Annotated in this window: 44 protein-coding genes, 3 tRNA genes and 1 other RNA gene (2 of these 48 running past the window's edge); 28 read left to right on the forward strand and 20 right to left on the reverse strand. The window is 47.4% G+C overall.

Features of this window, described 5'->3' with window-relative positions; all coding sequences use genetic code 11:
- On the forward strand, positions 1-7456 hold the 3' portion of the coding sequence (locus ACFOE0_RS06780; RefSeq protein WP_380711640.1) for an Lcl domain-containing protein. Its footprint begins 3209 nt before the window's first position; only the last 7456 of its 10665 coding nucleotides appear in the window; the start codon falls outside the window, past its left edge; its stop codon occupies positions 7454-7456.
- A gap of 2271 nt (positions 7457-9727) precedes the next feature.
- On the opposite strand, the gene ACFOE0_RS06785 is transcribed toward ACFOE0_RS06780, so the two are convergent.
- Together ACFOE0_RS06785 and ACFOE0_RS06790 are read right to left on the reverse strand one after the other, a co-directional pair.
- Positions 9728-10120, reverse strand: a complete 393-nt coding sequence (locus ACFOE0_RS06785) for a hypothetical protein (protein WP_248934897.1) — start codon at positions 10118-10120, stop codon at positions 9728-9730.
- Positions 10121-10181: 61 nt separating this feature from the next.
- Positions 10182-10418: a hypothetical protein gene (locus ACFOE0_RS06790; protein ID WP_248934896.1), complete on the reverse strand. Its 237-nt coding sequence runs from the start codon at positions 10416-10418 to the stop codon at positions 10182-10184.
- Positions 10419-10747: 329 nt separating this feature from the next.
- Here ACFOE0_RS06790 and ACFOE0_RS06795 point away from each other — a divergent pair, with 329 nt between their 5' ends.
- A complete protein-coding gene (locus tag ACFOE0_RS06795) occupies positions 10748-11173 on the forward strand; it encodes a hypothetical protein (protein WP_248934895.1) in 426 nt (141 codons plus the stop codon).
- Positions 11170-11430 carry a hypothetical protein gene (locus ACFOE0_RS06800; RefSeq protein WP_248934894.1) on the forward strand — a complete coding sequence of 87 codons (261 nt, stop codon included), beginning with the start codon at positions 11170-11172 and terminating at the stop codon, positions 11428-11430. The genes ACFOE0_RS06795 and ACFOE0_RS06800 overlap by 4 nt, the downstream gene beginning before the upstream one ends.
- A gap of 258 nt (positions 11431-11688) precedes the next feature.
- On the opposite strand, the gene ACFOE0_RS06805 is transcribed toward ACFOE0_RS06800, so the two are convergent.
- Entirely contained in the window at positions 11689-11826 is a 138-nt protein-coding gene (locus ACFOE0_RS06805; RefSeq protein ID WP_248934893.1) for a hypothetical protein, read from the reverse strand.
- Between the two features lie 110 nt (positions 11827-11936).
- Between ACFOE0_RS06805 and miaE (ACFOE0_RS06810) the strand changes: the two genes are divergently transcribed.
- Both miaE (ACFOE0_RS06810) and miaE (ACFOE0_RS06815) read left to right on the forward strand, forming a co-directional pair.
- Complete coding sequence (gene miaE, locus ACFOE0_RS06810) at positions 11937-12692, forward strand: tRNA isopentenyl-2-thiomethyl-A-37 hydroxylase MiaE (protein WP_248934892.1); 756 nt, start codon at positions 11937-11939, stop codon at positions 12690-12692.
- Positions 12693-12933: 241 nt separating this feature from the next.
- Positions 12934-13617, forward strand: coding sequence for a tRNA isopentenyl-2-thiomethyl-A-37 hydroxylase MiaE (gene miaE / locus ACFOE0_RS06815; protein WP_248934891.1), 684 nt, complete (start codon positions 12934-12936; stop codon positions 13615-13617).
- A gap of 51 nt (positions 13618-13668) precedes the next feature.
- On the opposite strand, the gene ACFOE0_RS06820 is transcribed toward miaE (ACFOE0_RS06815), so the two are convergent.
- Together ACFOE0_RS06820 and ACFOE0_RS06825 are read right to left on the reverse strand one after the other, a co-directional pair.
- The gene (locus ACFOE0_RS06820; RefSeq protein ID WP_248934890.1) at positions 13669-14382 is read right to left on the reverse strand and encodes a UDP-2,3-diacylglucosamine diphosphatase; all 714 of its coding nucleotides are present in this window, start codon (positions 14380-14382) and stop codon (positions 13669-13671) included.
- 9 nt (positions 14383-14391) lie between these two features.
- Entirely contained in the window at positions 14392-14886 is a 495-nt protein-coding gene (locus ACFOE0_RS06825; RefSeq protein ID WP_115135613.1) for a peptidylprolyl isomerase, read from the reverse strand.
- 681 nt (positions 14887-15567) lie between these two features.
- Here ACFOE0_RS06825 and ACFOE0_RS06830 point away from each other — a divergent pair.
- Both ACFOE0_RS06830 and cysS read left to right on the forward strand, forming a co-directional pair.
- The gene (locus ACFOE0_RS06830) at positions 15568-18543 is read left to right on the forward strand and encodes a hypothetical protein (protein ID WP_248934889.1); all 2976 of its coding nucleotides are present in this window, start codon (positions 15568-15570) and stop codon (positions 18541-18543) included.
- A gap of 600 nt (positions 18544-19143) precedes the next feature.
- Positions 19144-20523 carry a cysteine--tRNA ligase gene (cysS, locus tag ACFOE0_RS06835; RefSeq protein WP_248934888.1) on the forward strand — a complete coding sequence of 460 codons (1380 nt, stop codon included), beginning with the start codon at positions 19144-19146 and terminating at the stop codon, positions 20521-20523.
- A gap of 133 nt (positions 20524-20656) precedes the next feature.
- On the opposite strand, the gene folD is transcribed toward cysS, so the two are convergent.
- Positions 20657-21517, reverse strand: coding sequence for a bifunctional methylenetetrahydrofolate dehydrogenase/methenyltetrahydrofolate cyclohydrolase FolD (gene folD, locus ACFOE0_RS06840; protein ID WP_248934887.1), 861 nt, complete (start codon positions 21515-21517; stop codon positions 20657-20659).
- Between the two features lie 296 nt (positions 21518-21813).
- Between folD and ACFOE0_RS06845 the strand changes: the two genes are divergently transcribed.
- The 9 genes from ACFOE0_RS06845 (at position 21814) to ACFOE0_RS06885 (ending at position 30854) form a co-directional block, all read left to right on the forward strand.
- Positions 21814-21890, forward strand: a tRNA-Pro gene (locus ACFOE0_RS06845).
- A 68-nt stretch (positions 21891-21958) separates the two neighbouring features.
- Positions 21959-22035: transfer RNA gene (locus tag ACFOE0_RS06850), tRNA-Arg, on the forward strand.
- Between the two features lie 9 nt (positions 22036-22044).
- Positions 22045-22120: transfer RNA gene (locus ACFOE0_RS06855), tRNA-His, on the forward strand.
- 256 nt (positions 22121-22376) lie between these two features.
- Positions 22377-23681, forward strand: a complete 1305-nt coding sequence (gene tig / locus ACFOE0_RS06860; RefSeq protein WP_248934886.1) for a trigger factor — start codon at positions 22377-22379, stop codon at positions 23679-23681.
- A 91-nt stretch (positions 23682-23772) separates the two neighbouring features.
- A complete protein-coding gene (gene clpP, locus ACFOE0_RS06865; protein ID WP_115135609.1) occupies positions 23773-24384 on the forward strand; it encodes an ATP-dependent Clp endopeptidase proteolytic subunit ClpP in 612 nt (203 codons plus the stop codon).
- An 86-nt stretch (positions 24385-24470) separates the two neighbouring features.
- A complete protein-coding gene (gene clpX, locus ACFOE0_RS06870; protein WP_115135608.1) occupies positions 24471-25748 on the forward strand; it encodes an ATP-dependent protease ATP-binding subunit ClpX in 1278 nt (425 codons plus the stop codon).
- Between the two features lie 129 nt (positions 25749-25877).
- Positions 25878-28235, forward strand: a complete 2358-nt coding sequence (gene lon / locus ACFOE0_RS06875; protein ID WP_248934885.1) for an endopeptidase La — start codon at positions 25878-25880, stop codon at positions 28233-28235.
- A 240-nt stretch (positions 28236-28475) separates the two neighbouring features.
- Entirely contained in the window at positions 28476-28763 is a 288-nt protein-coding gene (locus ACFOE0_RS06880; RefSeq protein WP_346347855.1) for an HU family DNA-binding protein, read from the forward strand.
- 207 nt (positions 28764-28970) lie between these two features.
- Positions 28971-30854 carry a SurA N-terminal domain-containing protein gene (locus tag ACFOE0_RS06885; RefSeq protein ID WP_248934884.1) on the forward strand — a complete coding sequence of 628 codons (1884 nt, stop codon included), beginning with the start codon at positions 28971-28973 and terminating at the stop codon, positions 30852-30854.
- A 119-nt stretch (positions 30855-30973) separates the two neighbouring features.
- Here ACFOE0_RS06885 and ACFOE0_RS06890 read toward each other — a convergent pair whose 3' ends face one another.
- From ACFOE0_RS06890 to pspF, 8 genes are all read right to left on the reverse strand, one after another.
- Positions 30974-31183, reverse strand: a complete 210-nt coding sequence (locus ACFOE0_RS06890) for a TOBE domain-containing protein (RefSeq protein WP_115135604.1) — start codon at positions 31181-31183, stop codon at positions 30974-30976.
- Positions 31184-31323: 140 nt separating this feature from the next.
- The gene (gene fabV / locus ACFOE0_RS06895) at positions 31324-32526 is read right to left on the reverse strand and encodes an enoyl-ACP reductase FabV (RefSeq protein WP_248934883.1); all 1203 of its coding nucleotides are present in this window, start codon (positions 32524-32526) and stop codon (positions 31324-31326) included.
- A 127-nt stretch (positions 32527-32653) separates the two neighbouring features.
- Complete coding sequence (locus ACFOE0_RS06900) at positions 32654-33445, reverse strand: peptide ABC transporter ATP-binding protein (protein ID WP_115135602.1); 792 nt, start codon at positions 33443-33445, stop codon at positions 32654-32656.
- Positions 33426-34436 carry an oligopeptide/dipeptide ABC transporter ATP-binding protein gene (locus ACFOE0_RS06905; RefSeq protein ID WP_248934882.1) on the reverse strand — a complete coding sequence of 337 codons (1011 nt, stop codon included), beginning with the start codon at positions 34434-34436 and terminating at the stop codon, positions 33426-33428. The genes ACFOE0_RS06900 and ACFOE0_RS06905 overlap by 20 nt, the downstream gene beginning before the upstream one ends.
- A gap of 1 nt (position 34437) precedes the next feature.
- Positions 34438-35328, reverse strand: a complete 891-nt coding sequence (locus ACFOE0_RS06910) for an ABC transporter permease subunit (RefSeq protein WP_115135600.1) — start codon at positions 35326-35328, stop codon at positions 34438-34440.
- Positions 35315-36346 (reverse strand): ABC transporter permease, encoded by a 1032-nt coding sequence (locus tag ACFOE0_RS06915; protein ID WP_248934881.1) that lies wholly within the window; start codon positions 36344-36346, stop codon positions 35315-35317. Before ACFOE0_RS06915 ends, ACFOE0_RS06910 begins: the two co-directional genes overlap by 14 nt.
- Positions 36346-37974 carry an ABC transporter substrate-binding protein gene (locus ACFOE0_RS06920; protein ID WP_248934880.1) on the reverse strand — a complete coding sequence of 543 codons (1629 nt, stop codon included), beginning with the start codon at positions 37972-37974 and terminating at the stop codon, positions 36346-36348. The genes ACFOE0_RS06915 and ACFOE0_RS06920 overlap by 1 nt, the downstream gene beginning before the upstream one ends.
- Before the next feature lie 106 nt (positions 37975-38080).
- Positions 38081-39151: a phage shock protein operon transcriptional activator gene (pspF, locus tag ACFOE0_RS06925; RefSeq protein ID WP_248934879.1), complete on the reverse strand. Its 1071-nt coding sequence runs from the start codon at positions 39149-39151 to the stop codon at positions 38081-38083.
- 175 nt (positions 39152-39326) lie between these two features.
- On the opposite strand from pspF, the gene pspA reads away from it, so the two are divergent.
- From pspA to ACFOE0_RS06955, 6 genes are all read left to right on the forward strand, one after another.
- Entirely contained in the window at positions 39327-40016 is a 690-nt protein-coding gene (gene pspA, locus ACFOE0_RS06930; RefSeq protein ID WP_248934878.1) for a phage shock protein PspA, read from the forward strand.
- A 23-nt stretch (positions 40017-40039) separates the two neighbouring features.
- Positions 40040-40279 carry an envelope stress response membrane protein PspB gene (gene pspB / locus ACFOE0_RS06935; RefSeq protein ID WP_115135595.1) on the forward strand — a complete coding sequence of 80 codons (240 nt, stop codon included), beginning with the start codon at positions 40040-40042 and terminating at the stop codon, positions 40277-40279.
- Entirely contained in the window at positions 40266-40661 is a 396-nt protein-coding gene (gene pspC, locus ACFOE0_RS06940) for an envelope stress response membrane protein PspC (RefSeq protein WP_248934877.1), read from the forward strand. Before pspB ends, pspC begins: the two co-directional genes overlap by 14 nt.
- 87 nt (positions 40662-40748) lie before the next feature.
- Positions 40749-42170 carry a YcjX family GTP-binding protein gene (locus ACFOE0_RS06945; RefSeq protein ID WP_248934876.1) on the forward strand — a complete coding sequence of 474 codons (1422 nt, stop codon included), beginning with the start codon at positions 40749-40751 and terminating at the stop codon, positions 42168-42170.
- Positions 42167-43258, forward strand: a complete 1092-nt coding sequence (locus tag ACFOE0_RS06950; protein ID WP_248934875.1) for a TIGR01620 family protein — start codon at positions 42167-42169, stop codon at positions 43256-43258. Before ACFOE0_RS06945 ends, ACFOE0_RS06950 begins: the two co-directional genes overlap by 4 nt.
- 122 nt (positions 43259-43380) lie before the next feature.
- Entirely contained in the window at positions 43381-44565 is a 1185-nt protein-coding gene (locus ACFOE0_RS06955) for a trans-sulfuration enzyme family protein (protein WP_248934874.1), read from the forward strand.
- A gap of 72 nt (positions 44566-44637) precedes the next feature.
- Here ACFOE0_RS06955 and ACFOE0_RS06960 read toward each other — a convergent pair whose 3' ends face one another.
- A complete protein-coding gene (locus tag ACFOE0_RS06960) occupies positions 44638-46029 on the reverse strand; it encodes a DASS family sodium-coupled anion symporter (protein WP_380711703.1) in 1392 nt (463 codons plus the stop codon).
- 386 nt (positions 46030-46415) lie between these two features.
- On the opposite strand from ACFOE0_RS06960, the gene ACFOE0_RS06965 reads away from it, so the two are divergent.
- Together ACFOE0_RS06965 and ffs are read left to right on the forward strand one after the other, a co-directional pair.
- Entirely contained in the window at positions 46416-46724 is a 309-nt protein-coding gene (locus tag ACFOE0_RS06965) for a ComEA family DNA-binding protein (protein ID WP_248934873.1), read from the forward strand.
- A 165-nt stretch (positions 46725-46889) separates the two neighbouring features.
- An RNA gene (ffs, locus tag ACFOE0_RS06970) (signal recognition particle sRNA small type) lies at positions 46890-46986 on the forward strand.
- A 117-nt stretch (positions 46987-47103) separates the two neighbouring features.
- On the opposite strand, the gene ACFOE0_RS06975 is transcribed toward ffs, so the two are convergent.
- The 5 genes from ACFOE0_RS06975 to dinG are packed head-to-tail and all read right to left on the reverse strand — an operon-like array spanning position 47104 to position 52265.
- The gene (locus ACFOE0_RS06975) at positions 47104-48009 is read right to left on the reverse strand and encodes a histone deacetylase family protein (protein ID WP_248934872.1); all 906 of its coding nucleotides are present in this window, start codon (positions 48007-48009) and stop codon (positions 47104-47106) included.
- Complete coding sequence (locus ACFOE0_RS06980) at positions 48009-48722, reverse strand: DUF2057 domain-containing protein (RefSeq protein ID WP_248934871.1); 714 nt, start codon at positions 48720-48722, stop codon at positions 48009-48011. Before ACFOE0_RS06980 ends, ACFOE0_RS06975 begins: the two co-directional genes overlap by 1 nt.
- Positions 48723-48732: 10 nt before the next feature.
- Positions 48733-49395: a primosomal replication protein gene (locus ACFOE0_RS06985; protein WP_115135586.1), complete on the reverse strand. Its 663-nt coding sequence runs from the start codon at positions 49393-49395 to the stop codon at positions 48733-48735.
- Positions 49392-50165: a sulfite exporter TauE/SafE family protein gene (locus ACFOE0_RS06990; protein ID WP_248934870.1), complete on the reverse strand. Its 774-nt coding sequence runs from the start codon at positions 50163-50165 to the stop codon at positions 49392-49394. The genes ACFOE0_RS06985 and ACFOE0_RS06990 overlap by 4 nt, the downstream gene beginning before the upstream one ends.
- A 24-nt stretch (positions 50166-50189) precedes the next feature.
- A complete protein-coding gene (gene dinG, locus ACFOE0_RS06995; protein WP_248934869.1) occupies positions 50190-52265 on the reverse strand; it encodes an ATP-dependent DNA helicase DinG in 2076 nt (691 codons plus the stop codon).
- 182 nt (positions 52266-52447) lie between these two features.
- Between dinG and ACFOE0_RS07000 the strand changes: the two genes are divergently transcribed.
- From ACFOE0_RS07000 to ACFOE0_RS07015, 4 genes are all read left to right on the forward strand, one after another.
- Entirely contained in the window at positions 52448-53077 is a 630-nt protein-coding gene (locus ACFOE0_RS07000) for a MarC family protein (RefSeq protein WP_248934868.1), read from the forward strand.
- A 103-nt stretch (positions 53078-53180) separates the two neighbouring features.
- Positions 53181-55559, forward strand: a complete 2379-nt coding sequence (locus ACFOE0_RS07005) for a DNA polymerase II (protein ID WP_248934867.1) — start codon at positions 53181-53183, stop codon at positions 55557-55559.
- Between the two features lie 216 nt (positions 55560-55775).
- Positions 55776-56915, forward strand: coding sequence for a porin (locus tag ACFOE0_RS07010; RefSeq protein ID WP_248934866.1), 1140 nt, complete (start codon positions 55776-55778; stop codon positions 56913-56915).
- A gap of 455 nt (positions 56916-57370) precedes the next feature.
- On the forward strand, positions 57371-57671 hold the beginning of the coding sequence (locus ACFOE0_RS07015) for a TonB-dependent receptor plug domain-containing protein (RefSeq protein ID WP_248934865.1). The gene runs 2549 nt beyond the window's last position; 301 of the gene's 2850 nt are visible here — the first part of the coding sequence; its start codon is at positions 57371-57373; its stop codon lies beyond the right edge, outside the window.

Here is a 57671-nt window from a genome sequence, read left to right on the forward strand (position 1 = left end):
TTCAACTTACCGTGATATTGGATCTTATACATTTGAACTGAAAGTTACAGATATAAACGACTCTAGTTCAATGGATACGGTGAATGTAGAAATTCAACCTTTTGATAATATTTTTCCCATAGCTAATGCTGGACCAGACCAAACTGTTTCATTTGGAACTGTGGTGACATTAGACGCTACAGAGAGTAGCGACAATTTGGGGGTGAGTCACTATAATTGGTATTTAGAGGGGGCATGGATTGGTAGTGGGGCGGTATTGGAATATGTAGGGTTAGCTGAAGGAACTCATAGCTTTCTCTTAAATGTTGTTGACTCAAGCGGTAACTCTTCATCTGATGGCCTAGAAGTAACGGTTATACCTGAAGATACTCAGTCTCCAGTAGCAAATGCCGGTGTTGATCAATCTGTTCCTTATGGTGTGCCAGTAACGCTTGATGGTTCTTCAAGTACCGATAATCAATCTATATCGTCCTATCGCTGGGAACTTGGTTCAATAACCGTGAGCACAGAGAGTGTGTATTCGCCATCTGACTTATTGGAAGGTGTTTATACCTATACACTTTGGGTTGAGGATTATAGTGGTAATACTTCATCGGATGCTGTCACAATTACCGTTTTACCTCCAGATATAATTCCTCCGGTTGCTGTTGCTGGTAAAGACCAATTTGTTCGTGTCGGAACTAGTGTGTTTTTTGATGGATCAATGAGTTCTGACAACTATCAAATCGGAAGTTTCGAATGGACGCTAGAAGGATTGACAGTCAGTAACTCTAGCAGTTTCTCTAAATCAGACTTTACAGAAGGAACTTATACACTTGAGTTAAAGACCACAGATATGAGTGGGAATTTTGCTGTCGATACCATCTTCGTTACTGTGTATTCACAGATAGAGTTGGGGCAGTGTGATGGCATAATCACAACTGATGATTCAGCCTATATAGATATTTATCCATTGGATGATATACCTTGGTATGGTGCGAACTATACTGACGTTATGGAGATTGAAAACGCGTTTAATCATGCTCGCTCACTAGATAAAAGCATACATAAACTTTTAAAAATGCCTTCCCAAACTGTTTGGGATTCATGGACATCACAGCAAAAGGGCTTGTTCCTGATAAATAGTGAACGTGAAGCGCGTGGTATTAAGCCCTTCGAAGGTGTCAGTGTAGAAATAGTCAGCGTAGCCTCTGAATATGCAGATTATTTACGAAGAAACAATGAGGTGATCTCTCACTATCGAAGTAGTGATAATGCAGATTGGGAAGATCGTCTTAAAGAAAATTCCAATATTCTTATTAATCATGATGGGACATTTAGAGAAAATCTATTCTCAGTTATAACATCCGGCGCCACACCTTCTGAATCTGAGGCTCTTGTTACAGCAATTTATATGTGGATTTATACCGACAAGTATCCATTGCTAGGTGAATCTTGGGGGCATAGAGACTTCATTTTAATCACTGGGTTGAATGAAAACAGCGGTGATAGTTTAGAAAAAGAGGGGCTCATAGGTTTCGGTATTGCCACAGGGAGTTATGAGCCAGGCACTACTCCTCCAACTAAGGAGGGAGTTGTCGTTGTTCTTAACCACTTTGATCCCTCAAATGGTTGGGATTATAGCAACACAGATTCAGTTGATTTAAGCGATGCTCATCAATGTTATGAGAATGCTATTTTAGAAGTCGATGCGATGAACGCTCCTTATGAAGGGCTGAAATCTTTATCACTAACACCAGGGAATATTACTCTTAATCCAGGTGATACCACCACTTTAAAACTTACTGGTATATATGATGATGGCTCATTGGTTGATCTAACCTCTTACGCCAATTTTGTTCCTGGTGTAAATTCAGTAATAAGTGTTCAAGGTGGGTTAGTCACAGGTCTAAAAACAGGCCGTGACTCTCTTTACGCTAACTTTAATGGGCTGAAATCTAACAGCATTGTAGTTTGGGTGGAAGATGAAACTGACGTTAGTAACTTATCCGGTACATTTGCTGAGGACTATCTACAATACTTGCCGTCGAACGGCAGTGTGGACAGCTATGATCCAAGTGCGTTTAGTCTATTTGTTGGGTTAGTTGTTGATAGAGATGGCAATCCATTACCAGATGTAAACATCTCTTTTCATGAACAACCTGAGTTTGGAAGCGTTTTGACCGATGTGAATGGACGGTTCATTCTGGCAGGCGAAGCGGGGGAGCGCACGTTAGTTTATGCAAAAGATAGCCACCTTACTGTCCACCGTTCAATAATTAGCGCGAGTAATACGTGGGCTTCTCTGGAAGATGTGACTCTATTATCAGTCGATATACTGAAGACCAATATCGACCTTTCATCTAGTGTGCCTCAGGTCCATCAATCAAGTGTGATTTCCGATGAGTTTGGCCAACGCTCAACAACTCTGGTTTTCAATGGTGTTAATTCGGCGACAGTGACAGCTAAGGATGGCTCGACCAGGCAGCTAACAGATTTCTTTGTCAGAGCCACAGAGTATGAGATCCCTAACTCTATGCCTGCTCCTTTGCCTCAAGAAACTGCGTTTACCTATTGCTCTGAACTTGAGATACCAGGTGTTGGAGATGACGAATCAGTCACTTTCGACAGTCCTGTCGATATTTATGTCGACAATTTTTTAAATTTTGCCGTGGGCGAAATAGTTCCTATGGGGTATTACGATCGTGTAGAGGGAGTGTGGAAAGCTGAGAATAATGGGGTTGTAGTTAAACTACTTGACGCAAATCAGGATGGAAGTATCGATGGTATTGATTTTACCGGAGATGACGTTGCAGATGATTTTGATGGAGACGGACAAACTGAAGACGAAGTTGTAGGTCTAGAGTCGTATGTAGCCGGAAAAACTTATTGGCGCGGCAGCATTACTCACTTCTCGCCACACGACCTCAATTGGTCAGCAAATGCTGATGGAACAGCACCTCAAAACATAGACGCTAATAGTAATAATGAAAGTATTGATGAAAACCAATGCGTAGCTGTAAGTTCTTATATAAAACCTAAGTCACTAGTTTTGCATGAAGATATTGAACTTACAGGAACCGGATTAACACTTCATTATTCAAGTCAGCGAACTCATGGTTATCATCACAAAATTAGTGCTAACGTGAGCGGTGTAGACTTACCTGATGGCGTAGTCGAAATGATTGCAATATTGGAAATTGGTGGTAATCGCTTCGAACAAAGATTTGCTCCTGCTCTACTTCAAAATGTTGAATTTATTTGGGATGGGATGGATCCTTCCGGAGAGCTCATACATGGATTTGTTCGAGGAAGAATAAGTATTGGATATAAATATCAGTCTGAATATTATAGTGCAGGAAATACTGCAACATCAGGTAATCCGCTTTCTAGCTTCCCAATCGCATGGGCTCAATGGGGCTCAACAACGACGTCTGTTGTTGGTCGCGAAGATATTATCCGATGGAGCAATGGTATTGTAACATTATTAAATGCGCCTGAAAGCCAGATAGCCAATGGTTGGGCGCTATCTAATCACCATATTAACAGCCCCTTTAATATAGTTTATAAAGGAAATGGTGATGTGGTTGAAGTGAATAATGGAACGAACATACTAAGGACGGGTATCAACCAAAGTCATTATGTCGGAGATGACGGCTACTATCAGAAGGGTGGGTTGGACATAGATTACAGTATTGATGAGAACGGTATTCTCATTGACAATGTAACTAAACTAGAATGGCAATATATTACCGGTGTACATGCTAAGTTTAGGACTAAATCTGAGGCAATTAATTATTGTAATAATTTAAATCTTGGTGCCGAAACTAAGCAATGGCGATTGCCAACGCCTAAAGAAGTTGGATATACAATTGACAAATCCGGTTCCCAGCAGAGTTACCCTCTGTTTTCCATAGAAGCTAAATCATTTTGGAACACAAAGACTGTAAATACTGAAAACATATTAAAGCCAGTAAATTGTGTGTCTGGTGATACATTAGATGCTAGTTATGCTCAAGGGCTTAAACGCAATGATGCCGATGAAGTCGTAATTGACGAGCAAAATGGCTTAATGTGGCAAGACGAAGGTACCAACAGCAGCGTTACATACAGTTGGGCTGAGAGCATTGATTACTGTGAAAGTTTGACTCATGCCGGTTATAGCGATTGGCGTCTACCTAATATCAATGAGTTGAATTACGCTTTACCTAATGCAGTATTTGTGAATCAAACATCTATACCAGATAATGAAATCTGGACTCATGACGTTAGTTTTCGAAAACCTTATTGGACTTCAACACCTGATATCACAAACATGGAAGAGCAGGCGTGGGCGATAGAGAGTGCCAGCTTTTCTTATCAGGGATATAGTAAAACGGTGGAGCGTTATTATGCGAGGTGTGTGCGCGACGACTTGACGCGTAATCGTAGTCCCTATGTGTTCGATCACAAAGGACGTCATGTTAAGACAATCGACACAACTACAGGTATCACGCTGACCACTTTCCATTATGATAGTGACAACAGGCTCATTGAAGTGAAGGATCGGTTTGATAACACCATTACGATCGTTCGAGATACAAATGGGGTCGCGACGGAAATTGTCTCTCCAGACGGTTATGTCACAAAATTAACTATAGATCAGTTTAATGACCTAACAGCGGTTGAATATGATGACGGTGCTCGTTATTCCTTTGTTTATTTAAATAGTTTGATGACAGAGGAGCTGGATCTTAATGGGAGTCTATTTACCCGTAGTTTTGATAGTACAGGGAGGATTGATCAGAGCCGTGATCCAGAGGGTGGAATATGGGATTTCTTCAGCAGTAAAGACCCCAATACTAAGGATTTGACCTACGGTTATTCAACGGCTGAAAGTAATAATTGGCAATCGATTATCTCCTTATTACCCAATGGTGATAAACAGAGAGTCACTACGGAGACTGATAGCACTACACACGTGTTGACTATTCAAGGAGATGAGCTGAAAGAAACAATCGGTCGAGGCTCTATTGACACTGTTGTCGAAAAAGTGATCGATCCTAAATCCGCGCTAGAAGTTCCTCACCTAGTCACAACCACCATGCCCAGCGGGCTTAAAAGTGTTACGAAAATCGATAAAACATATGCAGGAAATGGCACTGATACTACCAAAAGCACTGTGGCAATCACTCATAACGGTAATGCCGCAACAATAGTCAACGATACTATTACAGGTATGATGCAAATCACCTCTGCTGCCGGCCGTACTTCAAGTTATCTATATGACCCGTCGACAATGCTTGCCGTTAAAAAGCAGGTGAGCGGCTTGCACGAAGTACATTATCAATATGATAGTCGAGGTCGAATAAGCAATATCACTACAGGAGATAGGGTCAGTAGCTTCTTTTACGACGATCAGGTCAGTAAAGGAGCATTAACTTCAATCACTGACGCCTTGGGGAATGTAACTGCCTTTGAGTATGATGTGCTGGGGCGTTTAAATAGAACCATTTATCCAGATGGCCGTGTGTTAGAGCAGGAATATGACAGCAGTGGCAACCTAACATCGCTAACTCCACCTGGTCGTCCAGCACACTTATTTAACTATAATAGTGTTGATAGAGAAACTGACTATACCCCACCAATTGTAACCGGAGTGACTACGCCACAAACACGTTATGATTACGACCGTGATCGTAAATTGGCAATGATTACCCGCCCAGACAATCAACAATTGTTCTTTAACTACACAAGCGGAAGCTCAGAGCTGGCGAGCATAGATATTCCACGTGGACGTTATAATTATAACTATACTACGGGGGGGTATTTGAGTGATGTGACTGCTCCAGATAGTGGAAGAATCGATTTCGATTATGACGGAGGCTTGTTGCTCTCGCAAACTTGGTCTGGTGTTGTCAATGGCTCGTTTAGTCAAAGATACAGCGACGGCTTTGTTGTCAATCAACAATGCGTTAATGCCGTTAACTGTGTTGACCTCCTGTTTGACGTTGATGACCTGTTGATTCAAGTGGGGGATTTAAGCTACACCCGAGAGGCACAGAAAATGGGGTTGGTGAACACCAGCTTATTGTTTAGTGTCAATACGGCGATGAGTTACAACAACTTTGGGGAACTTGATAGTGAATCGGTTAAGTACAACACATCCGAATTGTTCGTTGCTGGCTACACACGCGATAAATTAGGCCGCATTACCCAGAAAGACTTGAATATTGATGGCTTGAGCTTTGATGAAGCTTATGATTACGACCAAAGTGGCAGGCTGACAACAGTCACCAAGGCTGATGTGACTATAACTTATAGCTTTGATGATAATGGTAATCGCTTAAGCAAACAGGTGAGTGATGGTACAGGTACTTCATTGCTTTCTGGCTCATATGACGATCAAGACAGATTGTTAATGTACGGTGATTGTCACTATCAATACACAGCCAACGGTGAGCTCAAACAGAAGCGATGTGGATCAGGTGTGGATGAGGAAATAACACTTTATCAGTATGATGTGCTGGGCAACCTCCTCAAGGTAACCCTGCCTGATGCTACAGAAATTGATTATGTTATAGATGGTAGTGACAGGCGTATTGGTAAGAAAATTAATGGAATTTTACAGCAAGGCTTCTTGTACGGCGACCAACTCAACCCGGTTGCAGAGTTAGATGCCGCCAACAATGTCGTGGCACATTTTGTTTATGGCGCGAGAGTGAATGTACCTGAATATATGATCAAAGGGGGTGTGGCTTATAAGATTATTAGTGACCATCTTGGGTCACCTCGATTAGTTGTTAACGCACAAACAGGTGCTATTGCGCAACGAATGAACTACGATGAGTTTGGTATTGTAACGTTAGACACTAATCCTGGCTTTCAACCATTTGGTTTTGCAGGTGGCTTGTATGAGGCGGCGACTGGACTCACGAGGTTTGGTGCTCGGGATTACGATGCCTATACAGGGCGTTGGACGAATAAAGATCCGATCCGATTTGCGGGTGGGGACAGTAATCTATATGGGTATGTGTTGGGAGATCCTGTGCAGTTTATTGATCCTACAGGTTTAATTAATTTGGATAATCCTGCGTACGGCCAGCCAAGTTGGGTGCAAAATGCTATTAATAAAAGAAACGCATTGGTAGCCGATGACGCTATAAAACATTTTAAGCAAACAAATGAATCCATTTGGGGAATAACAGTTCCTCCCCCGGTAGCTATTGGGACGGGTGTTGCTGTTGCTAAAATTATGGGTGTTGAAGGGTTTCTTACTGCTAGTTTTAATAGCTTTGTTTATAACGCAGCTGGAGTAAAAAGGATGCCACCAACTAACTGGGCCGGAACTTTTAGAGCAATGGGTATTAACACTTTTGGTGTTGGCGGGGCGTTTGAGTTTGGTATTTTGATAGGTTCCTATATTTATGCTGAATACACTATTCCTTATGATAATGTGTTGGTAGATGAATATGGAGGTCAATGTGTTAATAGGTAAACTTTTGCTTTGGCTATATTTAATGGTTTGGATCGCCCTGTGTATCGCTTTATATGTGTATTGGGGCGATATACCTATATATTTATCTGTAATACTGTCTCTTTTTTTAATGTTCTTTTCCCCTGACATAAATGGTATCAAGTTGCTTTTGGGTTTGAAAAGTACTAAGGATTCATAGGTGAAAATAAAGAGAAAGTATAGATGATGGGTTATGGATAAAGTTATTTTAAAACATTGTCACCCGCTGACTCTTCATTAGAACAAGTTGGTAGAGGTTCTGTTTTTGAAGCTATTGTTGGAGCACACTTGGATTCAGAGGTTATGTTGCAGGTGCTGCTGGTCCTTGGCTTAAGGAACTGATTATATATTATCTTAAAGCGCAAAATAGACGTAATAGCTGCATTATAAATAATGAGGGAAGAACGATGGGTTTTGGGTTAGGCTTGTTTTTATTGTTATTCCAGTGTCTATCATTCTTTTAATGTTTACCCAAGATGTATGTAGCTTTATCAGTGGCATATTAGGGGTGGATTTTTTACCAGACAATTCGATTTTATTGTATTTGATAATTGTATATGGAGTAACAGCTAAAGATATAAAAAACTCACGCTGGAGAAAGTAGTGTTATTATGCGTGTTGCCATTTACGCAGTCAGGGGGTAAGCCTTCTTTTAAAGCACAGTGAAAGTAGAGATTAAATGCCGAACAGTAGTATTGGGTTTGACTAGATTTGAAACCATTTTTTGAAAGATTAATAGTTATCCGCTTTGATGTTTGTGATTATGATGCTTGTGCTTGCTTTCGAGAAATAGGCTCGATCCGATTTGCAGGTGGGGACAGTAATCTATATGGGTATGTGTTGGGAGATCTGGTGCAGTTTATTGATCCTAAAGGACTTTATCTCTGGGGAGTAAATGGGGGCTAGGCTTTACAGTTTTGAACCGCCACTTCTCAATATCTTTGTCTTTAGCTTTTGACCACGAAGGAACAGCGCAAGTGACTTTATCCCCTGAATATGGAATTAGTTCAGCAAAATTTGCTAACGGAGGATTTGTAAGAGGAATGTGGGGGGGGAGACCGTCACTGTTGAAAGGTTAAAGGGGCCTGGGGGCTCTTTTAGAGCAAATGTAGGACCAGTAAGTTATTCTGCTACAGCACCAGGCTGTGGTGATGGGGTTGAATTTATATATAAAGGATTGGACTTTGATACTGCAATACACGAGTTTGGAGTGGCTAGAGGCTCTAATAAAGCAGAGGCCGTCTTTAGTATCCCTGTCGGTACTTACGGTGCAAGCACCAATATATTAGGGGGTTTTGGTGGATATCTAGGACGCTCTATTTACAATTGGACCCATTAACATATGTTTTTTAATGTCTTTATTATTGTTTTTTATTGCGTGGGTCATAGTCGATTATAAGCTTTCACGTAAAGGATTAATAGGTAACCTGAACCAGCTGTATGAGACTGAAATCGAGCTCATTGGTAGTGATAAGTTTAGGGGAGGTTTACACTAGGTTATTTAAGTGCGCCTCGACCAATAACAAAAATGGAGTATGTTAACTGGTTATATATCAGACCGGTTCAGAGTGGCCTTTACATAAAGAGTTCTGAATTTTGGCCGACTATATTTAGAATTCAACTACTGATCCCATGGAGTGACATCGTATATGGTGGCATCAAAGGTGGGATACTAAAGAAAAAACATCAATTCAATATCATAAGCTGTGATTGCTTTTTTCTAATAGATGATGCCATTTTTATCGAGTCTAAATGTTTTATGACAGGTGTATGAATTAATGAGACACCATAAATATTTCTAAATTTTTTGATTTTTTTCCAGTGAGTGATGTAATGGACGTCCCCTCAACAAATGTCGTCTTCATGCGCTAAAATTAGTATGACAAAGCGAATTCGCTAGAAAAGAGTCCATCACATCATTGTGCAACGACAGGGCAACGCGGCAATAAATGTGCAGCAGAACTAATAATTGTTGCTTTTCTTACAAACAAAACCGCCATTATCTCCCTCGGATTGGCATTTAGAGTAGGGGTTACCTGCAATTGGTTTAAGATACCAACAGAATAGCGTGAGGATAAAGCTAACCACAGAGTTTGAGTGGTTTAAAGACCCTACCGAAAGCCAGCAACATGACATGCTGGCACTCCCTGCTGGCAATGATTTGGTATAGGTAATCCTTGATAGCTCAGTTTTATCTTGATTGAATAAGCGAGCCTTGCGGCCCGCCAGTAGTTGATACTCAAGCTCATAACGTCAGCATTCAAGCTGGAGTATCGCTTCAGCCAGGTGGTTTTCAGCTGCTTCAATGTAGATGGATGGTGGCAGACCAAACACCTGCTCAAAGTCTTCGCTGAAAAACTCACAAAAGGCAGAAATTTCATCCAGGTAGAGATACAACACAGCTTTCATCTCATCACCTGATAGGTATTGGCTTTCAAGCTCAGGCGTATCAGCCAGCATGGCTTTGCTGATACTAATCCCTAACTGTTGGCCTTGGCAGTCGCGGTGAAGATAGATGTAACGCCCAAACCCCAGTAACAATTCACCTTCAGTATTCACCGAGGTTTCTGCCAGTAGCATTACTGTGTGATGGTCCTGCCAGGGGCTTTTGGATGGACGTTTGTATACCCGTATCAATGGATTCATGATGGCTTCCTTAGTTAATTAGTGAGGTCCTCACAGCTAACTAAGCTCTGGGTAGGAGTATTTATGCCTGCTCCAGAAACCCTTGTACAAATTCCACTGCCATTTCCGGGATACAGTCCTCCTTGGACATGGCGCGCTTGAGAAGCATCATTAAGATCTGCTGTTCAATATCATCATCTGGCTCATCAACACCGGGCATGACCATCTCTTTCGAAACGATAGTGTGCATGACCGACAGTGCCTGCTCCAATTTGGCCAGACGTGCGTGATAGGGTTTGGTGGTTGCTTCTGCTTGCATAGTTCTCTCCTGATTGGTTGTCTTCAGGAGTAACTAGGTTTTGAGTTAGCAAAAAATTGCGTATAACAAATGAGCCACGTTCCTATCGATAATAGGGAGTTCGTGTCGTCGATTTTGAGGTTTATCACAAATTGAAGGGCTTTTGTTTGCTGGACCTTAGCTAAAAGTTACAACATCCTGATGTTGTTGATGTGAGCTCATTTGAATAGAAAATGATTCAAAGTCTCTGACATAACGAATTAGTCAGTTCAGATAGTTCTGAGAAATAAGCTTTAGTTACCTACCAAATAAAGTATGAAAACATGTATCCCAATGGAATCTGTTACACCTTGATAAACTATGAAAAAGCGAGAGCACGAAAACAAAAAGCTGAGGAAATTATTAAGCAAGCAAAATTGAACTGTAAAAATCACGGGGTGGCGTTTACATATGTTAATGAAGAAACAGATGATTTGTTGCTACACAGTGTTGGATATCAGAATGACGAACCATTCCTGAACGTGTTAATCCGTGTACATTCTGAAGAAGAAGGCCTAGAAGTAAAAGCTAGGTGGCTCAAGATTCATAACTTTCAAGCTAATGAACTAACGGTTAGATATAGGGATGAAATGGATTGGGAAGACATAAGAGGAAACTATGTTGAAGAAGTGTTTGAGCTATTTCCGCAGTGGGAAGTCGTATCTACGAGAGAGGGCCAGCGGCCCAGTTGGGAACCTGAACTCAATTTCGAAGATATGGTGGGGTATGACCTATGACAAACAGCCTAAAGTCAATGAAGAAGCTTTACAAAACGAGTGCGTTAATGATGGCGGGGCTTGAACAGTGGGCTGAAGACTGTTTGGTTAAAGAGGAAAATAAAAGGAAGGAGTCTGAGCTTGAATTAAAAGAATGGTGTGCTGATAGAGAGCGTATACTGGCACAGAGAGTTGTTGAGCACGAAAGACGACCAAGACCAAGCAACGAAGCACTTGAAGCGTTAAAAAGAAGAATTGAGGAAAAGGACAGTAAATAGCTTTCTTATACTGTTGATATCATCCAGTTGTCACAAAGTGATGGACGTCCCTCCCCAAACAACGCCACACTGCACCAGCAGTAGTCATGCAAAGCTAGTTTACTAGGAAGGGCTTCAGTTTTAATTAACTTCCGGGTAGTTACTAGTTTTCAAGTTGAGGTGTATCCGCTAGCAAGGCTCTTATGATAATGAATTCTGTTTTTCTGCGTAGGCTTTCGCTCTGAAGATACATGTATCATAAAGTTCCGAAATCTAAACCTAGTATGTGTCTACTGAGGAGTCATCAACACCGGGCATAACCATCTCTTTCGAGACGATAGTGTGCATGACCGACAGCGCCTGCTCCAATTTGGCCAGACGTGCGTGATAGGGTTTGGTGGTTGCTTCTGCTTGCATAATTTTCCCCTAACTGGTTGTCTTCAGGAGTAACTAGGCACGGGGAAGGGGAATGGAGGGGATTACCGTGGTAGAATTTTGGGCATGAACAAATGCCTTTTAGAGATTTGATGGTGGACGAATTACTTAAGCCTATTAGTAGTTTTTTGATGTGCGAAACCCCGGATAAATGGGTAGCCGAAGCATCGAGAAAAGAAAATCTTCCAGTGGTTTTACTGGATCACCTGATGTGTGAATTGAAGGCTGCTCAGAGTGCGCTTTACTTGATTCGCAAATACGCAGTCGATAAAGAGAGTGGTGACGCCTTACTAGCCTGGATGAAGCCCTATGAGGACTTTACGTATAGAAAGTTGGGTGAATGGCATGAACTGAGCAAATTCAATTCAGTGAGTAAATCCATGCTTCCAAAATCTGGAACGCCTTATGGGCAGGATCTGATAGATAAAATGGTCATGCTGATCAAAGAGGAGTTGCATCACTTTTATCAGGTTCTTGAGATCATGGATGAGTTTGGTATTTCATTTGATAACATTCGTTCGAGCCGTTATGCAAAGGGCTTGCTCTCTCATGTCACCACTCATGAACCGGATACCTTAATCGATAAGCTCATTTGTGGTGCTTACATTGAAGCCAGATCCTGTGAGCGGTTTGCAAAACTGGCTCCTCATGTAGATAAGCGATTAGGGGATTTTTATGTGTCGCTGCTACGTTCAGAAGCTCGCCACTACCAGGACTACTTGTCCTTGGCCACAGATATTGCCGGTAAAGATATCTCTGTGCGAGTAGCCTTTTTTGGTGAGATAGAAGCTAACCTTATTTCTTCACCTGACCCAGATTTTAAATTTCATAGCGGCTTGCCGGTTTAGCAATTTCTATATCCTTTTTCATATTGGCCCTTCTTTTTCAGAAGGGCTTTTTGATCTCTGGTCACTGTGACCTTCAAGTTTCTATTCTAGTACTCATCAAGCTCCTCGCTAACGATACTTTGCTCAACAGAGCTAAGGCACAGCTATTTGTGCCAGCTGCCATTATCCCTACTTTTAGGTGATGTATTTGTTCTGGCCTTACCTTAGGTTGGAGCCTTATGAGGGAGCTTTTAATTAATTTTTGCACATTGTTTACTTTAGCGAGCTTAAGGCTGCGCAGACGGCTTTGTTTCTGGTCCGTAAATACGCAGTTGACAAAGCCAGTGCTGAGCAGGTGCTGGCCTGGGCTCGTCCTTATGAAGAGTTTGTCTACCACAACGACAGGGATATGGCGGCCTTTCTAAACCGGGATCTCGCCAAAGCTGATTTGAAACTCGATTTACAGCCCAAAGCTGGCGTTTTGTGGGGCGAAGAGTTGATAACTAAGATGGTGAGGCTGGTTAAAGAGGAGTTTCACCACTTTGAGCAGGTGCTGGAGATAATGCACGAGCGTGGCATCGCCTATCAGAATATTCGGGCGGGACGTTACGCCAGAGGGTTGATGAAACATGTCATTACCCATGAACCTCAAACTCTGGTGGACCGACTCATCGTCGGAGCTTTTATTGAAGCCCGTTCCTGTGAACGTTTCGCCGCATTAGCGCCATACATGGATGCCGAGTTGGAGAAATTTTATGTCTCTTTGCTGCGTTCAGAGGCGAGACATTATCAGGATTATCTGAAACTTGCCGAGATGGTGGCGGGCACTGATATTTCGTCCAGGGTTGCTTTTTGGCGTGAGAAAGAAGCGGAGTTGATCTGCGGCGATGACCCCGAGTTCCGGTTTCACAGCGGCGTGCCTTTGGTTGAAGAAAAGGTGGCTTGAGTTATCAAGCCACTGCGCTCAGCGGCTGTTTATCCTGAAGATAACCACCCATTACCTAAGACTTAAGGTGCTGAGTTCAGCTCCCTCAGGGGTCAGGGTCAATACGCTGCCTTGAGTGTACCAATCCCCGACAACCAAACGGCTTCTGTGATTTTCAAGAGAGTGCAGTTTTGGCCTGTGGGTGTGGCCATGGATCATCTGTACCGCTCCGGTGCTATCCAGCAACTCAACGACGGCGGAGGGTTCTACATCCATAATCTCATAGCTTTTGCTCTTATTATCCCGCTTACTCTTACCTCGCAGGTCGGCTGCAATTTGCAGGCGTTTGCTTTTGGGGAGTTTAGAGTAGATCCAGCGAAATAAAGGTACTGAGCGGAAGCGGCGGAATCTCTGATACGCCTTATCCAGTGTGCACAGGCTGTCACCATGCAGTATCACAGTTTGCTTGCCGTACAGTTCTGTCAGGAACACCTCCGGCAGCAGTTGCATACCGGCAAGCTTTGCAAATTGCTTACCCAACATAAAGTCACGGTTACCATGAATAAAGTAGACAGGCAGCTTTTCTGATACTGACTTGATATGCCTGGCTACATCCAGAGCGAAAGGTTCGGCAATATCGTCGCCAACCCAAACTTCGAACAGGTCACCAACAATATACAGCGACTCGGTATCTGCGGGCAGATGGTCGAGAAAGTTGATAAATGCCTGGGTGATATCAGGGCGATCTGCACTCAGGTGCAAATCGCCAATTATAAGGGTGCGCATCCGGGAAAATTATTCCTCGATGGTCACGCTTTGGATTACCACATTCTCTACCGGTACATCCTGATGCATGCCGTGGTTACGGGTATCGACACCTTTAATGGCATTAACCACATCCATACCTTCAACCACTTCTGCAAACACACAGTAGCCCCAACCCTGCATGGTTTCATTGCGGAAATCCAGGAAGGTGTTGTCGTTAACGTTGATAAAGAACTGGCAGGTCGCTGAGTGAGGATCTGAGGTACGGGCCATAGCCAGGGTTCCAACCTTGTTGGACAGACCGTTATTGGCTTCATTTTTGATGGCGCCACGGGTTGGCTTTTGTACCATCTTCTTGGTGAAACCGCCGCCCTGAATCATGAACCCGTCGATCACACGATGGAAAATGGTGCCATCAAAGAAGCCGTCTGCAGCATACTTAATGAAGTTTTCAACGGTTGCCGGTGCTTCTTCGGTAAACATCTTGATTTTGATATCACCGTGGTTGGTGTGCAAAGTAATCATATTTAAATACTCGGTTACTGCTGGTTATTGGTGGCGGATTCTATCTTATCGCCTGCAAAGCTCAAAGTATGATGCGCGGTGATGCGGCCTTTTTATTGACTCTGCCTTGATACTCTGTCGCCGATAAGATTGATTTCACCAACGCATTATCAGCGATTTTAGCGTTTTGAAAGCTGGCGTCACCGAAGCCAATTTTCCGCTATCGTCATTGGAAACAAAGCTGGTAGGGCTACGCAATAAGTATCGGCACTAATCGATCGATTGAACAGCACGTTACGGTAAGAGACGGTGCCGTCTGTATCACTACCGGTTGCAGCAAGCTGATTGTTGAGAACTGTGCAAAGGCTGCACGCATGCTTAACCAAATATAGGCAATGTCTCTATCCAAAGCAGACATATATTGCGTTAATTTACCAAGCATTAGTGCAAGCTATTTGCGACAGAGATACCTAAGTTGCTTTTGACCAGGCTAAAACCAATATGACCCCAATGACATCTGATGCTTTTGTCTGAGAAACCAGCTGTTCAAAAATCATTATTCACTGGTGTAGCCCGGGCTGGTTATTTGGGAAAACAGGCAAACGCGATAGTACCTAAGTATGAAATTGTTGTTTTCTTGATATAGATCATAGTGTTGTCATGGTATCTTTGCGCAAAAAAGTCAATAACAAAGAGGTCACCATGATTTCCTCCTGCCGTGCTGCGCTATTTCTATTCGCTTCCTTGCTGTTAACAGGTTGCCCTTCAGGTAATTCAGAATCAGACAATCTACCCCCAGAAGTTCAGCTTTTAGTTGAGAAATCAGAGTTTCAGGAAGGCGATAGGATATCTCTTGTTGCTTCGGCCTCTGATGAAGATGGTGATGAGCTTCAGGTTTCTTGGAGTCTACTCGATGCTCCTTCTCAGGTTTCGCTGGAAAAGAGTAGTGACTATGAGGCGCAGCTAATTTTAACCGGGCCATTAGAGCAAACCGCCTTAGTGACTGTTCAGGTTAGTGTCTCAGATGGAACGAATGAGTCTTCCCAGCAGGCTCAAATTACAATCGCACAGAATTTACCACCAAAAATCAATTACGACAGTGCGACCTATAGCTTTCAACAGGGCGAAGCGCTAACTTTCCCTGTCTCTATATCCGATAGCGATAGTGACGATTTAACCATAATTTGGGAGTTGGTCGGTTCTCCTGAAGGCTACACAATTTCGGCCCAGGACGGTATAGCGACGCTGACCATACCTAATGGGATAGAGCAAACTGTGAGCTTAACCGCCGTCCTGCAAGTGAGTGATGGCTACACTGAGCAGACTCAAGAGTTTTCCATCACTGTGACTCCCAATTTTGCCCCGGTGATCTCCGCTGACGCCGAGAGCTATAGTTTTCAGTTAGGGGAAGATTTAAGCTTTGCTGTTGCGGTCTCCGATAGCGACAGCAATAACTTGGCTATCTCATGGGCAATTAAAGACTCACCAGATGGATACGGCATTTCAAGTGCAAATGGTATTGTGGAGCTGACCGCGCCTGATGATATTGAACAGAGTGTCAGTTTGACAGTAGTACTGCAGGTTAGTGATGGTTATAACCCAGTGGCCAAAGAGTTCGCAATAACGCTACTACCCAAAGATATTGTTGAAGTTACTTTAGTCTACCCTCCTGCTAATGCGCTAACCGACGTAACCAGCACCACGATCAGAGGCACCAGTTCAGCAGAGTTATCGAGCTTAATGGTTAACGGAAAAGCCGTTACCAGCTCAGACAACTTTCTTAATTGGACCATCACCTTACCAATTGCTGAGTTAGAATCTTTAGAGCTTGTGCCTGAAACGAGCGTACTGGCTACTCAAACCGTTGAGTACCAGAACTTCTCCAGAACAGTCCAACACGCTAAGCCATTTTTAATTGAGCATGAGAGCATTACCGCATTTGGCGATATGGTTTATCTCGTCAACGAAAGTAATAAACAGATTGTTCAGCAAAATCTGCTAACAGATGAGCGACAAATCATTTACCGCGCGACGGAAGGTTTTGATTTTGAACCCGAGCAAGCCATTGTTGATGATGCTAATAACCGATTGGTGATGGCAGGTACCTTGGTTACCGATGTTGAGACATTCGGACTGGCTGTTGTGGCATTGGATCTGTCAAGTTTTACCACTAGCGTACTGTTCCAGGACATGCGCGGCGAAGCGTATAACTCCATTGCCTTTAATGGCGACACTAACAAACTGCTAATCCCCGACTGGCACTCCGATGGGACGATATTTGAAATTGATCTGATCAGTGGAGTGAAGTCCGCACTTTACAGTTCAAAAGCTGACTTTGGTATTTCTCTCGATAGAGGTTATAGGCTTAAATATCATAATGGCGATCTGCTCTGGGGAGATGTCGGCACGCCAAGGCTATATCGGATTGACCAAACAACGGACCAGATGACGCTAGTATGGCAGGCAAGTGATTATCAAGCTGATATTGATAGTTTGGATCTCTCTTTAAGGTTTTATCGAGACTTTCTCTACGATGAAGCGGCCAATAAACTGACCTTGGTACTTTACGAGGGCCTGATTACCTTTGACCTTAACCTATTAACTGTTGAGAGCTTCTCCGATTTTAGAAACCTAATATCTCCTTTTGAATTTGTTGAAAGCGCATATATTTCTGGTCGAGATGTGCATATTTGGGATCAAGATGTGCAGATGCTCATCACCTATAATTTAGATAGTGGCGAGTATGTTGCGACAGGTAATGACACTGTCAATATTAGTTTACCCCGCTCACCAAGAAGCATTGCTTTATCAAATGATGAAAAGTCGCTCTACTATAGTAGCCGTGAACTGCCCGCGATGTACCATTTTTCTGTAGACGCTGAGGATGATAGTGAACTGGAGACAGTATTCGACTTATCTATAAATAATGCTACAGATGGCCAGCCTGATTTTTACTTTAATCAGTATGTTCATATTAAACCTGACGAGTCTGGTTTTTATATGAATAAACCCTATAGTGATGGTGGGCTTTATTCATTTGATTTTGGTTCATTAAGTATCGAAGAAGTCGCCCCTGTCGCGGAAAATGAGTCTCAACTTGCCATCGATTTTGATGCAAACCAGGCTTATACCTATACAGATGTTACCTCTTACGACCATGATGCTGGTAAGTGGATTTATGAAATAGTCTGGAAAAAGATCGATATTGCTAACGGCGCTGTCACTGATTTGTCAACGAATCTGGATTATAGCGGTACAGAGTTTGAGTATCGGAATATAGATTCATTGACGCTGACACCCGATGGCCTGGCGTTAATTGCTGTAATCGATGATAACCTGCTCAAGATTGCGACCAGTGATGGGACATTGAGCTGGCTCTCTAAAGATAAGCTAATGCCAAATTTGTCATCAAATAGTATTCAGCATTTTATCTGGGCAAATGATGAGCTTGTTGCTCTTAATGCGAATGCCAACTCGGGCCTGTACAAAGTCGATCTGGTTACTGGTGAGTACACTGAGATATCTGGGAAGTTTGCCGGTAGTGGTGCAACCCCATTTGATTTTGATAGCGGGGTATACTCAGGCGCTTTACAGCAGTTTTTTGTCATTGATTATGATCTTGAAGCTATCTACGCTATCGATGAACTAACAGGTGAGCGCTTGATTATCCATAAGTAAAAGCTCACAAGTGATAAAAAAACATAAACAACAAAATAGCCGCCATAAGCGGCTATTTTTATGTTTATTAAGGGGGCCGTCTCACCCCTCAGTGCGTAGGACTTTGCTGTTTGGTAATTACACAGATTGCTGAACGAAGCCGGGCCCCACCTTTTCCGATTGCCGGGAACTTAGTGGTCTACATTTCGGGACAGCTATTTAACTTCTTCAGCACTGTTAAAATTGCTTGGAAAAACACAATTATTGGCAGTACTTGAACGGCGATAACTAAGCTGCCACAGCCAAGTAATTCAGACATTTTACTGCTCACAAGGCCACCAAACAAAAATGACGCCCCTGACGTTACGTTAAGCTATTTTGGGTGAAGCTTTTTTAGGCAAATTGAAAATGACTGATTAGCTAAACGATATCTGGGAGTTTTACGAGACAATTTTTAGTCCGAAACCCTCTGATGTGGGTCGGTATCGCGCGCTGGGGAAAAGCGGGGGACCTATGTGCGCCTGCACAGGATTCGTAAAGATATCAGATGCAAGCTCGCTTCGCCCCATGATAGACTGGCCTCCTGTTTTACATCCATAAGAATGGTTAAAGAGATACTCCATGTTGAAGATTTACAACAGCATCAGTCGTCAGAAAGAGGAATTCAAACCGATACATCCAGGTAAAGTGGGGATGTATGTGTGTGGCGTGACGATTTACGATCTGTGTCATATTGGCCACGGCCGTACTTTTGTTTCCTTCGACATGATAGTGCGCTACCTCAGGTACCTGGGTTTTGACGTTAACTTTCTGCGTAACATTACAGATGTAGACGACAAGATTATTAAGCGTGCCAATGAAAATGGCGAATCCTGTGATTCTCTGACAGAGCGTCTGATCGGCGAAATGCACAAGGACTTTGACGCCCTGAATATGCTGCGCCCGGACTTTGAACCGCGCGCCACTCTACATATTGCTGAAATCATCGAAATCGTTGAGCAGCTGATTGCCAAAGAGCATGCCTATGTGGCCGGTAACGGTGATGTGCTGTTTAGCGTGCCATCTTTCCCTGAGTACGGTCGTTTGTCTGGTCAGGACCTGGAACAACTGCAGGCTGGCGCCCGGGTTGAAGTGGATGAGCACAAGCGTAATCCGATGGATTTCGTACTGTGGAAAATGTCCAAACCAGGTGAGCCAACATGGGAATCTCCATGGGGACCGGGTCGTCCGGGCTGGCACATTGAGTGTAGTGCCATGAACAGCAAACATCTGGGTGTACATTTCGATATTCATGGTGGTGGCTCTGATTTGCAGTTCCCACACCATGAAAACGAGATTGCTCAGTCCTGCTGTGCTCACAATACGCCTTATGTGAACTACTGGATGCACACAGGTATGGTGATGGTGGATAAAGAGAAGATGTCCAAGTCTTTGGGTAACTTCTTCACCATCCGTGACGTGCTGGCACACTATGATGCCCAGACTGTGCGTTACTTCCTGCTGTCCGGCCATTACCGCAGCCAGCTGAACTACTCAGAAGATAACCTGAAGCAGGCTCGTGCATCGCTTGAGCGTATGTACACTGCGCTGAAAGGTCTTGATCTGACTGTAGAAGCCGCCGGTGCTGAGCAGTACATTGCCCGTTTCAAAGAGGCTATGAACGATGACTTCAACACTCCGGAAGCATACTCAGTACTGTTCGATATGGTGCGTGAGATTAACCGCCTGAAAGGTGAAGACCTGGCTGCAGCCTCTGCGCTGGGTGTTGCCATGAAGCAACTGGCAGATGTGCTGGGTATTCTGAGTCAAGACGTGGACGCCTTCTTCAAGGGTGATGGTAATGATGATGAAGTGGCTGAGATTGAAGCCCTGATCGTTGAGCGTAACCGTGCCCGGGCAGAGAAAGACTGGCCTGCCGCAGATGCTGCACGTGATCGTCTGAACGCGCTCAATGTGGTGCTTGAAGACGGTGCCAACGGTACTACCTGGCGCAAGAAGTAATTCAGCACGCTTCAGGTTAATCCCTTAAATAGAAACGCCGCGCACTTACCAAAGTGAGCGGCGTTTTTTTGTCTGTAGAGTGCAACTAATAAAAAAGCCGGCGGATGCCGGCTTTCATTGCGTTTATAGAAGGTTATCTGTGATCGTGAAAACGCTCAGCGGCATACAGAGTGTTTTCCAGTAAGCTGGCAATGGTCATAGGGCCTACACCGCCTGGCACAGGGGTAATAAATGAAGCTCTTTCCGCCGCCTCTTCAAATTGCACATCCCCAACCAGTTTCCCGCTGTCCAAACGGTTAATACCCACATCAATGACCACGGCACCAGGCTTAATCCACTCGCCTGGAATAAACCCAGGTTTGCCCACAGCAACAACCAGCAGGTCTGCACTGCGGACTTTGGCTTCCAGGTCTTTGGTGAAGCGGTGACATACCGTTGTAGTGCATCCGGCGAGCAGCAGTTCCAGTGACATGGGGCGGCCCACTATGTTTGAGGCGCCAACGATGACAGCATCCATACCATAAGTGTTAACGCCAGTGGACTTAATCAGGGTCATAATTCCCATTGGAGTGCAGGGGCGCAGCACGGGAATACGCTGGCAGAGGCGACCTACATTGTATGGATGGAAGCCATCAACATCCTTTTCCGGGTGAATGCGCTCCAGCACCTTGGCGGCATCAATGTGAGCGGGAAGGGGGAGCTGAACCAGAATGCCATTGATAGTGTCATCCTCGTTACACTGGTCAATCAGCGCCAGCAGGTCTTTTTCGCTGGTCTCGGCATCCAGATCAAAGGACTTGGAGACAAAGCCCACTTCTTCGCAAGCTTTGCGCTTGCTGCCCACATAGACCTGCGATGCAGGATCTGTGCCAACCAGGATTACTGCCAGGCCCGGCGCTCGCTTACCTGCGGCTTTGCGGTCAGACACCTTGGTGGCGACCTGTTGGCGAATATTTTGAGCAATGGCTTTGCCGTCGATGAGTTTGGCTGTCATGATTAATGCGTATCCTTAAACTGCTGGGCCCTGGAATTTGCGCGCTATTCTATCAGTGGTGCATTTGCCTGTCATGGCAATGACTTGGGCCCAGATAGAAAGCTGTGTTTGTGTCAGCGGCAAATTGCCCGTATTTTGTGCTTCACGGCTTTAAAGTCAGCAGGTTGCTTCAATATTCGCCATGTGGTGATGGCTGGCAAAAAAAACGTTGACGGCCATAGGGGTAGCAGATACTATGCGCTCCGTTCTCGGGAAGACAGCTGCACTGCAGTCGTAGGTGAGAATAAGTAATGTTTCGGTGATTAGCGCAGCCCGGTAGCGCATCTGCTTTGGGAGCAGAGGGTCAGAGGTTCGAATCCTCTATCACCGACCAGTTTCAAAAAAGACAATGCAGTTTGCGTTGTTTGTCGGACAGGATACAGAAGCAATTCTGTCGGTCATGCGCCCGTAGCTCAGTTGGATAGAGCATCCGCCTTCTAAGCGGATGGTCGCAGGTTCGAATCCTGCCGGGCGTACCATATTATGTGGTGGCTATAGCTCAGTTGGTAGAGCCCTGGATTGTGATTCCAGTTGTCGTGGGTTCGAGTCCCATTAGCCACCCCACTTCTTTAAAAAAGAAATAAAAAAAGCGACCTTAGGTCGCTTTTTTTATGCCTTGTAAACGCCGATTGCCCCTCGACTCTGAAAAAATCGCTGGCTATAATGTCGCGTCTTGATAATTAATCAGTATGAGCGACAGGTGCCGGAACTCAGTTCCGAAGGGCATTAGAGCGATAAATTTAGATCAAGAAACGAATACCTGAATAGTTGAAGCTCTCGACTATTACAAAGGACGTTAGACATATTTCGAGGTAAAACAATGCAAGTTTCTGTTGAAACAACTCAAGGTCTGGAGCGTCGCCTGACTATCTCCGTACCAGCCGAGCAAATCGAAAAGCTGGTTCAGGAAAACCTGAAGCAAGAAGCCAAGCGTGCTCGTCTGCCAGGTTTCCGTCCAGGTAAAGTACCTGCCAGCGTAATCGAAAAGCGTTACGGCGCAGCGATCCGTCAGGACGTAACCGGTCAGGTTATGCAGCGCAACTTCATCGAAGCTATCATCGCTGAAAAACTGAACCCAGCTGGCGCACCTACCTTTATCCCAGGTGAGACCAAAGACAACGCATTTGAGTTCGTGGCAACTTTCGAAGTTTACCCAGAAGTTGAACTGAAAGGCCTGGACGCAATCGAAGTTGAGCAGCCAGTTGCAACTGTAACTGATGCTGACGTTGACAGCATGATCGAAACTCTGCGTAAGCAACACGCACAGTACGATGCTGTAGAGCGTGAAGCTGCTGAAGGCGACAAGGTTAAAATCAACTTTGTTGGCTCTGTAGACGGCGAAGAGTTCGAAGGTGGCAAAGCTGAAGGCTTTGAACTGCAACTGGGCAGCGGCCGCATGATCCCTGGCTTCGAAGAAGGCATCAAGGGCCACAAAGCCGGTGACGAGTTCGAAATCGACGTAACCTTCCCAGAAGAGTACCACGCAGAAAACCTGAAAGGTAAAGCGGCCAAGTTCGCTATCACCCTGACAGAGGTTCTGGGGGCTAACCTGCCAGAAGTAAACGATGAGTTTGCCAAGCAGTTCGGTATCGCTGAAGAAGGCGTTGAAGGCCTGAAAGCTGAAATCCGTAAGAACATGGAGCGTGAACTGGCTCAGGCTCTGAAAGCCAACGTTAAAGAGCAGGTTATCGAAGGTCTGCTGACCAACAACGAAATCGATCTGCCTAAAGCGCTGATTGACGGCGAAGTAAACGTTCTGCGTCAGCAAGCTATGCAGCGTTTTGGTGGTCAGGGTGCCAACATGCCAGAACTGCCAGCTGAGCTGTTCACTGAACAAGCTGAGCGTCGCGTTAAAGTAGGTCTGCTGCTGGGTGAAGTGATCAAAGTAAACGAGCTGAAGGCTGATGAAGAGCGTGTAAACGCCCTGATCGAGTCAATGGCTTCTGCTTACGAAGATCCATCTGAAGTAGTTGCATACTACAACGGTAACGAAGAGCTGATGCAGAACATGCGCAACGTAGCTCTGGAAGAGCAGGCTGTTGAAGCTCTGCTGAACTCTGCAAAAGTAACTGATAAAGAAGTCGCTTTTGAAGAATTTATGAACAAGGCTACCGGTCGCGCATAAGCGAAACTTGACTTGTTCGGCCTCAGGCCATTTATAATGGTTCGTATGGGTTTTTCTCATGCGAACCATTTTCGTTTTTAGGGAAGGAAGAATGCAAAAAGCGCCAGAATCAGTACTTAACGCACTTGTACCTATGGTTGTCGAACAAACTGCCAAGGGCGAGCGCTCTTATGATATCTACTCCCGTCTGCTGAAAGAGCGGGTGATATTTTTGGTTGGCCAGGTGGAAGAGCACATGGCCAATCTTATTGTGGCGCAGTTGCTGTTTTTGGAATCAGAAAGTCCAGACAAGGATATCTATCTGTACATCAACTCGCCGGGTGGCAGTGTAACTGCTGGTATGGCGATCTATGACACTATGCAGTTTATTAAACCGCACGTCAGTACAGTGTGCATTGGTCAGGCCGCCAGCATGGGAGCATTTTTGCTCGCTGGTGGGGAAAAGGGCAAACGTCACTGTTTGCCGAACTCGCGTGTGATGATCCATCAACCGTTGGGTGGATTCCAGGGGCAGGCATCCGATATTGCCATTCACGCTCAGGAAATCCTTGGCATTAAACAGAAACTCAACCAGATGTTGGCAGACCACACAGGTCAGCCACTGGAAGTGGTCGAACGCGACACTGACCGTGACAATTTCATGAGTGCCGAACAGGCAGTGGAATACGGTTTGGTTGATTCTGTTCTCACCAAACGCAGCTGAATTTTGTTGTCGGCTGAGCTATGCTCAGATCATAGGTAAGACCGATAAACACTGGCAGTAAAGCAGGCTGCATAAGAGGTAGTAGAATGGGTGACAACAAAAGTAACGGTGATGGCGGAAAACTGCTGTACTGCTCGTTTTGCGGCAAAAGCCAGCATGAAGTGCGTAAGCTAATCGCCGGGCCTTCTGTGTACGTTTGTGACGAGTGTGTCGAGCTGTGTAATGACATTATTCGTGAAGAAATCAAAGAGATCTCGCCAAAGCGTGATCAAGACAAACTGCCAACACCGCATGAATTGCGTCAGCAACTGGACGATTATGTTATCGGTCAGGAGCAGGCGAAAAAAGTATTGTCTGTAGCGGTTTATAACCACTACAAACGCCTGAAAAACGCGTCCCCCAAAGATGGTGTGGAGCTGGGCAAGAGTAACATCCTGCTGATTGGCCCAACCGGTAGTGGTAAGACTCTGCTGGCCGAAACATTGGCCCGCAGTCTGAATGTACCTTTCACTATGGCTGACGCCACCACATTGACCGAAGCCGGTTATGTGGGTGAAGACGTAGAAAACATCATTCAGAAGTTGCTGCAGAAATGCGATTACGACGTTGAGAAAGCTCAGCGTGGTATCGTTTATATCGATGAGATTGACAAAATCAGTCGTAAGTCTGACAACCCTTCCATCACACGTGACGTGTCGGGTGAAGGTGTTCAGCAGGCACTGCTTAAGTTGATTGAAGGCACTATCGCTGCTGTACCTCCTCAGGGTGGCCGTAAGCATCCACAGCAAGAGTTTTTGCAGGTTGATACCTCCAAGATTCTGTTTATCTGTGGTGGTGCGTTTGCCGGTCTGGAGAAGGTGATTGAGCAGCGCAGTGAAAAAAGTTCAGGTATTGGATTCGGCGCTCAGGTTAAAGGCGAAAGCGATAAGAAGTCTGTCTCTGAGACTCTGATTGGCGTAGAACCAGAAGATCTGGTGAAGTATGGCCTGATCCCTGAGTTCATCGGTCGACTGCCTGTCGTTGCAACACTGCAGGAGCTGGACGAAGGTGCGCTGGTACAGATTCTGTCTGAGCCAAAGAATGCGTTGACCAAGCAGTATGCTGCTTTGCTGGATATGGAAGGCGTTGAACTTGAGTTTCGAGAAGATGCGCTCAAAGCCATCGCCCAAAAGGCGATGTCCCGCAAGACTGGTGCCCGTGGTTTGCGCTCAATTGTAGAGAGCATTCTGCTGGATACCATGTATGACCTGCCTTCCAGTGAAGGTGTATCCAAGGTTGTGGTTGATGAGTCTGTGGTTAAAGGTGAGTCCAGCCCGCTGCTGATGTATGAAAGCAGTGAGCCTCAGGCGGCTGGTGAGCAATAATTAGTCGTTTGTAATCATCATTTTAAAAAAGGAGCTCAATGAGCTCCTTTTTTTCGTATTAGCATTGAAACTGCGGGAATCGTCCCAATATACTCGTTATAACTTACCAAGTTGAGACGGAATCATACTATGACCTCAGAGCGTGATACGCATATAGAACTCCCCGTCCTGCCACTGCGGGATGTAGTGGTTTATCCACATATGGTTATTCCGTTATTTGTCGGAAGGGAAAAGTCTATCCGCTGTCTTGAAACTGCCATGGCTCAGGACAAGCAGATCATTCTGGTGGCTCAGCGCGATGCTGACCTTGATGAACCCACCAGTGACGACATTTTTGAAGTGGGTACAGTAGCTTCCATATTGCAGTTACTTAAGTTGCCGGATGGCACTGTAAAAGTACTGGTGGAAGGGGGACGTCGTGCCCGTATCAACCGCTACGTCAAAGAAGATGAGTTCTTTGTTGCTCAGGCTGAACTGCTCAGCAGTGAAGATATGGATGACAAAGAAGAAGAGGTGCTGGTGCGCAGCGCCATTGGTCAGTTTGAAGGCTATATCAAGCTGAACAAGAAGATTCCGCCCGAAGTACTGACCTCTCTGACAGGTATTGATGAAGCGGCACGGCTGGCAGATACCATGGCCGCCCATATGCCATTGAAGCTCGCTGACAAGCAGTCGGTGCTGGAGATGGTGAATGTTGCCGAGCGTCTCGAGTACCTGATGGCCATGATGGAAGCAGAAGTAGACCTGTTACAGGTTGAAAAACGCATCCGTACCCGGGTCAAGAAGCAGATGGAAAAGAGCCAGCGCGAGTACTATCTGAATGAGCAAATGAAAGCCATTCAGAAAGAGCTGGGCGATCTGGATGAAGGCCATGATGAATTTGAAGGCCTGGGCAAGAAGATTGAAGAAGCTGAAATGCCCGTCGAAGCCAAAGAGAAGGCGCAGGCCGAGCTGAACAAGCTGAAAATGATGTCTCCTATGTCTGCAGAAGCCACTGTAGTGCGCAGCTATGTAGATTGGATGACGTCTGTCCCGTGGAAGAAGCGTTCCAAAATCAAGCGTGATCTGGCCAAGGCGCAGGACACACTGGATATGGACCACTATGGTCTGGAAAAAGTTAAAGAGCGTATTCTGGAATACCTGGCAGTACAGACCCGGGTTAAGCAGCTGAAAGGCCCGATTCTGTGTTTGGTTGGCCCACCGGGTGTAGGTAAAACCTCTCTGGGGCAGTCTATCGCCAAGGCGACCGGTCGCAAGTATGTACGTGTTGCTTTGGGCGGCGTACGTGATGAAGCGGAAATCCGCGGTCACCGTCGTACCTATATCGGTTCAATGCCAGGCAAGATTATCCAGAAGATGGCAAAAGTGGGAGTCAAGAACCCGCTGTTCCTGCTCGACGAAATCGACAAGATGAGCAGCGATATGCGTGGTGACCCTGCATCAGCTCTGCTGGAAGTGCTGGATCCTGAGCAGAACTCCACCTTTAACGATCATTATCTGGAAGTGGACTACGACCTGTCCGACGTAATGTTCGTGGCAACCTCTAACTCCATGGATATTCCTGGCCCGCTGCTGGACCGTATGGAAGTGATCCGTCTGTCCGGTTATACCGAAGATGAGAAGCTGAACATTGCCAAGCAGCACCTGTTGCCAAAGCAGATTGAGCGTAATGGTTTGAAAGCCAGTGAGCTGGCGATGGATGACGGCTCAATCCTGGGAATCATTCGTTACTACACCCGCGAAGCCGGTGTTCGTGCGTTGGAACGCGAGCTGTCCAAGGTATGTCGCAAAGTGGTCAAACAGATCCTGCTGGATAAATCTATCAAGCAGGTCAGTGTGAACGAAGAGAACCTGAAGTCTTTCCTGGGTGTACAACGTTTTGACTTTGGCAAAGCAGAGAGCAAGAACCAGATTGGTCAGGTCACCGGCCTTGCCTGGACACAGGTTGGCGGTGATTTACTGACAATTGAGGCGACATCTGTTGCCGGTAAAGGTAAGCTGGCCTACACGGGTTCATTGGGTGATGTAATGCAGGAGTCCATTCAGGCGGCGATGACAGTTGTTCGTGCCCGCGCTGAACAGCTGGGTATCAACCCGGACTTCTACGAAAAACGCGACATCCATGTTCACGTACCTGAAGGTGCTACACCAAAAGATGGCCCATCTGCCGGTTGTGCAATGTGTACTGCTCTGGTGTCTACTTTGACCGGTAATCCGGTTAAAGCCGACGTCGCCATGACAGGTGAAATCACCCTGCGTGGTGAAGTTTTGCCCATCGGTGGACTGAAAGAAAAGTTGCTGGCTGCTCATCGAGGTGGTATCAAGCATGTGTTGATACCGAAAGAGAACGAGCGTGACCTGGAAGAAATTCCGGAAAATGTCATTGCAGATCTTAAAATTCATCCGGTTAAGTGGGTGGATGAAGTCCTGAAATTGGCGCTTGAGCGTCCAGTTGAAGGCTTTGAAGTGGTCAAAAACTTGGGATAACGCAAAAAAATGCCTTATCTCACTAAAAAAGTTAAAAAAAGGGCTTAACAAAGGCAAAAGCTGTGGTAGCCTAGATTCGTAGCGGGCCAGACCTCTCAAACCCTTGGGGGGACTGGCTTTGAGCGAATTAAAAATTAATTCTTTTGGTTTTGGTACAGGGCTTGAACTTTATTTTCAAGCTTGTTATAAAAGCCTCCGCAGACCGCTCTAGAGAAGGATTTGGTAGCGGCGCGAAATTACATTCAAGGGGATGACATGAACAAATCTGAACTAATCGAGAAAATCGCTACCGGTGCTGACATTTCCAAAGCTGCTGCTGGTCGTGCACTGGACTCTTTCATCGCTGCCGTGACCGAAGGTCTGAAGGATGGCGAGAAGATTTCTCTTGTTGGTTTTGGTACTTTCGAAGTTCGTCAGCGTGCAGAGCGCACTGGTCGCAATCCACAAACTGGTAAAGAAATCAAGATTGCAGCTGCTAACATTCCAGCATTCAAAGCTGGTAAAGCGCTGAAAGACGCCGTTAACTAATAACGGTTCAGCCCCAGAGGCTGTCGTATGATGAAGCACTGCCTGGCAGTGCTTTTTACGAATTGAAGGATGGTGATTTTATTGATTGGATGGCCATCCGGTATGAGTGCTTTAAATGAGTTTCACATACCAGGTATTAAGGCGCTTTCACCTCAAAGTGAAGCGCCTTTTTAATTTTTACTTCAATCGCAACGAGCGAGAAATCTGATGTTAGAGAAGATCCGCGAAGGTTCACAGGGCGTGATTGCGAAAAGCATTCTTATCCTGGTGATATTGTCTTTTGCATTTGCCGGTGTCAGCAGCTATCTGGGGTCCTCTTCAGAGGTGCCAGCGGCCACTGTTAACGGGCAGGTGATCAGCAGCGTAGAGCTGGAGCAAGCATACCAAAATGAGCGGGCCCGCATGGAGCAGCAACTGGGTGATATGTTTGATGCCCTGGCTGGCGATGAGAGTTATTTGGCTAACCTGAGAAAGTCGGTATTGGACCGTCTGGTTGCTCAGGTACTGGTCGAGCAGGCTGCCAATGAACTGGGATTGCGCGTTTCAGATGCGCAAATCAAGCAAGCTATTACATCTGAGCCTGCGTTCCAGACCGATGGTCAGTTTGATAACAACCGCTATATCTCTCTGTTGGCTCAGTTGGGTTACCAACCAGCAGCATTCAGTGAGATGATGCGTCAGGACCTGACCTCAAACCAGCTGATCTCTACCCTGGTTGGCAGCGAGTTTGTACTGGCTGATGAAGCTCAGCAACTGGCTGAACTGCAGGGACAGACCCGTAACATCCAGTACAAGGTGGTTGATGCAGAGCCTTTCACCAAAGATGTGAAAGTGACCGAAGCTCAGGCTAAAGAGTTTTATGACGCCAACCAGGCACAGTTTGTCAGCCCAGAGCTGATCAGCCTTGAGTATGTTGAGCTGAATATTGCGGATTTGGCGAAGAATGTTCAGATCAGCGAAGCCGATGCCGAGCAGTACTACAATGAGCACAAGTCTGCTTATCAGACGCCAGAGAAGCGCCTGGCAGCCCATATTCTGATTGCTACCGGTGATGATGACGCTGACAAAGCCAAGGCTGAAGAACTGCACAAACAGCTGGAAAATGGCGCCGATTTTGCTGCCTTGGCCAAAGATAACTCCAGTGATCAGTTCAGCGCCGAGAATGGTGGCCAACTGGATTGGTTCGAAAAAGGTGTTATGCAGCCAGAGTTTGATGAAGCACTGTTCTCCCTCGCCGATATTGGTGGCATCTCTCCAGTTGTGAAAACTGACTTCGGTTATCACATTATCAAACTTGATGATGTTCAGAAGAGTCAGACTGCCCAGTTTGCTGATGTGAAGCAGCAGGTTATCGATCAGCTGAAGGAAGATAAGGCCAAGGACGAGTTTTATCAGTTGGAACAGACTCTGCGCAACGTGAGTTACGAGATCCCGGATACGCTGGCTGATGCTGCTAAAGAAGTGGGCGCTGAGGTTAAGAAAACCGGCCTGTTCCCTCGTAACAATCCGCCAGCGGCACTGTCTAATGCAGAAGTGGTTAAAGCCGCATTCTCAGACCCGGTGTTACTGAATGGTGAGAACTCGGACGTCATTGAGTTGGCTCCGAACCATGCTGTTGTAGTCCGGGTAGCGGAACACAAGAATGCCGGTGTTGAAGCTTTTGCCGATGTTAAGGCTGACATCGAAGCACGTCTGGTGCAGCAGCAGGCCAATGATATGGCCCGTAACCAAGCTCAGGCTCTGATGACTCAGGTTAAGAATGGCGACACTGTTACCATGGAAACCCGTACAGAACTGGGGCGTTTTGCTCAGGACATGGACCCATCTATCGTAAGCAAGGCTTTCCAGATGGCGACTCCGGGTGCAACTCCAACAGTTGACACAGTTGCACTGGCGCAAGGTTATGCAGTGGTTGTGCTGGATAAGGTGAATGCTGCTCAGGGCATCAATGACACTGTATTGGACGCACTGAAACAGCGTTTGAATTCTGAGTATGCCAATGCTGACTATCTGGCTTTGGTAGCCAACCTGAAATCCAAGGCGGAAATTGAATATCCTGTGGTGGAAGAAACCACTACAGAACTTCAATAACTGTCTCCAGTAAGAAAAGGCCGGCGTATGCCGGCTTTTTTGTGTCCTGGATTTATCGATTTATCACAAGACATAAAAAAACGCGGCAACGGCCGCGTTTATCTGCAATGCAGGGAGAATTACTCTACGCCTACCATTACGCTGCTAGCCTTGATGATAGCGCAGGCGTTGCCACCAACGGTCAGGCCCAGGCGCTCACAGGAAGCTTTGGTTACTACTGCAGTCAGTTCAACGTTAGGTGCCAGTTCGATGGTCACTTCGTTGTTAACCACACCTTCTTCGATAGCTTTGATGGTACCGGTCAGGGTGTTACGCGCACTGATTTTCATAATTTTGCTCCAGCAAAAAAAGAGTGTAATACGACTATATTACGTTAAGGAAAGCTCCGGTATCCACCGGAACCGAGCGGTGCGATTCTTCCATAAAAAATGCCGCTGTGATAGCGGCATTTTTTAATTTAATTAATTAGTTAGAGTTGAATCACATCAAACTCTACATATGGGTTCACGTCGGCATCATAGTCGATACCGGCAACCCCAAAACCAAACAGTCTGAGGAACTCCTCTTTGTACTCACGATAGTCAGCCAGTTCACACAGGTTCTCAGTGGTCACCTGAGGCCAAAGATCACGACAATGCTGTTGGATATCGTCACGCAGCTCCCAGTCATCCAGACGCAAACGGTTGTCGCTGTCGACTTCTGCTGCGCTGCCGTCTGTTTTGTATAGGCGCTGGCTGAACATACGATAGATCTGCTCCATGCAGCCCTCATGTACACCTTGTTCGCGCATCTTCTTAAAGACCATGGCGATATACAGAGGCATTACCGGAATTGCGGAGCTGGCCTGGGTCACGACACTCTTGAGTACAGCGACGTTGGCGCTGCCGCCTTTGGCAGACAGCTGCTCATCAAGGGCATGAGCGGCGCGGTCCAGGTCCATTTTGGCCTTACCCAGTGCACCGTGCCAGTAGATAGGCCAGGTGATCTCTGTGCCAATATAGGAGTAAGCCACTGTTTTACAACCATCAGCCAGAACTCCAGCTTCAGATAGCGCTTTGATCCACAGTTCCCAATCCTGGCCACCCATTACGGTCACAGTATCTGCGATCTCCTGCTCTGTAGCAGGCTCAACAGTGGCTTCAATGATGGTGTCTTTGTTGGTATCCACCGCAGTGGCAGTGTAGGCTTCGCCAATTGGCTTCAGTGAAGAGCGGATCACTTCACCTGTATCAGGCAATTTACGTACCGGAGAGGCCAGTGAGTAAACCACCATATCAATCTGACCCAGGTCTTCCTTGATCAGTTCAATAACCTTGTTCTTGGCTTCGTGACTGAAGGCATCACAGTTGATGCTCTTTGAGTACAGACCTTCTGCCTTGGCAAACTTATCGAAAGCGGCGGAGTTGTACCAACCCGCAGTGCCAGGCTTGGTTTCGGTACCAGGCTTTTCGAAAAACACGCCTATGGTGGCAGCATCACTGCCGAACGCGGCAGCAATACGTGAAGACAGCCCATAACCACTGGATGAGCCAACAACCAGAACACGCTTGGGACCATTGGCAATCTTGCCCTGGGCTTTGGTGTAGTTAATCTGTTCCAGCACATTGGCTTCACAGCCGATCGGGTGAGTGGTTGTACAAATAAAACCACGAATTTTTGGTTTGATAATCATGTGATAGCTTCTTCCGTCAACATGGGCAATAGGATAATGAGTTCAACCACAAAATGGCACTGCTTTTTGGGAAAAAGCGCCTGCTTGCCCAGTGGTTGGAGCAGTTGCAAGTCACTCAGGTGACTGTTTATGCGGGCCGGCGGTTAAGAATTGCCTGCTGCTCTGCCAATAATCTTTGGGTGTATTCGTGCTGAGGATTGTCGAACAGATCGGCGGTTTTAGCCTTTTCCACGATTTGTCCCTTGTGTAACACCATAATCTTGTCACTCACCTGGCGAATAATACTCAGGTTGTGAGATACAAAGATGTAGGACAATCCCAGCTCACGCTGCAGTTTCAGCAGCAGGTTCAGGATCTGGGAGCGTACGCTGAAATCCAAAGCCGTCAGAGCTTCATCGGCGATAATGATTTTGGGGTTCAGCATGAGTGCCCGGGCTACTGCGACCCGCTGCTTTTGCCCCTCAGAGATCATATGAGGGTAAAAATCCGCATGTTCGGGAAGCAGACCGACCTGCTTGAGTTTTTCAAATACCTTACGCTGACGTTCATGCTTAGTATCATCGGTATTGAATCGTAACGGCTCTTCCAGCAGCTCTCCAATGGTCAGTCTGGGATTCAGAGAGGTGTTTGGATCCTGGAATATCATACGGATAAGCTTACATCTTTGCTTAATATCCCGTCTCTCAAGGCTTTCCCCTTCAAACAAAATCGCACCTTCAGAACGCTTTTCTGCGCCAACCAGAATACGTGCTAGGGTACTCTTACCCGAGCCTGCTTCCCCCACCACAGCCAGGGTTTCACCGGGTTGTAACTCAAACGAGATATCACTCAATGCCTGGGTGTACTGGCGTCGCAAACGGCGATAGCCACTGAAATACCGCTTGCTCAGGTTGTTAACTTTAAGAAGCGGTGTGGTCATGTTTGTTCTCGTCATAGCGGATAGGGAAGTGGCAGGCGCAATACCTGTCTTTTTCATGGATCAGCAAAGGCTGGGCAACGCACTGCTTGCGTGCGGAAGGGCACCTCGGGCCAAGACGACAACCTATGGGCAGATGCTGTAGAGCCGGTGCCGAGCCCTGCAAGCTTGGCATAAAGGCCTTATGGGCATGTGGGTTGGCTTCGTTGGGCAGGTATTCAAGCAAAATTCGGGTATAGGGATGACGTGGGCTGTTGATAAGCTCAGAGGTCACACCTGACTCCATCACCTGGCCCGAATAGAAAACTGTCAGTCGGTCACACCAGTGGGTCAGAGTTTCAATTTCATGGCTGATAAGCAAAATAGAGACGCCATGAACCTGATTCAGTTTGGCCAGTAAGCGGAAAATCTGGGCCTGGGTGGAAAGCTCCATCGAGGTTGTCGGCTCATCGGCGATAAGCAGTCTGGGCTTATTGGCCAGAGCAATGGCGATCATCACCTTCTGGCATTCACCTTCAGAGATTTCCCAGGGGTAGGCTTCCATCAGATCATCAGGGTTCTTGATCCCCACTTTATGCAGCCATTGCTCTGCGATCTGACGTTTATATTTTTTCTGCTGCCAGAACTTAAGTTCTGCATTCTTCGGCATAGCTTCAATAATCTGAGAGCCGACGCTGCGCGCCGGGTCGAGACTTCCCGAAGGGTCCTGGAAAATCATCGCGATATCCGACCCCATCAAAGCACGGCGCTCTTTACTGTCGAGCTCAAGCAGGTTTTTGCCATCCCACATCATGCGGTCGACAGTAATAGTCCAGTTATGACCTGGAATCCCCATAATAGCCCGGGCCAACAGGCTACGCCCTGAGCCTGACTCACCCAGCAGACCATGGACCTCACCCGGATTCAGGGTGAGACTGACCTTCTCAAGTGCCTTAACCCGGCCGTGAGGGGTATCCAGTTCTATGCTGAGGTTGCGAATATCAAGTAATGGCATATCAGTTTCTAATCGGCGTCAGCGCCGATCTCAATCCATCGCCAACCAGGTTAATGGCCAGCACAGTAAACAAAATTGCAAGTCCCGGCAGGGTGACCAGCCAGGGCGCTATCAGCAGGTTATCAACCCCCTGGGACACCATAGCTCCCCACTCGGGGCTGGGTGCCTGAGCGCCCAGTCCCAAAAAGCCCAGGGCTGCAATATCTAGGATGGCAGCTGAAATCGCCAACGTGGTTTGAATAATCACAGTGTCCCACACGTTGGGCATAATCACATACCAGAAAATCTGCAGTGAATTGGCTCCATCCAGACGGGCGGCGGTGACATACTCTTTTTGCAGTTCTTCATGAATTGCCTGATGAATCGCCCTGACAAATTGGGGGGTCAACGCCAGACCGACGGCCCAGAAGATATTTTCAAGACCCGGGCCGGTTACGGCGACGACCAAGATTGCCATCAGCAGGGATGGAATAGACAGCAAAGCGTCAAGCAGGTGAGACAATACGCTGGATTTCAGGCCCCGGGTCATACCTGACAGCGCACCGATAACAAACCCTAAGCCCAATGCCGTGGCTACAATCAACAGCGCCATGCCGAATGTCAGCTGCGCGCCATAGAGCAGTCGGCTGAAAATGTCCCGACCCAGATCATCTGTCCCGAGGAAGTGCTCTACTGTACCCGCAGGATCCCATGATGGTGGCAGCAGCATGGCTTTAGGGTCCTGCATTTCAGGAGAGTAGGGGGCGATAAGTGGCCCGAACAGGGCGATAATCAACAGAAAAATCACGGCCCAGAATCCCGCCAGCGCAAAGGGATTGGCTGAAAACGCTTCCCACAATCGTCGGCTCGGAGACGGAATATGGTCTTCCTGATAAATACTAATTCGTGGCATAAAGTTCTTTCCGGCTCAGAGGGTTGGTGGCCGTGTGTAATACATCAATCAAAATGCTCATAAAGATAATCAGCAGGGCAACAACCATGATGCCACTCTGAATCACTGTATAGTCTCTTTGGTAAATCCCCTGCACCAGCCAGGCTCCAACACCCGGCCATGAGAAAATCACCTCAACTACAATGGCGTAGCTGGTAAAGGCACCCAGCATTAACCCCATACTCTTCAGTACCGGAATAAGAGCGTTTGGCAGTGCGTGGCGAAGTACAATCATGGCGGTACTCAAGCCCCTGGCTTCTGCAGCTCTGACATAGGTTTGGGTCATCACATTGGCCATAGCAGCACGTGTGATACGTACGACCACAGTAAAGGGGAATACCGCTAATGTGGTAGCCGGCAAAATGATATGCAATACCGCGTCTTTGAACGCTGACATACTGTAGGGGGTATCCGCAATCAGGGTGTCTATCAGTACAAAGCCAGTCACCCTTGGGATTTCATAGAGCAGGTTAAGCTGACCTGAGATGGGCAGCCAGCCAAGTTTTACACCAAACCAGAGTGACAGGGACAGGCCAAGCCAGAACACGGGGATCGAATAGCCGGTCAGCGTCAGCGCCATGATCACATTCTGCGTGGCTTTACTGTTACTCAGGGCTGCCAGCACACCAATAGGGATACCCAATGCCAGTGCCATAAGCGAAGTCACAATAATTAACTCGAATGAGGCGGGCAGTACATCAACAAGCTCTCCGGCAACACTTTGTTGGGAAGTCATGGAGATACCCATATTACCGCCCAATCTTTGTTGCAGAAAAGCGACGTATTGACTGAAGCCTGAGCCATCCAACGCGTAGGCTTTGATGGTTTGCTGTTGCTGTTCCTGAGTAGGTTGTTCTACACCGGTCAGCGCAACGCCAAGGTCGACAGGAAACATACGGGTGGCAAGAAAAAGCACCAGCATCAGTACGGCGGATGTTGCCAGGAACAGGTTTAGTCGTCGCAGTAGGTACTTGGCCATTAGTTGGCGGTCTCCGCAATCTTAATGGTTAAATCGGCGAAGGCGATGCCGCCAAAAGGAGATACAGGAAGTTGCATCACATTGTTCCGCTTCAGGGTCTGCTTTTGCGCATGGGCCAGGCTCACCAAAGGCATCTGGCTTTTCATTATGCCTTCTGCCTCCTGATACAGAGTGGCACGTTCAAGTTTTGACGTGTTCTGTCTGGCCTGACTGATAATTTCCTCAAACTGCGTATTGCACCAGCGGGATCTGTTGGTACCACTGGCGATGGAGCCACAACTGAGCAAAGGCGTAAAGAAATTATCCGGGTCACTGTTGTCGGCGTTCCAGCCAATCAGCACTGTGTCATAGTCGCTTTGATTCAGCTTCTGGGTAAAGACACTCCAACCGTAACTGATAATATTGACCTTGACCCCTATGTTGGCCAGATCAGACTGGATAAGCTCGGCGGTTTTCAGGGAGTTTGGATTGTAACTGCGGCCAACCGGCATGGCCCAGATGTCCAACTCCAGATCTTTGATACCGGCTTGCTCAAGTAACTTTATCGCTTGCTTGGGGTCATATTCCTGCGCTTTGAGACTGTCATTGTATGCCCAGGAGGAGGGTGGCAGTATGCCCCGTGCTTCGACGCCGGTATCCCGATAGACAGCTCTGAGGATATTTTGCTTGTCGATAGCCATAGCCAGAGCCTGTCGTACATCTACATTATCGAAGGGGGGCTTTTGGGTATTGAATGACCAGTAGGCGACATTCATCGCCGGATCAGACTGCACCTGTAGCGTCTCATGCAGTTCAATGACTGGAAGCTCTCCGGCTTTGGGCAGGGCGGATACACTACAGTCGCCGGTAATCAACTTGACGAGGCGGGTGCCGCTTTTAGGGGTAATATCAAACACCAGCATTTCCAGCTGAGGCGATTTGCCCCAGAATTCCGGGTGACGGTGATAGCGAATATGATCGTTCTTGACGTATTCGGTCATGCTGAACGGGCCTGTACCAATAGGGTACTGGTCAATTAACTCAGGACGTCCAGCCAATAGCAATTGATCCCCATACTCTTTAGACAACACCACTGCAAAAGCGCTGGAGAGATTCGACAGGAATGACGCATCAGGATCGTGAAGGGTAAAAGCCACCTCATAATCGCTGATTTTATCTATGGATGCGATTTGCGAAGCAAAACCAATACTGTCGAAGAATGGATAACCGGTTTTGGATATAGCGTGGAACGGATGCTTGTCATCTACAATGCGCTGAAAGCTGAAGATCACATCGTCGGCATTGAAGGTGCGTGACGGTGTGAAGCGTTCAGAGCTGTGAAACTGAACTCCCTGCCTGAGCGTGAAGTTATAAACCAGTCCATCTTCGGAAATATGCCAGTTGGTGGCCAAAGCCGGGACGATAGCACCCTTGTCGGCAGCATAGTCTACCAATCTGCTGTAGATTTGGTTTGAAGTAGCGTCCAGTGTGGTACCGGAGGTGGAAAGCTGGGGGTTAAATGACTCAGGATTACCCTCTGAGCAATATACCAAACCGGCAGGAACCTGTTCCGGGGTACATCCGGTGGCCAGTGCCGTCAGGCAAAGCGCTGTGATGGCATGACGCCACCTGGGGGTCGGCAGTCTCATTAATTCATCAGTTTTTAAAGGTTTGAGTTGCCATTTTAGCAGTCAGGGTTCAGCTCGGGCAATGCCGCAAGTGTCCCCTGACAAGACTAAAGCTGATTTATATCAACTATCCCTTCTCCAGAAGGTTGTACTTTTTCAAAATACCTCTGAGTTGGTGATAGCTTAGCCCCAGCATATCGGCGGTTTTCTTCTGGTTAAACTGGGCTGCTGCAAGCGCCTGATTCAGCAATTTGATCTCTGCATTTTCACAGTGAGATTTAAAATCGATGGGGAAACACACTGACTCACTGGTTTGAGGTTCGCTTTGAGCTTCAACCGTTTCTGTCTCTTCCTGATTGGACTGCTTGTCTCCTGATACCCTGCGTTCCAGGGTTTTAACCCGCTTCCTGGGGCGGTAAGGCGAGTCAAAGGGGTCCAGAATAATCTCTTCAATGGGCTCATCACTGCCTGCATTACGGTAGACCGAACGCTCAATGACGTTTTTCAGCTCACGGATATTGCCCGGCCACTGATAATCCAACAGCAACTCTTTGGCCTGTTTGCCGAAGCCCTGGAAGTATTCGAGTTTTAATTGCCTCGCCATGCCGATAGCGAAATACTCTGCAAGCTCCATGATGTCTTCACGCCTGTTACGCAGTGGTGGCAGAGTAATCACATCAAATGCCAGTCGATCCAACAGGTCTGCCCTGAACTCTCCCGCCTCGGCTAAAGAGGGTAGATCCTCGTTGGCAGCACAGATAAGCCTTACGTCTGTGCGTATGGTTTTACTGCCACCCACACGTTCAAACTCACCATATTCAATCACCCTCAGCAGTTTTTCCTGCACCAGTCCTGAGGTGTTTGCCAATTCATCGAGAAACAGGCTGCCACCATCCGCACGCTCGAACCGTCCCTCGTGACGATTTTTGGCTCCGGTAAAAGCGCCTGTTTCGTGACCGAACAATTCACTTTCCAACAAGCTTTCCGATAAAGAGGAGCAATTAAGCTTAATAAACTGCTGATCCCAGCGGCTGGACAGATAATGGAGACGTTCAGCAATCAGTTCTTTACCTGTACCCCGCTCGCCAATAATCAATACAGGTTTGGTCAGGGGAGCAATTTGTGATACATGTTCAAGCACTTCCAGCAATGCGTTGGATTGGCCGACGAGATTATCTTGTTTGAATTTATTGGGCACTTTGGGCTTGGTCTAAGACGCTAATAATTGGTGAAAATCATAATAGGGTGACTGAGCAGCAAAATAAAGGCTTGTGTGAAAAAAGTGTTAAGTCTATGAATTTTATTGAAAATCAAAAGTTGGCACGGTCTGTGTATTATCTTGGTCGTGAGTAACAACAATTGAGGACAGAATTATGGGTATTTTCTCTCGTTTTGCAGACATCATTAATTCCAACATCAGCGCTCTGCTGGATAAAGCGGAAGATCCTGAGAAAATGGTGCGCCTGATTATTCAGGAAATGGAAGACACTCTGGTAGAAGTGCGTTCAACCTCAGCCAAGGTGCTGGCAGAAAAGAAAGACTTGCTGCGTCGTATCGAACGCATGGAAGGCCAGGTACAGGATTGGCAGGATAAAGCGGAACTGGCACTGACCAAAGACCGCGAAGACCTGGCTAAAGCCGCACTGGTTGAAAAACAAAATGCAGCTCAAACCGTCGATACGCTGAAAAAAGAGCTGGAAGTGGTGGAAGAGCAAATTACACGACTGAAAGAAGAGGTCACTCTGCTGCAGGAAAAGCTGGCTGACGCCAAAGCCAGACAGAAGACCATCATTATGCGTAAGCAAACAGCGTCTTCACGTCTTGAGGTGAAAAAGCGTCTCGATTCAACCAAAATTGATGATGCCATGCTTAAGTTTGAACAGTATGAGCGTCGCGTTGAAGGCCTGGAAGCTCAGGTAGAGTCTTACGAGCTGGGCAAAAAAGGCACCAAAGGTAACCTGGCAGACGAGTTTGCCGCCCTGGAAGCTGAGGATTCGGTCAATGACGAATTGGCAGCCCTAAAGGCAAAAGTTGACGCCAAAAAGAAAAAATCAGCCAAGTAATTAAGAATTTTCGGAGGTGAGTTATGGATATGGATCTGCTGATAGCCCCGATTATTCTGTTCATGATAATCGTGGCCCCTATCTGGTTGGTTCTTCATTATCGCAGCAAGCGACAGGTGAGCCAGGGACTCACTGAGGAAGAATTTGAACAGCTGAATAACCTGGTTCATCAGGCAGAAAAGATGAATCAACGCATAGAAACCCTGGAGTCCATCCTGGACTCCGAAAGCCCGGAATGGAGGACACGTCATGACCAATCGTGAATCGAGAACTCTTTACCGGGACCCGAAAGCAGGCAAAGTTGCAGGTGTATGCGCAGGGATTGCAGAGTACTTTAATCTGGAAACCTGGTTGGTTCGGGTGGTAGCGGTATCAATCTTTCTGCTGGGCGGTTCTGGAGTCATACTGATTATCTATATCGCGCTGTGGATGATCCTGGATATCAAACCCCAAAGTCCTCAATCAGGATCAGACTTTGGCGATATCGGAATCAAGAAGAAAGTTTGGCAGGCAGGTGAACCCGCCAAACAGGCTCTCAGAGACCTTAATGCCCAGTTTAATTCGCTGGAACAAAGATTGCGTAAGATGGAACACCATGTCACTTCAGATCAATATGATTTGAAAAGACAAATCAACAATCTTTAATATGAAAAATCAAACAGGGCGGGATTCACCGCCCTGTTTTTTTCTATTACCTTTAATCTGGTTCAATCACTCTTCGAAGTTAAGTCAATGGCGAAAATCCGCAATGCATTCGAGTCTTTATCAAGACAATCTAAACAACTGGTGAAACGGGGCGCAGACAGGCATCTGAGATTGGCTGTCACAGGTTTGTCCGGTGCCGGGAAAACAGCATTTATCACAGGTTTGGTTCATCAGCTCACCTCTGAGCAGGTAGGTAAACACTTACCTCTGTGGCAGGTTTGTCGCAGTGACAGATTGGTGGGAGTTCGTCGTGAGATGCAGCCGGATCTGGATATTGCCAGCTTTGATCTGCAGGGGGCATTGAACTCACTGGAAGCTACGCCACCCTTATGGCCAGCTTCGACCCGTAATATCAGTGAACTCAGGTTGGCGATACGCTACCGGCCTGTACAGGGATTACTGGGCAAAATGACCGACTCGGCGACCCTGTACCTGGATATTATTGACTACCCGGGTGAGTGGTTACTTGATCTGCCCATGTTGAAATTGGACTTCGGAACCTGGTGCCGTCAGCAAAGCCTGAGGGCGGAAGTGTTGGCATCGTCTCCTGAATACCCGTCGTTTCTCAAGGCGTTGAAGTCTATCGACCTGGAAGCTGAAGCCAATGAGCAGCAACTCAGAGAGGTCGCCGAACTGTATCGGGCACTGCTGTTGGATCTTGTGATGAACCAGGGCTTTTATCAGGCACAGCCCGGGCGCATGTTGTTACCGGGAGATCTTGAAGGTACGCCATTGCTGACATTTTTCCCCATTTTGAGCAGCGACGTCAGCCAATTTGAAAGGCTGGAGCAATCAGCCAAATCCAGCGCCTATCAGGTGTTGAAACTCAGGTATCAGGAGTATGTCAGTAAGGTAGTTAAACCTTTCTACCGTCATCACTTTGCTCATTTTGATCGACAGTTGGTGCTGGTGGACTGTCTTACGGCGTTGAATCGTGGTCGGGCTCAATTTGATGATATGACAGCAGCCCTGAGTTCAGTACTGGACAGCTTTCAGTTTGGGAAATCCAACCTGCTGCGTCGTCTGTTTGCCCCGCGTATTGACAAGTTGCTGATTGCCGCCAGTAAGGCGGACCATGTCACCATGGATCAGCAGTCCAATCTTTTACATTTGCTGGGTGATGTACTTAAACAAAGCCGCCATGCTGCCCATTTTGACGGTTGTCAGGTGGAAACCATGGCGATAAGCGCTATCAGGGCGACTACGTCTGGTAGCGTGTCAGAGCAGGGAGAAATGCGACAGGTTATTCAGGGACATGCCCTGGAAAGCGGAGATTTGTTGACCCTGTTCCCGGGGGAGGTGCCACGTTATCTGCCTAAACCAGACTACTGGGAGAGCAGAGGATTTGAATTTACCGCTTTCCGACCTGCAGATAAGCCAGAGTCCGGAATGCAACACCTCAGGCTGGATCACCTGCTTGAGTATATGCTCGGAGATAAAATGCGATGAGTGAAGATAAACAGAACTCTCCGTCGTCATTCAAACCCAGACAAGTGTTCGACAGTTCAGCCACTGAGATCAACTCATCTGAAAAGGATACCTTATTGCCTGCGCGTGAGTATCGGGCCGAACTGCTTGAGCCGGAAGAGGCTACGGAGCAACTGACGGAGGAGTCCGCTCAAAGACTCTCCGTAGAGCCTATATCAGGACGTCCCCGGATTTCCGGATTGGGTAAGTTACTGCTGGCCTCATTGAGTCTGTTGTTGGGCGTTGAAATGGTTTTGACACTGGAAGCAGCCTGGAATAATTCTCCCTGGCTGTTCTCCCTCTATGCAGCTGTTAGTGGTATCGCAACAGCTTGGTTGGGCAGAGGATTGTGGCGGGAGTACAGACTGCTTCGCCGTTTGAAACTGAGTGAGCAAAACCGGCTGGCGGCAGAGCGATTGTCTCAATCAATGCAGCAGGGAGAAACTGAAAGGTTTATCGAGCAGGTGTGTGCCCACTTACCTGCTTCAACCGAACTTGAACGATTTTATCAGTCCAGAAGGGAAGACCAGAATGACGCTGAGCAGTTGCTGCTGTTTGATGAGCTGGTGCTGTCACCGGTGGATAAACGGGCGAGGGCGGTAGTACGTAAATATGCTGGTGAGTCTGCACTTCTGCTGGCGGCCAGTCCGCTGGCGGTACTGGATATGGCTCTTATCATGTGGCGAAATCAGAAAATGATCCGGGAAGTGGCCGCTTGCTATGGTATTGAGCTGGGCTATTGGAGCAGGGTCAAACTGGTTAAGGGCATTATCAGCAATATCCTCTATGCCGGTGCCACTGAGGTGGCGTTGGATTTGGGCAGCCAACTGCTGTCTATGGAAGTGACGGGTAAACTGTCCGCACGTTTGGCCCAGGGGCTTGGTGGCGGGCTGCTGACGGCACGCCTTGGGTATCAGGCTATGGCTTTATGTCGTCCTCTCACCTTCAATGAAGCCAGTCGTCCCAGATTAGGTCAGATGCACAGAGAATTGCTGAGCGAACTAAAGAGCTTTTCTGCCAGTGTTCTGAACAGTGAAAAGCCTAAAGAAAGTGCTGGTCGTAACAAATGATTTACAATTCATGTGGGTGAGATTTGCCCTCCTCAGTGTCGCCGCCTTTTTAACCTGAGTATGTTTATGGCAGGTGCCGAACAAAGACCTCAAATAAAACATTGGCGCACCGGGGAGTAAGCATGAAGGAATCAAGCAAGTGGCAACTACCGACCCTGAGTATTCATGGTGGCCACGAAAGGGATGCCAGTGGCGCTTTGGTGTCGCCACTGCATCAATCGGCAACATTTGCATTTGAAAACGCTCAACAGGGCGGTGCCAGATTTGCCGGAGAAGAACCGGGGTTTATTTACACCCGATTGGGAAACCCAACCGTAGCTGAACTTGAGCGCAGAATGGCCATGCTCGAGCGGGCCGAAGCTGCTGCAGCAACAGGTTCAGGCATGGGCGCTGTGGCGTCAGCCCTGCTTTCACGTCTGTCCAGAGGCGACCATCTGGTGGCTTCCAATGCGGTCTATGGCTGCACCTTTTCTTTATTGACCGAGATGTTCACCCGCTTTGGCATCGAAGTGACCCTGGTGGATTTCGATGATATCCAGGCGGTGGAGGCGGCAGTCAATCAACAGACAAAAGTGATTTTTTGTGAGACCCCGGTAAACCCCCATCTGGCTGTCTATGATCTTTCTGCGATAGCTGGTGTTGCCAAAAGACACGATCTTTTCAGTATCGTCGATAACACCTTTATGACCCCTTTGCTGCAACAGCCGCTGACCTTTGGCATAGATATGGTGATTCACAGTGCGACCAAGTATCTCAATGGTCACGGTGACGTCGTAGCCGGTATTGTATGTGGCAAAGCTGAAGATATTGAAAAGGTGAAGTTTGAGGTAATCAAAGATCTGGGGGCTGTTATGTCACCCAATGATGCCTGGTTGATACTTCGAGGGTTAAAGACGCTGGATGTCAGGGTGCAAAGACACTGTGACAATGCCGAGAAGGTCGCCCGTATGCTGGCGGGTCATCATAAGGTCAGTCAGGTGTATTATCCGGGCCTGCCTCAGCACCCGAGCTATCCCTTGATGGGGAAACAGATGCGGCGTGGCGGCGGTGTTATTGCTTTTGAGCTGGATGTGGATTATCAACAGACGATTGAGTTTGTGAACACACTTGATCTGTTCACTATTGCGGTAAGCCTGGGGGATGCTGAATCTCTTATCCAGCATCCTGCTTCCATGACCCATTCTCCTTACACCCCGGAAGCCAGAGCGGAAGCCGGTATTGGCGACAGCTTGTTGAGGATATCTGTAGGGCTGGAGTCGGTAGAAGACTTACTGGAAGATCTGAATCAGGCTTTGTCCAGATTATAATTTGGCCCCAGCAGCCGATTAAAAAGCCCCGCGTTGCGGGGCTTTGTTGTTTATTGGTGCTGCCATGTCCGATTAGATGCCCCAGAACAGATGAGCAATCGCATACAGTACCAGCATACTGATGATATTGATGACCAAGCCTGCTCGCATCATCTCTGATTGCTTGATAAAGCCAGAGCCATAAACAATGGCATTGGGAGGTGTGGCTACCGGCAGCATAAAGGCACAGGAAGCAGCAATACCAATCAGGACAGACAGCATGACAGGAGACAATCCAAGTGCTTCAGCGATTGCGGCAAACACGGGCACCAGCAGGGCGGCACTGGCGGTGTTGCTGGCAAATTCAGTCAGCATTACGACAAAGAAGATAACCACGAATACAAACAGTGCCATATGGGTGTTACCAAAGATATCCGTCACCATATGCGCCAGGAATACTGAGGTGCCAGTTGCCTTGAGTATGGCGCTTAGGGTCAGGCCGCCGCCGAAGAGAATAAGCACGCCCCAGTCAGTGGTCTTCTCAATCTTTTTCCATTCCACCAGGCCCAGGCCCGCCAGCAATACTACGGCACTCAAGGCCACTATGGTGTCAAATTGAGGAATGCCGCCCAATGCTTTGGACAGAGGTTTGGAGAATATCCAGCACAGCACGGTTGAAATAAATATGGCCAGAGTCAGTTTGCCACTCAAGGTCAGTTTGGCTTTCTCCTCAGTGACTTCGCACACTACTGAAAGGTCTGGTTTGAAGTAGAAATACAGCGCTATCAACATGGCTGGCAGCAAAATGGCCACTGTGGTCAAACCGAAAGAGAGCCAGTCTGCGAAGCTTAGCCCGGCCTGCGCCGCTGCAATGGCGTTTGGTGGACTGCCCACCAGAGTACCAATACCGCCAATGTTGGCTGAATAGGCGATACCCAACAGCATAAACAGATAAGTCTTGTGATGGGTGTTGGCATCCAGTTGTCTCAGGATCCCCAATGCCAGCGGCAGCATCATAGCGGTAGTTGCGGTGTTGCTGATCCACATGGATAAACCTGCGGTTACACCAAACATCAAAATACATGCGGTGGATAGCTTTCCTTTTGACGCCTGCAGCACTTTTTGAGCGATCAGTTTATCAATGCCCTGGGCGTTAAGGGCTGCGGCCAACACAAAACCACCAAAGAAGAGGTAAATGATGGGGTTGGCGAAGTTACTCATGGCCGCTTTGGTTTCAAACACCCCAAACAGAACTGCCAGAATGGGCACCAGAATTGCGGTAACACTGATATGAATCGCTTCTGTCAGCCAGAGGATTGCAGCGAACACCAGAATCGACAGGCCGATATTAACCCCTGGCTCGAACGGTAGCAGATATTGCAGTGCGAACAGCAGCAGGATATCCGCAACCAGAATAATCATGTTGCGCTTTTGCATTCCGTTGTCCTGTGGCGGCTGAGGAGCCGTCTCCCCACTGGTTGGCATAGACATGGTGACTTCCCTTGTAATTTTTATAAGAGCTGTAATGTAGGGGAAATTGCTGAGGTGGAAAAGTGGCCGATTGTGATCCGGTACTTACCGAATAATGACAGAACTGATGTGAACGACATCTTAAGTCGTTAGAAATTGTGAGGTTTGCGGCAATGTGATGTTGATTTAATTACAACAATTCATTTGAGCTCGCTTGAGGCGGGAGTAAAAACTGAGCAGCTGAAAATAAATTAGCAGTGAAAAACTGTGATGCGGATCTCTGTTGTCGCTTTTGCATTGGTGATGCGTGTCACGCATTGGCGTATTTCAAAAACCTGAACTAAGGTTTGTTTTGATTCAATCGCCAGGGAGTATCGGCATCCACTTATCAAGGAGTGATTATGAAACTCACCAAAACACTGTGCCTGTTAACCGCTTTACTTCTGCCCGTAACTGCTGCCGTTCAGGCCAAAGAGCCCAGCGAACTGAAGAACAAGCCGGTATCGCAAGGATACGCCATGCGCATCCAACTGAACACTGCGTCTGTCACACAATTGCAAGCCTTGAAAGGGGTAGGTGAAGCCAAGGCGAGGGCAATCATAGAATACCGGGAAGCTCATGGTGGTTTTAAATCAGTAGATGAGCTGACCAAAGTCAAAGGTATTGGAGACAAGATACTGAAGGATAACAAAGGGCTGATCAGCCTGTAGTTTGATCTGAAAATACCCAAAAGCCTGCTTGATGCAGGCTTTTTGTTTATCCAGTAAACAGTCAGACCCGCTATTGCCGATATTTAAGGAATTTCTCTTGATCACTCAAGGCGGTTAAGTAATAATGCCGCCGTTGTCAGCGAGCTGACAAATTCTGTGGTGGCCCCAGGGTCCCCCCGCAATGATAACCTGTGAACTCGGCCAGGCCCGGAAGGGAGCAACCGCAGCAGGCGACTCGTGTGCCGGGGTGTGGCTCTGGGGCCATCTCCATTTCCAGGCCTCGTCAAAAGGCTTACTTCTCAATTTCCCAAGTGTCCTTCTTTAAGTATCCAGCTCTGTTATCTGCATTTGGCTTTTAAAGCGGGTAGGCTAAGGCTGATTATCCAAAGATTTGATTGGCGGCAAAAAACAGCTGACTGTGTCTTTGGGTCAGTGCCATGGGATCTTTGCTGTATCCACCACCAATCACTGCGGCAACAGGGATATTATGCTCACTGGCGGCCGACAGAATGATGCTGTCCCTTTTGTACAAGCCCTCTGTGGATACCGAAAGATAGCCGAGATCATCATCCTGGTGTATGTCGACACCGGCATCGTAGAGCATCAAATCCGGCTGGCACAGCCTGATGAGGTAAGTCGATACTGATTCGACCGTCGCCAGGTACTCGCTGTCATCGCATCCGTCAGCAAATTCAATATCATGATCAGAGAGCTGTTTGCGGGCCGGGAAGTTACGACCGGCATGGAATGAACAGGTAATAATATCACCGTAGCGCTGGCCCATTGCTGCTGTGCCATCTCCCTGATGTACATCGCAATCAAGGATCAGCACTTTATTGGCTCTGCCTGAGTCGATGGCACTGCGCGCTGCCAGAATAAGGTCGTTGAACACACAAAAACCACTGCCAAAATCTGTGTGAGCGTGGTGATAGCCGCCACTCAGGTGCAGAGCTGCGCCATATTCAAGTGCCTGCATAGCGGCCAGTTGTGTACCGGCCACAGCGTGTCGGGTTCGCTCCAGCAGTTGTTCACTCCATGGAAAGCCGATACGTCTCATTACCCTGGGATCAAGCTGGTTATTGAAAAAGCCGTGAACATAATCCGGGTGATGGATAACCCCAAGTTGCTGTTCATTCACTGGTGTGGGACTGACAAACTGTGAGGGTATGGCATGACCATTGGCCATAAGCCAGTCTCTTAAGTGTTGGTATTTGGAGACGGGAAATCTATGATTGGGAGGTAACGCCAGCTGGGAGTAGCTGGCGTGATACACGAGTGGGATCATTAAAGCTGTTTGATTGCCCAGCTCATAAACTGTTTGCGGGTCTGCTCATCAGCCTGCAACCACCAGTACTGCAGCATCTGCTCGGCGTGGGCTGCGCTGTTGGGATTGGCAGCAGGAGCGGATTGAGGACCCTGAGTTGGGTTCACGACCTGTTGCTGAGTAGCTGCTTGTGGCACAGCAGCAACCTGAGCCACTGGTTGTTGAGTTGCCACGGCGGCAGTTGCGGTCGCTGCTGCGGCTGCCTGAGTCACGTTGACGCCAGAGTTATCACCCAGCAGGCGGGAGATAAAGTTGCTCTCTTCCAGATCTGTATATTCGACGCTGTATGCGACTTTACCGCCATCATCAGCAATCAGTTCAATCTTTGGTGCTTTGGCGAATTTTTCCGGATATTTCACAACATCACTGCCGGCAGGCTTGAGCTTATACTCACCATCCTCAGTCGCGACCATAGTCACAATGAAAGGGGCGGACTTAATAAAGCTCTGGCTGTCACTGAAATCATCCTCTACCAGTTCATGATAGCGAATCGCAATTTTGTGCTCGCCAGCCGGGAGATGCAGATCGGCTTTGTGGTTAAACAGGCTGGATTCTATGGTCTGTCCATCCATCGCCAGATACTCAAAGCTCATGGGAATGGACAGGTTGCCAGCCAAAGCCGATGCGGGGCCAAACAGGGCCAGCAGCGCGGTCACAGGCAGTAACGATTTCATTGTTGCTCCTTTAACGGTTGTAATCTTTAAAAGGCCGTTCCAGCAATTGGATGCGATCTTCGATATAGCTGATTGCCTGGCGACATTTCCCCAGGCGGCGATGCATCGCCAGTATTTCGTGCTGAAGATTGATTTTGTCAGTATTGGGACAATTATCAAGAGCCATATTGAGTTGCGCAATTTTTTGCTCAATTCGTTTGGCCCAGTTCAAATGTTTGTTCAGTTCATCATAGAGTTGATGGCTGTTTTGCATTACAGATGAGGCAATCCAGTCAAACCCTGACGTTTGGTGACGATTAGCCTGTTGCTTCATATAACGGGCACGTTTACTGTCACGGGTTTGGTTGGCATCTTTGATATTGACATCTGTGGTCGCGAGCGCCCGTTTCAGTGCGGCGAATCTGTCCTGAATACGTTCACAGCTGAGGCGAATAAGATCTGCACTCAGCCCCAGTTGCAGTTGTTTTTCCAGGTTGCCAATCAGTTTGCCCAGTTGCGGAATGCAGGGCCCTAGGCGTCCCCCTGTTTGATGAAACAACTCATGGTTGAATCGCTCGACATCCTTAAGCAGTTTGCTGTCCTTTTCCGGTAGATTCTGATCGTGGCGCAACACTTCCTGCTCCAGGCTGCGAAGCTGAGTGCGCAAACGACGAATAAGGTCTTGGTGTTTCAAAACCAGGCTCTCCAGGCAAGGTTGGCAGCAATAAGAATCACTATGGTAATAAACAGTGGACGAATAAAGGGTAATCCGAACTTAATGGCAAAGCGGGCACCGATAAAGGCACCGAACATCATGCAGACGCCCATGGCCAGCCCCAACTGAATATTTACCAGTCCCAGCGCCAGGAAGATAGTGAGGGAGGTCACATTACTGATAAAGGTCATTGCGCGCGCAAGGCCAATACTGTGCAGCACAGGTAATTGGTACAGCCGGGTCGAGGAGACAGTCCAGAAAGCCCCTATCCCAGGGCCGGCAAAACCGTCGTAAAAGCCAAGGGGCAAACCGTGAAGCCATTGTGTTTTGGATGCCGGGGCAACATTGGGAGGCTTACACTTATCACATCCCATGGCTTTGGGATTCAGCAGGGTATAGAGCGCGATGATAATGATGATCAGTGGCAACAGCTTATCCAGCACACTGTTGTCGACCACAGAAACAATAAAGGTACCGGCAACCGCCCCCAGAAAACAGGCTACACCTGCGTTATACCAGAATGCGGGTTTAAAGAAGTGTTTTCTGTAATAGGTCCAGGCTGACATGCAGGAGCTGAAACTGGAGGCCAGTTTATTGGTACCCAATGTCATATGTGGAGGCAAGCCCAGAGTCAGCAAAGCCGGGATTGAAAGTAAGCCACCCCCTCCGACCACGGCATCGATAAATCCTGCAATAAACCCGACAGCAGCCAGAATGGCCAAACTGCCGGGATCGGCTAACAGTTCCAAGCTAATCCTTTATACCTGCTGGTATTATTCAATGACCCGTCGATAGGGAGGCAGGGCATCGAGAAGAGATGCGCCATAACGTTTGCTGATCAGGCGGCGATCCAGAATGGTGATACGACCATAGTCCTGCTCTTTTCTCAACAATCTACCACAGCTTTGGATCAGTTTCCGTGAAGCATCGGGAATTGTGAGCTGTAAAAAGGGGTTACCGCCCTTGAGCTTAATATATTCAGCATGAGCTTGCTCAACAGGTGAGGTAGGCACCGCAAACGGCAACTTAGTGACAATCAGGTTGGTCAGGTAGTCGCCGGGCAGGTCGAGACCTTCGGAGAAACTGCCTGTACCAAAGATAATGGATGATTCTCCATCGTCACAGCGCTGTTTATGTTTTTCCAGCAGCTGTTGTCTTGGCGCTGTTCCCTGTATCAACAAAGGTTGTTTCAGTTTGCCTTCGACCAGCTCGACCACTTTTTCCATCTGCCAGTAGGATGCAAACAGCACCAGCGTCGAGGTTTCATCCTCGGTCAACTTAAGAATGTGTTCAGCCAGCTCTGCCGTGTATTTATCGTCCGTTGGCTCGGTGCGCATTTTGGGCAGAAACAGGGTGGCATTATTTTCAAAGTCGAAAGGGGACTGAAGTGCCAGGTAGCGACTGCCGTCATTGAGAGACAAGCCCACCTGATGGGCAAAGTGTTCAAATCGGTTCAATGCTCTCAGGGTCGCACTGCACAGCACTACGCCAGCAGCTTTTTCCCACAGCATGGACTCCAGCATAAAGCCCACCTCGATAGGTGATGCACACCAGAGGTAATCCACCTGCTTGCCACCTGTGAGTTGCTCAACCCAGCGAGCCAGAGGAGCCCCTTTGCTGTTATCCTCACGGGCAACCATCTTCCAAAGCTTGGACAGGTTTTCCAAACGCTGGAGCATAAATCCGCACTCTGTCATCAAGGCATCGGCCTGGTGTTTTGGCAGTTCGCCATCTTTAATCGCTTCGGTCAAAACCGATTGCATCTTGTTGAACTGCTTCAGCGCAAGATTGGAGCTGGTGGCCAGGTTTTCTGTCAGAGGTTTGATGGCGTCCGGCAGTTTACCGTGCTCAAACCGCATTCTGCCTTCACCATTGGCAAATTTACTGGCCTGGGTATCGCAGAAGTTGGCCATCTGATTAAGTTGGGTGGTCAGATCGGCGGCATAGTCCTGCAGCATCTGCACCGGCGAGATGATATGGGTAGTTTTAAGCTGATTTTGCAACTTGGCACTCAGCTTAATCATCTTCTCCAGCCAATCGGTAGCACCACGCAGGGTTGCCTGGCCACTGGAGAAGCCCCTGGCGACAACTGGCAGATGGTGTGCTTCGTCTATGACGTAGTACATATCTTCCGGGTCGGGCAGGATAACACCGCCCCCCAGTTCCAGATCGGCAAACAGCAGACTGTGGTTGGCAATCAGCACATCCCAGCTATCGATATCTTCCCGGGCTTTATGAAATGGGCAGTGTCTGTGGCTGGCATTCTGTCGATGACAGCTGTGCTTGTCACAGGCGATTTGTTGCCACAGATGATCCGGGATAGGTGTTTTGAGCGTGTCCAGTTCACCATTCCAGCGGCCTTCATGATAGTCCTTGAGCAAGGTTTGCAGCATGTCGACCTGGCTTTGATCCGGTTTGGTTTGCCACATCGCCATCTGCATGCCGTTATCACCGCCGATCAGCATCTCCAGTTTGGCCAGACAGACATAACGCTGACGTCCTTTTACCAGACCAAACTTAAAGTCGAGTTCGGAGTGTTGCAGGAAAAAAGGCAGATCTTTGTGCAGCAACTGCTCCTGCAGCGCCACTGTGGCGGTGGCAATACATACTTTCTTCTTGCTGGCCAACGCCAGAGGAATGGTGCCGAGAATGTATGACAGGGATTTACCGATACCTGTTCCGGCTTCCACTACTATGATGCGTCTGTGCTTGTCGTACTCCCCGGCCAGGGTTTTGGAAATCTCTGCCACCATATAGTTCTGTTCCCGTCGGGAGCGGAAGTTAGGCAGTGCGGCCGAAATGGCTTTATAGATGGTACGGATCTGGGTTTTGACTTTGTCAGACAGCATGCAGGTACAGGGTGGTGGAAAATGCTGTATAGAATAACAGTAAACTTGGTTGGCGGGAATCCACAGTGCAACAATCCGGGGCAGACAAGGAGTCAAATTTCCTGCTAGGTTACAGGCTGATACACCTTGCTGAGTGATTTACTTTTTATGCTCAGCATAATCTTCTGTTTCTGGAGCTGGTTATGCATGATTTGTTGCAACATGGTTTGACCGTATTCCTCGGTTTTTTCGCCATTATGAACCCCTTACCCAATACCGTGGCCTTTGTTGGTTTAACTGCTCACCAACGACAGGCCCAAAGAGTGAAAACCGCTTCGAAGGCGCTGATGTTGTCATTCGTGATTATTTGCGCTTTCGCAATACTGGGGAAATCGATTTTCCATCTGTTCGGCATTAGTCTGGCTGCGCTGAGGATTACCGGCGGCATTATTGTGTTCATTATTGGCTATCAAATGTTGAAAGGGTCGGGCAATACGCTCCATCAGGGGGATGATCTGCAGGCGGAGGATGTGAGTATTTCGCCACTGGCAGTGCCTTTGCTTGCAGGGCCTGGCACTATCGCGACCGCTATGAACTACAGCGCATCGGCAGGGTGGGGTGAGATTATTCTGACTATCGCCATGTTCGGCGTCTTGTGTGTTATCACCTTTTTCAGCTTTATTTATGGTCAGAGCATTATTCAAAAGATTGGAGACAACGGCCTGAATATTATTACCCGTTTGATGGGGTTGATATTGGCTGTTATCGGCTGCCAGATGTTAATCCAGGGCGTGCTGGATGTGGTTGCACAATATCAGCATCATTTATCCTGATACGATTTTACGATTCTGGTCTTCGGGCGCTTGTCGCCCGGTTTACTTCCTTTTCAGTGCGTAGACCGTGATAGACTCTGGCAAAAGTTTCCTGTAATCCGCTATGACTCAAACTTCTTCACAACTCATTCAAGCCAGAGTGCTGACTCGTCACAGAGTGCGGGTCAATGACGGATATTGCCTCAGATACATGGTGAAAACGCCCTCAGGGCCGGCAGTATTGGATGTGGCTGAAGGGGATTTTATCTGTTTTTGTCATCAACAGGATCTGCCAAGACTACAGACGATGGGAGCGCGTTTTCATCACAGCCGTATGCTGGAGCTCAAGAGCTTTGAATCCCAGCCGGTGGCCGCTGTTTACCTGAGTGACTACCGTGCGGTCAGTGAACTTACAAGAATGGCTACCGATGCCGGTATTCCCCTGTTTGAAAGTGATATCAGGCCTCAAACCCGGTTTCTGACTGAAAGGTATATCAACCTCGATCTTAAAGGTGAGGTGACTGAGCTTGGCCAGCTGGGCTCACTAAAGCATTACCAGCTGCATAGAGCGAAAGCAGGGCTACTGGATTTACCTTTGCGCGCAGTCTCGTTTGACCTTGAGTGCAGTATGAGTGGAGAACTCTACTCTGCGGGTTTCTATTCCGATGAAAAGTCCTGCGTCTTGATGGTGGGTGATGGACCGGAAACCCGGACTGTGATTAACGAGGCTGGTGAGGAGCTTGATTGCGAGCTCATCTGTTTTGCCGATGAGAAGTCCCTGCTCGAGGGAATTGTCGACTGGTTTACCGAATATGACCCTGATTTGATCATTGGCTGGGCCGTCGTGACGTTTGATCTGGCGCTGTTGCACCGCCGGGCACAAATATATGGTATGACATTGCTGCTGGGACGAGCCCAAACGCCGTTGGCATGGAAAGTGGCTGACAAGTTCAGACCAGAAACTCTGGAACTGCCGGGCAGGGTGGTATTGGATGGTATCGACTGGCTTAAGGCCGCGTTCTATCAATTTGACAGCTATTCACTGGAGTTTGTATCCCGGGAGTTGCTGGGCGAAGGTAAAGCCATAGACAAGGTTGATGACAGGGGCGGTGAGATAGGCCGCCTGTTCGCGGAAAACAAATCGGCACTGGCTTTTTATAATCTCACTGACTGCCGATTGGTTTGGGATATCTTCGAACATACCCAGTTGTTTGACTTTGCACTGGCCCGTTCCCGAATGACGGGGCTGGAGCTTGGGCGTGTCGGCGCCTCTGTTGCTGCATTCAATCACCTGTACCTCCCCCATCTGCACAGAGCCGGTTATGTTGCGCCGCAAATGTCAGACTTTGGTGGCCTGGAAAGCCCGGGTGGCTATGTGATGGACTCGCTACCCGGGCTATATAAGGATGTACTGGTTCTGGACTTCAAAAGTCTGTATCCCTCAATCATCCGCACCTTTCTTATTGACCCCAAGGGATTGGTTCAAGGCTTATTGGAGCCGGAGGAGGACTCTGTGCCTGGTTTTCTGGGAGCCAGGTTCAGCCGACACAATCCTATTTTGCCTGGACTGATTGCTGAGCTTGCACAGATGCGTGAACAGGCTAAGTCTGACTCCAATGCGCCCCTGTCTCAGGCGATTAAAATCATTATGAACTCTCTTTATGGTGTGCTTGGGTCAAAGGGATGTGTGTTTCACGATGCGAGGCTGGCCAGCTCAATTACCATGCGCGGTCATGAAATCATGAAACAGACCAAGGTATGGATAGAGGAAGAGGGTTATCGGGTCATTTATGGTGATACTGATTCCACCTTCGTGTGGCTTGAACAAGGGGCCAGCGATGCCGATAAGTTGGGAAAACAGTTGGTCGAACGTATTAACAACAGATGGGCAGAGAGGTTAAATCAGGAGTTTGGTCTGGTCAGCTGGCTTGAGTTGGAGTTTGAGTGCCATTATCAACAATTTTTCATGCCGACACTTAAGGGGTCAGATCAGGGCAGTAAGAAACGATATGTAGGTATAAAAACCACTGATAAAGGGCAAGAGCTGATCTTCAAAGGCATGGAGCAGGTTCGAAGTGACTGGACTCCCCTGGCCAAACAGGTGCAATTGGAGTTGTATCGCAGGCTGTTTGCCGGTGAACCGCTTGATGAATACTTGCTGCTGGTTTCTGAGAAATTAACGGCGGGTCAGTTGGATGAACAGCTGGTATTCAGTAAAAGGTTAAAAAGAAACGTCGCTGATTACACGGCAAAATCGGCGCCCCATGTTAAGGCTGCTCAGATTCTGGCTGAGCAAACCGGAGATTCCCGCCACGCTAAAAGAGGAAGTCGTATCAAATATGTGATGACGACCAAGGGCGCACAACCTGTTGAATGTCAAACTGCACCTTTGGATTATGACTATTATCTGCAACGCCAAATTCGCTCTGTGGCAGAGCCTGTTCTTCAAGTTATGAAGTTAAATTACGACAAAGTTGTTTCATCACAGCTAATGTTAATTTAGCGATCTCATATATGCGCAATGTTTACAATGTGTATCATTGTGGTGAAAATCACGATTTCTAAATGTTTTTTCACGATAAAAGTGATACATGGCGCAAGTTTTTGCTAAATGTAACTTGGGTGGCTTCAAAGTGTCTTGCTAATCTGCGTTCCGTCTAGGATAGAAAAATAACAACGGAGTGTAATACGCAGATTGAATACAATAGGTTAGGCACAGATGAACAAAACACTCATCGCTGCTGCGCTAGCAGCAATCACCGCAGCTCCTGCTGCTTCCGCCGTTGAACTCTATAAAGATGCCAACAATGAAGTCACCATGGGTGGTTACGCTGATGCTCGTATCCTGAGCACTGATGGCGAAACTGAACTGGTAAACGGTGCTTCCCGTATTAACTTCAACTTCAGCCACAAGCTGAGCAACGGCTGGAACGCCTTTGCTAAAATGGAGTGGGGTGTAAACCCATTCGGCGATACCTCTCTGGTATACAACAATGAGAGTAAATTCTCTGCAAGCACCAGCGACTTCATCAGCAACCGCCTGGGCTACGTTGGTCTGAGCCATGACAAGTACGGTAGCTTCTCTTTCGGTAAGCAGTGGAGCGCCTATTATGACGTCGTAGTAGGTACTGATAACGGCTTGGTATGGGGTGGTAGCGCTTCAGGTGCATACAGCCTGGATGGCAGCGGCGGTATCGATGGTGCCGGTCGTGCAGACAAAGCCGTTCAATACCGTAATAGCTTTGGTAACTTCAGCTTTGCTCTGCAAGCTCAGCTGCAATCCAATGAAATCGCATTGAGCGGTTTCCCTGAGAACACCAAAGCTACTTTGGAATACAACGACACCTATGGTGCGTCTGTATCTTACAAGCTGATGGACAAGTTGGTTCTTGCCGCCGGCGGTAACGTAGGTGAGTTCAAAGGAACTACCATCACAGGCGCCGCAATTGATGAGACTGACTCCATCTACGCTGTAAGCGCAACCTGGGGTGCCCTGAGTGACGGCCTGTATGCGTCCGTTAACTACAACAAGAACGAATATCACGAGCTGGATAAGAACGGCTTCCTGATCCCTTCTGCTTACGGTGTTGAAGCATTCGTTTCTTACAACCTGGGTAACGGTTTCCGTCCATACGCTTATTACAACCTGTTGGACGCTGATGACGCTTACACTCCTGTAGCTGGCCAGACTGTAACTGAAAACACTATGCAGTACGCTGCAGCCGGTGTTGAGTTCAAGTGGGACAGCAACATCATGATGTACGTTGAAGGTAAAGCAGACTTCAGCAAGTACGTTCAGGCTGGCGTGAAGTCTGAAGGCGACAACGCTATCGCAGTAGGCGTTCGCTACAGCTTCTAAGAATTTGCACTACAGCTAAATTCGATAGAAAAAAGCCCGACTCAATGAGTCGGGCTTTTTGTTGCCTTTAAAAAAAGCCAAAGACTGGGAGGTTTAAATCCAATTGGCATGTCGCCTACAGCATAAAAACCGACAATACCATTGTTGTTCGGACCAATGTGTTTTTCTTGGTTGCGTGGGAATCTTTAACAAAAGCCTGAGTATCTGTGTTTAGTTGTTAAACCAATTATTAGGCTTAAATGTTGGGAGGTTGTACTTATATAGAGTTATATCCTGCCTTGTTTTATATCTCAGTATATTCAGTCGATTGTACGACTAAATAGTGATATCCACTCGGCATGCGCAATTGTTGCTCATGTTGCAGAATTGTTTTAATTGTGATTTTATCTCTGACGTCGGGGTGATGGCCTACCACTGTATTTACCTCGAAATAATAATTGTCCAGGGAGAAAGACATGCATAAAAATAAAGCAATTGCTAAGTCAATACGTCTAGCCTTAATAGGTGGAGCGGCCACTGCTGCACTGACTGGTGTATCCGTAGCTAATGCTGCGGAAGGCGAGGAAGTTGAACGTATTGAGGTGACAGGTTCACGAATCTTACGTGCAGAATTTGAATCATCCAGTCCTGTTTCCAGTTTTGATGCATCTGATATCGAAAAAACCGGTGTAACCAGTGTTGATGAGTTTTTGAAGTTTATCCCGTCTACTTCAGGTTTCCAGCTTGGTGCGACCACCAACAACGGTAACGATGGCG

It is taken from the genome of Shewanella submarina (assembly GCF_042646185.1).
GTDB classification, from domain to species: domain Bacteria; phylum Pseudomonadota; class Gammaproteobacteria; order Enterobacterales; family Shewanellaceae; genus Shewanella; species Shewanella corallii.

What these genes read in the sequence shown, in the direction of transcription:
- ACFOE0_RS06785 (WP_248934897.1), bottom strand. Translation starts at nt 10,120, where the DNA reads ATGAATCCATTGATACGGGTATACAAACGTCCATCCAAAAGCCCCTGG.
- ACFOE0_RS06790 (WP_248934896.1), bottom strand. Translation starts at nt 10,418, where the DNA reads ATGCAAGCAGAAGCAACCACCAAACCCTATCACGCACGTCTGGCCAAA.
- ACFOE0_RS06800 (WP_248934894.1), top strand. Translation starts at nt 11,170, where the DNA reads ATGACAAACAGCCTAAAGTCAATGAAGAAGCTTTACAAAACGAGTGCG.
- ACFOE0_RS06805 (WP_248934893.1), bottom strand. Translation starts at nt 11,826, where the DNA reads ATGCAAGCAGAAGCAACCACCAAACCCTATCACGCACGTCTGGCCAAA.
- miaE (WP_248934892.1), top strand. Translation starts at nt 11,937, where the DNA reads ATGGTGGACGAATTACTTAAGCCTATTAGTAGTTTTTTGATGTGCGAA.
- ACFOE0_RS06820 (WP_248934890.1), bottom strand. Translation starts at nt 14,382, where the DNA reads ATGCGCACCCTTATAATTGGCGATTTGCACCTGAGTGCAGATCGCCCT.
- ACFOE0_RS06825 (WP_115135613.1), bottom strand. Translation starts at nt 14,886, where the DNA reads ATGATTACTTTGCACACCAACCACGGTGATATCAAAATCAAGATGTTT.
- ACFOE0_RS06830 (WP_248934889.1), top strand. Translation starts at nt 15,568, where the DNA reads ATGATTTCCTCCTGCCGTGCTGCGCTATTTCTATTCGCTTCCTTGCTG.
- cysS (WP_248934888.1), top strand. Translation starts at nt 19,144, where the DNA reads ATGTTGAAGATTTACAACAGCATCAGTCGTCAGAAAGAGGAATTCAAA.
- folD (WP_248934887.1), bottom strand. Translation starts at nt 21,517, where the DNA reads ATGACAGCCAAACTCATCGACGGCAAAGCCATTGCTCAAAATATTCGC.
- tig (WP_248934886.1), top strand. Translation starts at nt 22,377, where the DNA reads ATGCAAGTTTCTGTTGAAACAACTCAAGGTCTGGAGCGTCGCCTGACT.
- clpP (WP_115135609.1), top strand. Translation starts at nt 23,773, where the DNA reads ATGCAAAAAGCGCCAGAATCAGTACTTAACGCACTTGTACCTATGGTT.
- clpX (WP_115135608.1), top strand. Translation starts at nt 24,471, where the DNA reads ATGGGTGACAACAAAAGTAACGGTGATGGCGGAAAACTGCTGTACTGC.
- lon (WP_248934885.1), top strand. Translation starts at nt 25,878, where the DNA reads ATGACCTCAGAGCGTGATACGCATATAGAACTCCCCGTCCTGCCACTG.
- ACFOE0_RS06885 (WP_248934884.1), top strand. Translation starts at nt 28,971, where the DNA reads ATGTTAGAGAAGATCCGCGAAGGTTCACAGGGCGTGATTGCGAAAAGC.
- ACFOE0_RS06890 (WP_115135604.1), bottom strand. Translation starts at nt 31,183, where the DNA reads ATGAAAATCAGTGCGCGTAACACCCTGACCGGTACCATCAAAGCTATC.
- fabV (WP_248934883.1), bottom strand. Translation starts at nt 32,526, where the DNA reads ATGATTATCAAACCAAAAATTCGTGGTTTTATTTGTACAACCACTCAC.
- ACFOE0_RS06900 (WP_115135602.1), bottom strand. Translation starts at nt 33,445, where the DNA reads ATGACCACACCGCTTCTTAAAGTTAACAACCTGAGCAAGCGGTATTTC.
- ACFOE0_RS06905 (WP_248934882.1), bottom strand. Translation starts at nt 34,436, where the DNA reads ATGCCATTACTTGATATTCGCAACCTCAGCATAGAACTGGATACCCCT.
- ACFOE0_RS06910 (WP_115135600.1), bottom strand. Translation starts at nt 35,328, where the DNA reads ATGCCACGAATTAGTATTTATCAGGAAGACCATATTCCGTCTCCGAGC.
- ACFOE0_RS06915 (WP_248934881.1), bottom strand. Translation starts at nt 36,346, where the DNA reads ATGGCCAAGTACCTACTGCGACGACTAAACCTGTTCCTGGCAACATCC.
- ACFOE0_RS06920 (WP_248934880.1), bottom strand. Translation starts at nt 37,974, where the DNA reads ATGAGACTGCCGACCCCCAGGTGGCGTCATGCCATCACAGCGCTTTGC.
- pspA (WP_248934878.1), top strand. Translation starts at nt 39,327, where the DNA reads ATGGGTATTTTCTCTCGTTTTGCAGACATCATTAATTCCAACATCAGC.
- pspB (WP_115135595.1), top strand. Translation starts at nt 40,040, where the DNA reads ATGGATATGGATCTGCTGATAGCCCCGATTATTCTGTTCATGATAATC.
- pspC (WP_248934877.1), top strand. Translation starts at nt 40,266, where the DNA reads ATGACCAATCGTGAATCGAGAACTCTTTACCGGGACCCGAAAGCAGGC.
- ACFOE0_RS06945 (WP_248934876.1), top strand. Translation starts at nt 40,749, where the DNA reads ATGGCGAAAATCCGCAATGCATTCGAGTCTTTATCAAGACAATCTAAA.
- ACFOE0_RS06950 (WP_248934875.1), top strand. Translation starts at nt 42,167, where the DNA reads ATGAGTGAAGATAAACAGAACTCTCCGTCGTCATTCAAACCCAGACAA.
- ACFOE0_RS06955 (WP_248934874.1), top strand. Translation starts at nt 43,381, where the DNA reads ATGAAGGAATCAAGCAAGTGGCAACTACCGACCCTGAGTATTCATGGT.
- ACFOE0_RS06960 (WP_380711703.1), bottom strand. Translation starts at nt 46,029, where the DNA reads ATGCCAACCAGTGGGGAGACGGCTCCTCAGCCGCCACAGGACAACGGA.
- ACFOE0_RS06965 (WP_248934873.1), top strand. Translation starts at nt 46,416, where the DNA reads ATGAAACTCACCAAAACACTGTGCCTGTTAACCGCTTTACTTCTGCCC.
- ACFOE0_RS06975 (WP_248934872.1), bottom strand. Translation starts at nt 48,009, where the DNA reads ATGATCCCACTCGTGTATCACGCCAGCTACTCCCAGCTGGCGTTACCT.
- ACFOE0_RS06980 (WP_248934871.1), bottom strand. Translation starts at nt 48,722, where the DNA reads ATGAAATCGTTACTGCCTGTGACCGCGCTGCTGGCCCTGTTTGGCCCC.
- dinG (WP_248934869.1), bottom strand. Translation starts at nt 52,265, where the DNA reads ATGCTGTCTGACAAAGTCAAAACCCAGATCCGTACCATCTATAAAGCC.
- ACFOE0_RS07000 (WP_248934868.1), top strand. Translation starts at nt 52,448, where the DNA reads ATGCATGATTTGTTGCAACATGGTTTGACCGTATTCCTCGGTTTTTTC.
- ACFOE0_RS07005 (WP_248934867.1), top strand. Translation starts at nt 53,181, where the DNA reads ATGACTCAAACTTCTTCACAACTCATTCAAGCCAGAGTGCTGACTCGT.
- ACFOE0_RS07010 (WP_248934866.1), top strand. Translation starts at nt 55,776, where the DNA reads ATGAACAAAACACTCATCGCTGCTGCGCTAGCAGCAATCACCGCAGCT.